Raw genomic sequence first — 52,309 nt, 5'->3', positions numbered from 1 at the left:
GTGGATCTCTTGTTCAGTCTGTGCAGTCGCTTCGGGTGCGGCGGGCACGGATGGATGCTGAGGAGATGAGCCTGTTGGCCTCGCTGCGCCGTCGGACGAGGGTGAGATGGCCTGGTTTGCCGAGTCGTTGGTGCCGGAGTATCGGGCCTCGCGGGAGTTCGTGCTCGGGCGCGTGCATACCGCGGTGTCACTTGTTTCGCGGATGCCTCGGCTGCTGTCACTGATGGACGAGGGGAAGGTGGAGTATTACGCCGTGTCCCGGGTTGTTGATGTGACCGGTGTGTTGTCCGACTCGCAGGCTCGCGAGGTCGATTTGTTGTTGGCCGACAAGCTCGCCTCGGCGGCCGAGACGATGTGGTTGCCGCACAACCTGGTTCGCGCGGTACGTCGACTGGTCGACAAGGTCGACCCCGCTGGTCGGGTGGAGCGGGCTCGCAAGGCCGACGAGGGGCGCAAGGTCACGTTGGAGCACGGCGAAAACTGCCAGTCCCGACTCGTGACCACCATGCGATCCGAAGTCGCCGCCGCCTGCTACGCCCACGTCGACTCCCTGGCCCGGCAACGTAAGCGGGACGGGCACAAGCGCACCTACGACCAACTGCGCGCCGACGTGGTTGCCGACTTGCTCCTCGGCAACGATCCCGGCGCTAAGGCTCCCGAGGTGTCTGCGGTGGTCTACGTGCACATGCCCGTCGACACCGCCCTGTCGATCTCCGAAACCGGCGCCGAACTCGACGGCTACGGACCCATCCCCGGCGTCATCGGCCGAGAAATCGCCACCAACCCCACATCGACCTGGCGCAAGGTCCTCTGCGACCCCGCCACCGGCGACCCCGTCGACCTCGGCCGGTCCCGCTACCGACCCACCGCCACACTCCGCGAAGCCATGCGCGTCCGCGATCGCGAATGCGTCATCCCCTGGTGCCACCGACCAGCACGACACTGCGATGCCGACCACGAGAAGGAATGGGCCCGCGACCAAGGCCCCACCTCACTGACCAACCTCACCGCACGCTGCCGCCGACACCACCGCATGAAAAACACCCCCGGCTGGACCACCACACACAACCCGGACAGCGGCACCACAACAGTCGCCACACCACTCGGCACGATCCACACCGGACGGCGAACACCCGTCCTGATACCGGAACCACCAACCGGTCAGCCACGGACCACACAACCACCCACCGGCCAGCCACGCCCCGGCCGACCACCGGACCCGGACGAACCGCCGCCGTTCTAACGGTCCGGGTAGAACTCGTCCGGGTCGGCGAGCACGTCCCCGCTCTCCGGGTGCGCCACGCAGCCCGTGGGCGGCGCCACGTCGTCCGCGTCGCCGGACTCCAGGTCCACGCGGTAACGGAACATCGGCAGCAGGTCCTGCTCCACGGCCTCCCCCGCCACCTCCGTCGCGCACGCCTCCACCTCGGCGCGCAACGCCGCCGCATCCACGCCCGCGCCGATCAACACCAAGCTCGTGCCCTCGTCGCGCGCGCGGCCACGCGACTCGACGCGCACGTACGCACCGACCGTGTGCAACTCGTACACCTCGTCATGCCCGGGCACACCGAACCGCACCGTGCCCTTCATCCGGTACAGACCAGCCGGGCGCGCCTCCAGAAACGCGGCGAACCGCCTCGGATGCACCGCACCCAGCTCCACCGTCACCGTGTCGTACACGGCATGCGCATGCGCCGAATGATCGACCTGCCCATCACCGTCGTGCTCGTGGTCATGGTCGTCGCCGAAACGCAGGTCGTCGAAACTCAGCTGCCGCGCACCATCGTCGACCTCACGCACCACACGGTTGAACAACAACTCCGGATCGACCCGCCCGAACTCGGCCGGCACCACCGGCGTCGCCCCGGCCAGCTCGCGCACCAACTCCACCACCCCGTCGGCCGCGCGATCGACCTTGTTCACCACCACCAAATCGGCCATGGCCAACTGCTCGTCCAACTCCGGATGCCGCTCCCGCACCGCACCGAACTCGGCCCCGTCCACCAACTCGACCAGCCCGCCGTACTCGACATACCGATCCTGACTGGCCAACACCAACCGCACGATGCTGCCCGGCTCGGCCAACCCACTGGCCTCCACAACGACCAGATCCAACCCCGCCGACGGATCGGTCAACGTCCCCAACATGCGGTCGAGACCGGCAGCGTCGACCACACAACACAAACAGCCGTTCTCCAACGACACCATCGAATCGACCTGCCCCGCCACGCTCAACGCATCCACGTTGACCCGGCCGAAATCGTTGACCACCACACCGATCCGCATCCCACGCGTGTTGGCCAACAGGTGATTCAACAACGTCGTCTTGCCCGCCCCCAGGAAACCGGCCAGCACCACCACCGGCACCCGCCGCTCGCCACCACCGCGCAGAGGCATAGAACACAGCTCCCGGGAACACTCGAACGCCGCCGGCAGTTGAACCACACGGCAAGACCACCGCCTGAGAGGGTACCGACGTGCCGCACTACGACATCGTCATCATCGGGACCGGGTCCGGGAACTCCATCCTCGACCCCCGCTTCGCCGACCGGAAGGTCGCGATCGTCGAGAAAGGCGTGTTCGGAGGCACCTGCCTCAACGTCGGCTGCATCCCCACCAAGATGTTCGTCCACCCCGCCGACCTCGCCGCCACCCCGGCCGACGCGTCCCGGCTGGGCGTCGACGAAACCCTCGACGGCGTGCGCTGGCGCGACATCCGCGACCGCATCTTCGGCCGCATCGACCCCATCGCCGCCGGCGGACGCGAATACCGCAAGACCCACGACGACAACGCGGGCGTCACCGTCTACGAAGGCTCAGGCCGCTTCACCGGCCACAAAGAACTCGCCGTCGACCTGCCCACCGGCACCGAAACCCTCACCGCCGACCGCTTCGTCATCGCCGCAGGCGGCCGCGCCACCACACCCGACGTCCCCGGCCTCGCGACGTGGAGCACCACACCTCCGACACGATCATGCGGATCGACGACCTGCCCCACCGGCTCGTCATCCTCGGCAGCGGATTCATCGCCAGCGAGTTCGCCCACATCTTCACCTCGTTCGGCGTCGACGTCACCGTGGTCGCCCGCTCCGGCGCCCTCCTGCGCGCCGAGGACGACGACATCAGCCACCGCTACACCGAACTCGCCGCCCGCCGCACCGACGTGCGCCTCGGCCGCACCACCCGCCGGGTCCGCAGCACCGACAACGGCATCGCCCTCGACCTCGACGGCCCCGACGGCGCCGAAACCGTCGACGGCGACCTGCTGCTCGTCGCCACCGGCCGCACCCCCAACACCGACGTGCTCGACGTCGCCGCCACCGGCGTCACCGTCACCCCCACCGGCCACATCCAGGTCGACGACCACCAGCGCACCACCGTCGCGGGCATTTACGCCCTCGGCGACATCAGCTCCCCCCAGGAACTCAAACACGTCGCCAACCACGAAGCCCGCGTGGTGCAGCACAACCTGCTCCACGACCTCGGCATCGAGGACAGCCCCGCCACCGCCGACCACCGGTTCATCCCGCACGCCGTGTTCGGCTCCCCGCAGATCGCCTCGGTCGGCCTCACCGAACGCGACGCCATCGCCCAGGGCATCCCCCACGTCACCGCGACCCAGGACTACGCCGGCATCGCCTACGGCTGGGCCATGGAGGACGAGTCCCACTTCGCCAAGATCCTCGCCGACCCGTCCACCGGACAGCTCCTCGGCGCACACATCATCGGCCCGCAGGCCCCCACCCTCATCCAGCCGCTCATCCAGGCCATGAGCTTCGGCCTCGACGCCCGCAGCATGGCCCGCGGCCAGTACTGGATCCACCCCGCCATGCCCGAACTGATCGAGAACGCCCTGCTCAACCTGCCCCTCGACTGAGCGGGGGTTCGACCCCTTACACGTAGCGGGGTTTGCCGGCGTACCAACCGAACACGAGCTGGGCGGCCACGACGCCGATGACCATCGTCATCGGCACCGTCCAGTCCCCAGTGACGTCGCGCAGGAAACCGAACAGGAACGGGCCCAACGCGCCCAGCAGGTAGCCGATGCCCTGCGCCATGCCCGACAGCGACGCCGTGTCGGTGGCCGTCCGCGCGCGCATCGTGATCGAGACGATGGCCAGGGAGAACACGGCCATCCCCAGTCCGATGAGGACGGACCACAACAGCGGCGCCGCCGCAGGCGCCACCGTCAGCCCGGTCAACCCGCCGATGCCGAGCACACCCAGGCCGACCGACCAGAACCCGAGCCCGCCGTGCGCGGCCACCAACGGCGGCACCAACAGGCTCACCGGCAGCCCGAGCAGCGACACCAGGCCCATCATCAACCCCGCCGACGTCCGGTCGACGCCCGCGTCGATGAGCACCTGCGGCATCCAGCCCATCATGATGTAGGCGAAACAGGCCTGGGTACCGAAGAACCCGGTGACCACCCACGCCAACCGGTTGCGCAGCAACGACCGCCGCGGCGGATCCTGCGCCGCCGCCCCCGAACCGCCGGCACCGGCGCCGCCGCGGACGGCCCCGCGCCGCGTCGCGGCGAACCACAGCACGAGCGCGAGCACCGCCAGGCCCGCCCAGCCGCCGAGACCGCCGCGCCAGCCGCCCGTGACCTCGCTCAGCGGCGGCGTCACCGCCGAACCGAGCGCGCCACCGGTCTGCAGCGCCGCGGTGTAGACGCCGGTCATCAGCCCCACGCGCGCGGCGAACGACGTCTTGACGACCACCGGGATCAGCACGTTCGCCAACGCGATACCGGCGCTGGCGACCAACGTGCCCGCGAGCACCACCCATGGCCCGTCCACCACGCGCACCGCGAGCCCGACCGCCAACACCGCCAGCGCGAGCGCCACGGCCGACGACACGCCGATCCGGCGGGCCACCCACGGCGCGCCGAACCCGGCGAGCGCGAAACACAAGCCCGGGATGGTCGTCAGCGCACCGGCCCACGTGTCGCTCGCGCCGAGCGCACGCTGCGCCTCGTCGAGGATCGCGCCGACCGACGTCACCGACGGGCGCAGGTTCATCGCGGCCAGGACCACCGCCGCCACGAGCACGCCGGCCACGGCCACGCGCCGGTGCGTACCGGCGGTGGCGGCGTGTCGATCGTGCCGGGGGAAGCGTTGCGTGCCACGACACGACGGTAGCAAAGGTAGGATGATCGGCCGAAAGGACGTTACGAGTCGGGTGATCGACATCCGACGGAGTCCGGGCAGAATGGGCCGCGCATCGACAGGAGGTGACGCCCGTGCCCTTGTCCACCACCCAGCGCACGGGGCTGGTCGACCAGGTCATCGAGCAGCTGCGCGAGGCCATCCGCAGCGGCGAATGGCCCCTGGGCGAGCGCATCCCGACCGAGCCGACGCTCGTGGCCGACCTCGGCGTCGGACGCAACACCGTGCGCGAGGCGGTCCGGGCGCTGGCCCACAGCGGACTGCTCGAGGTACGCCAGGGCGACGGCACCTACGTGCGCGCGACCAGCGAGGTCTCCGGCGCCATCCGACGCCTCGCCGGCACCGAACTGCGCGAGGTGCTGCAGGTGCGCAAACCCCTCGAGGTCGAGGGTGCCCGCCTCGCCGCCGACGCGCGCACCGACGACGACCTGACCCGCATGCGCGACCTGCTCGACACCCGCGACCACGCGTGGAGCGAGGGGAACGTCGACGAGTACGTCCGCCACGACGCGGCGTTCCACCAGGCCACGATCGACGCCGCGCACAACTCCGTGCTCACCGAGCTCTACCGCGGGCTGACCGAGGTGATCGTCGCCAGCGTCGCCGCGACCACCCAGCTCGACGTGCCGAGACCCGCGCACACGGGGCACCGCGGTCTGCTCGAGGCCATCGCCGATCGCGACCCCGACCGCGCCGCCGACGAGGTGTGTGCCTTCTTCGAGGAGCTCGCCGAGCGCGCGTGAGCGGGGCTGGACAACCCGGCGGACACCGAGCACGCTTCCCGCTGTGCGCAGACTCACATTCGGCATGAACACGAGCCTCGACGGCTACGTGACCGCACCCGGCGGCGACCTCACCTGGAGCGTGCCCAGCGACGAGCTGTTCCAGTGGTGGTCCGACCGCGTCGCCGCGACCGAACTGGCCCTGTACGGGCGCAAGCTGTGGGAGACGATGAGCTCGCACTGGCCGACCGCCGACCAGCTGCCCGACGCCACGCCGGCGGAGGTCGAGTTCTCCGGCCGCTGGCGGGAGATGCCGAAGGTGGTGTTCTCGTCGACGCTCGAGCAGGTCGGCTGGAACGCCCGGCTGGTCACCGGCGACGCGGTCGCCGAGATCACCCGGCTCAAGGCAGGCGACGGCGGGCCGATGGACGTCGGCGGCGCCACCCTCGCGGCGGCCGCCATGCGGGCCGGGCTGATCGACGAGTACGTCGTCGTCACCCATCCGGTGCTGGTGGGCGGCGGCACGCCGTTCTTCACCGCCCTGGACAGCCACATCGCCCTGCGCCTGGTCGAGACGCGGACCTTCCCCGACGGCGTGGCGCTGAACCGCTACGAGACCGCCCGCTGATCCGAGGTGGCGGTCAGCGCAGGTGGTGCAGGCGCAGCGCCAGCTGCAGTTCGAGAGCGCGGTCGGGGCTCTGCCAGTCCTCGCCGAGCAGGACGCCGATGCGTTCGAGCCGCTGCGAGACCGTGTTGACGTGCACGTGCAGCCGCTGTTTGGCGCGCGTCAGGTTGCCGCCGCACGCGAAGTAGACCTCGAGGGTGCGCAGCAGCTCGGTGCCCCGCGCCTCGTCGTAGTCGAGCACCGGGCCGAGCGTGTCGCGGACGAATCCGGCCACGTCCGCCCGGTCCCCCAGCAGCATGCCGACGAACCCGAGCGCCGCGGCGTCCGCGCCGCTGCCGTGCCGGCCCAGCAGCAGCAACGCGCGCAGGCACCGCGCCGCCTCGGCGTGCGCCTCCGCGATCCGTTCCGGCTCCGACGCCGGTCCGGCGCCGCCGACCGTGACCAGGCAGCCGAGCCGTCGTGTCAGGTCGGACGCGACCTCGGGTGCGATCCGGCCCGGTTCGGCGTCGCGCGCCAACAGCACGACGCGGTCGGCGTGCACACCCTCAAGCACGCCGTACTCGGCCGCGGCCGAGGCCAGCCGCGCGCGCGTGACCCCGCCGTCGGCGGCGGTGTGCAGCAGCAACACCGCGTGCGGGGCGTGCAGGTCCACCCCCAGCCGCCGGCCGCGTTCCACCAGCGACCCCGGGTCGCGGTCGGGGGCGCTCAACAGATCACTGAGCAGCTCGCCGCGGACCCGTTCCTCCGCCTCGGCCGTCGACGAACGCAACAACAGCACGAGCGCCGTCACCATGCCGGCCCGTTCGAACAGTCGCCGGTCCGCATCGCCCAGGTCCGGCCTTCCGGTGAGGGTGATGCTGCCCAGCAGCTGCGGACCGGCCATCACCGCGCACACCCAGTCGTCCCCGTCGGCCACCGCGCGACCGGACGCCCGCGACGCGGCCACCGCGTAGGCACGCCGCGGACGGGCGTCCGCATCGCCCACGGGCACGCCGGCCAGCTCGCCGCCGTCGGGGTCGTGCACCACGACCCCGCCGCCGAGCACCGCCGCGACCTCCGCCGCGACCTGCGGCACGTCCGCGCCGCCCGCGGCCAGCTCGGCCAACCGGTCGTGCGCCTCCTGCGCCCTGGCGAGGGCCTCGTGGTGGGCACGGATGGTGTCGTTGGCCTCGCCGAGCTCGTCGAGCGCCGCGGCCGTCGACTCGATCAGCCGCGCGTTGTCGATGGCGATCGCCGCGTGGTCGGCCAACGACGACAACAACGCCACCTCGTCCGGGGTGAACGTGCGCGGCCGGCGGTCCGAGGCGTACAGCACGCCGATGACCCGGTCGCCGAGCGCGAGCGGCACGCCGAGGATCGCGATGAGCCCCTCGTCGCCCACGGCCCGGTCGATCGGCCCGGTGTGCCGGAACCGCGCGTCCGCCGGGTAGTTCGACGTCGCGTACGGCCGGACGGTCTGGGCGACGAGCCCACCGAGCCCCTCGCCCATCCCGATCCGCACCTGCTGGAACAGCGCCGACGCCGACCCCTCGGTCACCCGCATGTAGGTGCTGTCGGTGCCGTCGTCGTTGAGGCTCAGGTACGACACGTCGACCCGCAGCAGCATCCGCGCCCGGTGCACGATCGAGCGCAGCACGGCGTCGAGGTCGCGCAGCCGCGCCAGATCGCTCGCCGTGTCGAACAGCGCGGCCAGCTCGGTCTCCCGGCGCGTGTGCGCGTCGAGCGTGCGCCGCACGGTCAGGGCCGACCGCAGCGCCTCCTCGTCGGCCGGGCCTTGACCGCCGGTTCCGTCGGCCAGGGCCTTGGCCAGTTCCTCCGCCGGCGCTCCGTCGGCCAACAGCCGCAGGAGCCGGACCGCACCGTCGCTCACCGGTCGATCGTCGCACCGCCGGTCGGCGCCGACGAGGGCTGCGGAGCCGCGGCGACCCCGCCGGCGCTGTCGTCACCGTCGTCGGCTCCCTCTTCGGCGAGGGACGAGCCTTCGTCTCCTTGGCAAGGACGATCGCCACGACCGTGATCACACAGGTGAACGCGATGTAGATCGAGATGGCGAGGCCGCCTGCGGTGGCGTCCAGCAGCGCGGTCGCGATCAGCGGTGCCACACCGCCGGCCGCGATCGACGCGAGCTGGTAGCCGATCGACGCACCCGAGTAGCGCACCCGCGTGCCGAACAGTTCGGAGAAGAACGCCGCCTGCGGGCTGTACATCGCGCCGTGCAGGACGAGGCCGACGGTGACGGCGAGGATCGCGCTCCCGCCGGAACCCAGGTCGAGCAGCGCGAAGAACGCGAACGCCCACACACCGGTGCCGACGGCGCCGAACAGGTACACCGCGCGCCGCCCGATGACGTCGGACAGCCATCCCCACACGGGGATCGTAACCAGGTGCACCGCCGATCCGACAAGGACCGCGTTCAACCCCATCGAGCGGGACACCTCGACGTGGTTCGTCAGATACACCAGGACGAACGCGGTGATGATGTAGTACGACGCGTTCTCGCCGAACCGGGCGCCCATCGCGATCAGCACCTCGCGCCAGTGGGTGCGCAGCACGGTGACGATCGGCGCCTTCTCGGGCGCGGGCTTGCCGTCGGCCGAGCGCACGGCCTCGACGAACACCGGGGATTCCTCGACGGCCAGGCGGATCCACAGCCCGATGATCACGAGCACGCCGGACAGCAGGAACGGGATGCGCCAGCCCCACGCCTCGAACGCCGCGTCGGTCTGCACGGCCGCGAGCACGGCCAGCACCGCGGTCGCCAGCAGGTTGCCGGCCGGCACACCGGCCTGCGGCCACGACGCCCAGAACCCGCGCCGCCGATCGTCGCCGTGCTCGGACACGATCAGCACGGCGCCGCCCCATTCGCCGCCGACGGCGAAACCCTGCACGAGGCGCAGGAACACCAGCAGCATCGGGGCCGCGACGCCGATCGTCGCGTACGTGGGCAACAGGCCCATGAGGAACGTCGCGACGCCCATCAGCATCAGACTCAGCACGAGCAGTTTCTTGCGGCCGAGCCGATCGCCGTAGTGGCCGAACACGAGACCGCCGAGCGGGCGGGCGATGAACCCGACCGCGTACGTCGCGAACGCCAGCAGCGTGCCGGTGAGCGGATCGGCGTCGGGGAAGAAGAGCACGGGGAACACGATCGCCGCGGCGGCGCCGTAGAGGAAGAAGTCGTACCACTCCACGGTCGTGCCGATCATGCTCGCGGCGACGACCCGCTTGATGGAGGTCGGTTTCGGTTTCGGCGCGTCGGCAGCCGGCGTCGCCGGGGTCGGATCTGTCATCGTCGATCACCACTTCGTTGTGTGTGTGCGGACGGGACGTGCGTTCGGTTGTTCTGCGGTGCTGCGGTTGCTTTGGTGCCGTTGCTCGGGTGGGCGTGGGTCAGGCGGCCGTCCAGCCGCCGTCGACGGGCACGGACGCGCCGGTGACGTAGGCGGCCGCGTCGCCGCACAGCCACACGGCGACGGCGGCGACCTCGTCGGGTTCGATGAGCCGTTTGACGGCGGTGCGGGCCAGCAGCACGTCGTCGAGGACGTCGGCCTCGGCGATGCCGCGCGTACGGGCCTGGTCGGCGATCTGCCCCTCGACCAGTGCGGTGCGCACGTAGCCGGGGGCGATGCAGTTGCTGGTGACGCCGTGGGCGGCGCCTTCGAGGGCGACGACCTTGCTGAGCCCTTCGAGGCCGTGTTTGGCCGCGACGTAGGCCGCCTTGTGGGGGCTGGCGCGGTGGCCGTGGACGCTGGAGATGTTGACGATGCGGCCCCAGCCCCGCTCGTACATGGCGGGCAGGCTGCGGCGGATCAGCCGGAACGGCGCGGTGACCATGAGCTGTTGCAGCGTCTCGAACGTCTCCGGCGGGAAGTCGGGGACGGGTGCGACGTGCTGGATGCCCGCGTTGTTGACGAGGATGTCGACGTCGGCGGGCAGGGTGTCGACAGCCGCCGGGTCCGTCAGGTCGGCGGTGTGGGCGTGGGCACCGGTCTCGTCGGCGACGGCGCCCGCGGCGCGGGAGTCGACGTCGAGAGGTGGACGGTCGCGCCGGCCCTGGCGAACGCGTGCACGCACGCGCGTCCGATGCCGCTCGCACCGCCGGTGACCAGCGCGGTCCGGCCGCGCAGCGAGGACGGCACCGGCTCGGGAACGGTCGGTGGGGTTGGAGTCGGCGTCGGCGGGATGGGCGGCGTGGTCGCGGTCACAGCCGAAGACCGTACGGCCGCGACCGCACGCCGACCATGTGCCGCAGGGCCACAACCGGCGAGGCCGATATGTGGCGCTGCGACACTCAGCGGGTCACGGGAGGGTGAGGACCTCGGCGCCGTCGGCGGTCACGACGAGCGTGTGCTCGAACTGGGCGGTCCACTTCTTGTCCTTCGTGGTGACGGTCCAGTCGTCGGCCCACACGTCGTAGTCGATCGTGCCGAGCGTGATCATCGGCTCGATCGTGAACGTCATGCCCTCCTCGATGACCGTGGTGACGCTGGGCTCCTCGTAGTGCAGCACGGTGGGGGCGGTGTGGAACGCGGGTCCGACGCCGTGGCCGGTGAAGTCGCGGACGACGCCGTAGTCGAAGCGCTTGGCGTACGACTCGATGACGCGGCCGATCACGTTGAGCTGGCGGCCCGGCTTGACGGCCTTGATGGCGCGGCGCAGCGACTCCTCGGTGCGTTCGACGAGCAGGCGTGCCTCCTCGTCGACGTCGCCGGCGAGGAAGGTGGCGTTGTTGTCGCCGTGCACGCCGTCGATGTAGGCGGTGACGTCGATGTTGCAGATGTCGCCGTCCTCGATGACGGTCGAGTCGGGGATGCCGTGGCAGATGACCTCGTTGAGCGAGGTGCAGCAGGCTTTGGGGAAGCCGCGGTAGCCGAGCGTCGACGGGTAGGCGCCGTGGTCGCAGAGGAACTCGTGGATGACCTTGTCGACGTCGTCGGTGGTGTTGCCCGGCTGGACGTGCTTGCCGCCCTCCTGCAGCGCCTGCGCGGCGATCTTGCCCGCGACGCGCATCGCCTCGATCACCTCGGGGGTGCGCACGCCGTTGCCCGTGTCGCGCTGCGGCGCGGGCTTGCCGACGTATTCGGGGCGGGCGATCGACTGCGGCACGGGGCGCTGCGGCGTCTGAAGCCGGGCGTCAAAGGAGCACGAACGGGCATACCCCCGAGGGTAGTAGGCGTATCGTTGTGCGTTCCCGGTACCGGGCGTCAGTACCGACGCCGTTCCCGGATCACTGCAGGCCGGTGAGGAAGTCGTGGGTGACGTCGACGGCGGGTTTCGACGAGCCGGCTCCGGTGAGCAGGGTGGCGAACGCGATGTCGTCGGTGGGCCCGGCGCCGCCGTAGCCGGCGAACCAGCCGTGGGAGTCGCGGCCGTCGCCGAACTGGGCGGTGCCGGTCTTGCCGTGCACGCCGGGTACGTCGCGCAGCGCGGTCGCGGTGCCGTCGGTGACGACCTCGCGCATCATCTGCCGCAGCGGGCGCAGCACGTCGGCGGGCAGCGGCTCGCCGGTCTTGCTCGCCTCGGTCCGATCGCCGCGCACGAGACCCGGGGTCGGCATCTCGCCCGCATCGACGGTGGCCGCCAGCAGGGCCATGCCGAACGGGCTGGCGAGTGTCGTGCCCTGGCCGATGCCGTTCTCGGCGCGCTGAACCTCGTCGTCGGACTCGGGCACCGACCCGGTGATCGTGGTGATGCCGGGGATGACGAAGTCCGCGCCGAGCCCGAGCGACCGGGCCGCGTCGGTCAACGCCGCGTCGGGCAGGTCGGCGGCCAGCTGCGCGAACGTGGTGTTGCACGAGTCGGCGAATGCGGTGTGCAGCGGCACGCGGCCCAGTTCGAAACGGTCCTCGTTGGGGATGAGCCGGTGGCCGATCGTCGTGGTCGCCGGGCAGGCCACGGTCTCGTCCGGGTTGGTCGCGCCCTCCGACAGCCCGGCCGCCGCCGTGGCGATCTTCAACGTCGAACCCGGCGGATACTGCCCGGTGAGCGCGATCGCGCCCTCCTCGTCGGCCGCGGCGTTCTGCGCGACGGCGAGGATGTCGCCGTCGGACGGGCGGATCGCGACGATCGCCGCCTGCCCGTCGACGCCGGCCAGCGCGCGTTCGGCGGCCTGCTGGTGGCGGACGCTGAGCGTGGTGTGCACGGCCGAGGCGGGCTCCGGTTCCACGGCGTGCAGTTCGTCGATCTCGGCGCCGGTGCTGTCGGTGACGACGACGCGCCACCCGGCGTCCCCGGCCACGCGGTCGGCGACGTGTTCGCGGATGAGCGGCAGGATCACCGCGCCCAGGCCGCGCTCGGCCGACAGCAGTCGTTCCTGGCTGGTGAACCGCACGCCGGGCAGTTCGTAGATGCGGTCGCGGACCTGTTCGTAGTCGGCCGACCGCAGACTCGCGACCGTGTAACCCTGGCCGGGGTCGACCTCGTCGAGGCCGGAGCGGATCGAGTCACGCGTGATGCCGTCGTCGAACTGAGACAGCGCATCGGCCAGGACACCGACGACCCGGTCGAGCTCCGCCCCCGCCTCCTGCCGGTCGAGGGTGACGCTGACGACCGTGTCGGCCCGCAGCAGCGCCGCGTCGTCGCGGTCGAGGACCGGCGCCGGGGTCGGCGTGTCGTTGACCAGCGCCAGGCTCTGCTGCGAGCCCAGATCCGGGTGGACGAGGCCGGGCGCGAGATGCACCTTCCAGCCGTCGTCGGTCTCGCGCAGCTCGGCCCGGCCGGTGTAGCTCCACGTCCGGTCGTCACCGAGGTTCCAGGTGATGTCGAAGCGGCCGTCGGCGCTCGCCGAGTCGCCCTCCGTCACCTCCGTGACCTCGGTCGACAGCGACTGCGGGTCGAGCGCGTCGTGGGTGCCGCGCAACAGGTCCCGGGCGGCCTCCGGCGAGTCGGTCAGCGCGGCCGCCTCCCGCAGCGAACCCTCCTTCCACGAGGTGAGGAACTCCTCGAGCACGTTCTCGGCCTCGCCGCCACCGAACACGCTGCACCCCGACGTCGTGAGCACCGCCGCCAACGCCAGGGCGACACCGGAGCGCGCCGTCGACCGGCGTCGTGACGCAGCAGCAGGTCTCGAAACAGCAGGTCTCACAGCAGCCAGTCTCAAAACAGCACCGTCGAGAAGCTGCCCACCTGTCGGAAGCCGATCCGCCGGTAGGCGGCCAGGGCCGGGGTGTTGAACGAGTTGACGTAGAGGCTCGCCACCCGGCCCATGCCGCCGACGAGCCGCGACGCGACAGCCGACGTCCCCGCAGCGGCGAGACCCTCGCCGCGCCGGTCGGGGTGCACCCACACGCCCTGGATCTGGCCGACACGCTGCGACAGTGCGCCGATCTCGGCCTTGAACACGACCTCGCCGTCCTCGAACCGCGCGAACGCCCGTCCGCTGGAGATCAACTCGGCCACGCGCGCACGGTAACCCGCGCCGCCGTCGCCCGCGCAGGGATCGACGCCCACCTCCTCGGTGAACATCGCGATCGCCGCGGGCAGGTAGCGCTCCAGCTCGTCGGGGCGCACCGGGCGCACGAACCGGTCGGGCAGCACGTCGGGTTGGCGGTCCAGGGCCATCAACGGCTGTTCGGCGCGGACCTCCCTGGCCGGGCCCCATTCACCGGACAGTTCCTCCCACAGACCGAGGACCTGCTCCGACGGGCCGACCACCGACGAGCACACGCGCGCCCGGCGCAACGCACGGTCGGCGAACGAACGGATCGCCTGCGGGTCGCCGCACAACGGCATCAGGTTCGGACCGGAGAAGCACAATCCGTCGAGACCGACGTCGGCCGGATCGGCGCCGAGCCCGGTCCCGCCGGAACCCCACAGCTCACCACCGAGACGCCACGGGTCGACCCCCGCAATCTCGACACGCGCGGACACCATGCAGCTCGCCACCGGGTTCGCGCCGAGCGCGGCCCGGACGGCCGAATAGTCCCTGTCATCGAGAAGCCGCGCACCAGCAACCCGCAACACACAACCCAGACTGCCAGAGAACAGGGCGTAACGGGAAACAACCCTCCGCTCGGGTGGTGCTCCCAAGGGCCCTTTGGTCGCATTAAGCGCCGTCGCGCGTCAGCGCGTCGTTGGGGGATGGTGGTCGGGCGACGGGTGGGCGCGACTATGGGGCCCTTGGGAGCTTCCCCCGGGTGTGGTCAGGCGCCGGGGTAGGTGCCGAAGACCCAGACGGTGCCTTCGGGGTCGGCGATCGACACGTTGCGGGATCCGTAGTCGGTGTCGCGGGGCGGGTCGACGACGTTCGCGCCGGCGTCCACGGCCCGCCGGTGCACGGCGTCCGGATCGGCCGTCACCACGTAGATCCACTGCCCCGCCGGGCTCGCCCCGCCGTGGGCCTGCGGCGTGCGGGAGCCGAACATCACCCCGCCGCCCTCCGGCCAGCGGAGTTCGCCGTGCACCACGCCGCCGTCGTCGCCGGGCACGACCAGGGCCTCGGTGAACCCGAGCACGCCGGTCAGGAATCGGCGCGCCCGTGCCACGTCGGCGTACAACACGCTGGGCCACACGCCCGGCTTCACATCCGTTGTCGTCACATCCGTCATGACTCCGAGTCTCGGGCCGACACCGCACCCGGGTCTTGGAGAAACGGGAGCTCTGCTCGAGCGGCCCCGTGCGGACGCTCGCCCCGCGGGCGTTCCTCCCCCGGACGTTCGTCGAGCGGTTGTTCCTCGGCGAGCCAGGTCGTGGGCGGGCAGCCGGCCAGCGCCCGCCATTCGCCGGTCAGGTGGGCCTGGTCGGCGAATCCGCATACCGCGGCGATGTCGGCGAGCCGTTCGCCCCGGCGCAGCAACGCACCGGCGCGTTCGAACCGGACCACCCGCGTCGCCTGTTTCGGGGTGAGCCCGACACCTCGCCGGAACCGTTCGCCGAAGTGCCGCCTGCTCCAGCCGAGTTCCGCGGCCAGCGCCTCGACGCGGATCGTGCCGCCGGACCGCCGGATCCGCCGCCACGCCCACTCCACGTCCGGCAACACAGCAGCCTCAGCATCCCCGAGCACACCCCCCAACACGCTGTCGAGCAGCGCGAACCGACTCGGCCAGTCGGGCAGGGCGGCGAGCCGATCGGGCAGGTGCGCCAGTTCCGGACGCGGCAGGTCGGCCAGGTCGACGACGTGGCCGACGAGCTCGGCCGACGGCACCCCGCCGGTCAAAGCCGCTACGCCGAGCGGTTCGAGCGCGAGCTCGAGTCCGTGCTCGACGCCGCTGCGCTCGATCAGCGCGGGCGCGGTGTGCAGCCCGCCGAGCAGCGCCTGGAACCGTGCCGGCGCCTGGTCGGCCCGCGGCATGCCGAGCATGCGGACGGGCTCGCCGAGGCTGATGTTCAGGGTCAGGTGCCCGCTGGGCAGACCGCGGTGCACACCCGGAGCGCCGCCCGAGCTGCGGTACCCGACGTAGCGCGCCACCCACGGCCGGAGCCGCGGATGCGGCCGCACCACCGCCCAGCCGGACACCCCTCAGCCCCCGCGGCGCCGGTGCATGTCAGCCCACCGTGACGACCGGTTCGCCGGAGCCGTCGACGTCGCCGTTCTCCTCGGCGATGCGCATGGCCTCCTCGATGAGCGTCTCGACGATCTGCGCCTCGGGCACGGTCTTGATGACCTCGCCCTTGACGAAGATCTGCCCCTTGCCGTTGCCGGAGGCGACGCCGAGGTCGGCCTCGCGCGCCTCGCCGGGACCGTTGACGACGCAGCCCATGACGGCCACGCGCAGCGGCACCTCCATGCCCTCCAGGCCGGCGGTGACCTCGTCGGCGAGCTTGTAGACGTCGACCTGTGCGCGTCCGCACGACGGGCAGGAGACGATCTCGAGCTTGCGCGGACGCAGGTTCAACGACTGCAGGATCTGCGTGCCGACCTTGATCTCCTCGACCGGTGGCGCGGACAGCGACACGCGGATGGTGTCGCCGATGCCCTGGCGCAGCAGCGCGCCGAACGCCACGGCCGACTTGATCGTGCCCTGGAACGCCGGTCCGGCCTCGGTGACGCCGAGGTGCAGCGGGTAGTCGCACTGTTCGGCGAGGATCTCGTAGGCGCGCACCATGACGACGGGGTCGTTGTGCTTGACGGAGATCTTCAGGTCGTGGAAGTCGTGTTCGGCGAACAGCGACGCCTCCCACAGCGCCGATTCGGCGAGCGCCTCGGGCGTGGCCTTGCCGTGCTTGTCCATGATCCGCTTGTCGAGGGAGCCGGCGTTGACGCCGATGCGGATCGGGGTGCCGTGGTCGCGCGCGGCCTGCGCGATCTCCTTGACCTGATCGTCGAACTTGCGGATGTTGCCCGGGTTGACGCGTACCCCGGCGCAGCCCGCCTCGATCGCGGCGAACACGTACTTGGGCTGGAAGTGGATGTCGGCGATCACGGGGATCTTCGACTTCTGGGCGATCGCGGGCAGCGCCTCGGCGTCGTCGGCACTGGGACAGGCGACGCGGACGATGTCGCAGCCCGAGGCGGTGAGCTCGGCGATCTGCTGCAGCGTGGAGTTGATGTCCGCGGTGTTCGTGGTGGTCATCGACTGGACGGAGATCGGGGACTCGCTGCCGACCCCGACGGATCCGACCTGCAGTTGCCGGGTCGGGCGGCGCTCGGCCAGTACGGGGGGCGGTGTTGCGGGCAGACCAAGGTCGACGGTCATCGATTCCTCTGCAAACGTGAAGATGCCAGCGCGTTCGTCCCCACGATACTCCCGGACGGGTGACCGGCTCCGCCGAGCGGACCGGAGCGAACCCCGGCCCGGCCGCCGTGACCGGACACACTCGTCCCCCGGATGCGGGGCTGCGGCGCTATTGCGTGATGCGGATGGGGTTGACGATGTCGGCGGTGATGGTGAGCAGCACGAACGCGCCGCCTATGACGACGATGACCATCGTCACGGAGTTGAGTTTCGTGTAGTCGACGGGACCGCCCGCGGCCTTGCCGCGCAGCTTCCTGAACCAGTCGCGCACCTTCTCGTACCAGACGACGGCGATGTGCCCGCCGTCCAACGGCAGCAGCGGCAGCAGGTTGAAGATGCCGACGAAGAAGTTCAGGCTGGCCAGCAGGAACAGGAACAGCTCCCACAGGCCCTGCTGCACGGCCTCGCCGCCGATCCGGCTGGCGCCGACGACGCTGACCGGCGTGTTCGGGTCGCGTTCGGCGCCGAAGATCGACTCGACGACGGCCGGCACGCGCTGGGGCAGCTCGATCAGCCGTTTGCCGGTTTCGACCATCAGGTCGCCGGTGAAGGTCAGGGTGCCGCCGACGGCGCTGACGGCCGTGTAGTCCCAGCGGTTGGCGAACGTGACGCCGATGGAGCCGATCTCGACGAGCCGGGTCTGTTCCGGATTGTCCGGATCGGAGACGGGCCGGGTGACCTGCTCGACGTCGACGGTCAACGGGACGATCTCACCGCCGCGCTGGACCTCGAACTGCGTCGGGCCGGAGAGGTTCTCGACGGCCGCGACCACGTCGGTGTAGGTGGCGGTCTCCTGGCCGTTGACCGACATGATGACGTCGCCGTGCTGGATGCCGCCGTCGCGCGCGGGCGCGGGCGCGCCGGGCTGGCACGTCGGGTCGGTGTACTCCTGGTTGGTGCGCGCGTCCTGGACGCAGTTGGAGACCTGCGACACCTCGGGGGTGCCGAACATGTTCGGCAGGCCCATCGAGAACGCCATCAGATACAGGATGAAGAAGCCCAGGACGAAGTGCGTGAACGAGCCGGCCACCATGACGACCGTGCGCTTCCACGTCTTGTACCGGTACATCGCACGGGGGCGCTCGTCCTCGGTGGTCTCGTCGAGCGCGGTCATGCCGGCGATGTCGCAGAAGCCGCCGAACGGCAGCCACTTCATGCCGTACTCGGTCTCGCCCTTGCGGAACGAGAAGATCGTCGGGCCGAAGCCGACGAAGTAGCGGCGCACCTTCATGCCGAAGGCCTTGGCCGCCACCATGTGCCCGGCCTCGTGCAGGGCCACCGAGACGCAGATGCCGAGCGCGAAGAGCGCGACCCCCAGGATGTAGACGAGCACGCGCTACTTCCCTCCCGTACCGTTCATCGGTCCCCCGACCTCGCGGGCGCGGGTGCGCGCCCACTCCTCAGCGGCGAAGACGTCGTCGACGTCGCGGGGCTCGCGGCGCCACTCGTCCGCCGCGGCGACCACCGCACTCACAGTGTCCACGATGGACGTGAAGCCGGTGTTGCCGGCCAGGAAGGCTCCGACCAGCTCCTCGTTGGCTGCGTTGAACACCGCGGGCAGGCAGCCGCCGACGGCGCCGGCCTCCCGGGCCAGTTCGACCGCGGGGAACGCCTGGTCGTCGAGCGGTTCGAACGTCCACTGCGCGGCCTCGTCCCAGCGGCAGGCCGGGGAGGCGCCGGGAACGCGGTCGGGCCAGTTCAGCGCCAGTGCGATGGGCAGGCGCATGTCGGGCGGGCTGGCCTGGGCGATCGTCGAGCCGTCGGTGAAGGTCACCATCGAGTGCACGATCGACTGCGGGTGCACGGTGACGTCGATGCATTCGCAGGGGATGTCGAACAGCAGGTGCGCCTCGATGAGCTCGAGTCCCTTGTTGACCAGGGTGGCCGAGTTGATGGTGATCAACGGGCCCATGGCCCACGTGGGATGCGCCATGGCGTCGGCGACCGTGACGTCGGCCATCTGCTCGCGGGTGCGCCCGCGGAACGGGCCGCCCGAGGCGGTGAGCACGAGTCGCTCGACGTCGACCTCGCGGCCCGCGCGCAGCGCCTGGGCCATGGCGGAGTGCTCGGAGTCGACGGGCACGATCTGGCCCGGCGCCGCCGCAGCCAGCACGAGGGGGCCGCCGGCGATGAGCGATTCCTTGTTGGCCAGGGCGAGCCCGGCGCCGGTCTCGAGGGCGGCGAGCGTCGGCAACAGGCCCTGCGAGCCGGGCAGGCCGTTGAGGACGACGTCGACCGGCTCGGCCGCGATCAGCTCGGTGACGGCGTCGGCGCCGGCCAGGATGCGCGGCAACCGGAACTCGCCCTGGGCGTAGCCGCGTTTCTGCGCCTCGGCGTAGAGGGCGAGCTGGAGGTCCTCGACCGATGTCGCTCTCGTCACGGCGACCGAGCCCACCCGGTGGTCGAGCGCCTGGGCGGCGAGCACCTTGGGATCGGAGCCGCCGGCGGCGATGCCCGCGACGCGGAAAAGGTCCGGATTACGGGCGGCGATGTCCAGCGCCTGGGTCCCGATCGACCCGGTGGACCCGAGGATGAGCACGCTGCGTGGGTTGGTCACGTGGCCATTCTCTCCGACTCCTGACGACGGCCGTACGGCAGGCGTATGGGATCATCGTCGGCGAGCACTGGCTGAGCACGTGAGGAGTGAACGTGGCTGGCAACGCGGTCGAGGAACGCACCGGTTCCGAGGTGAAGCGCCCGAACGGGGTCGACCCCCACGAGGAGCCGTCCGCCGAATGGGGCTGGCACGGCACGTTCCCGAAGGTCCGGCAGGGCGTCGGCTGGTTCTTCGTCTTCGCGATGCTGGTCATGCTGATCGGCCCCCACGAGAGCCGTACCGAGGACCTCTACCTGATCGGCTTCGCGGTCACCATCGCCTGCGGTCTGATCTACGACATCTGGAACCGCCGCAACGCCTGGCGCCGCTGAGCACCGGTCCGCTCACTCGTCGGTGAAGCGGGCGGCGAGCTCGGACCGGGAGCGGAGTCCGAGCTTGGCGTAGACGCGGGTCAGGTGGAACTGCACGGTCTTCGTCGACAGGTACAGCTCGGCGGCGACCTCCCGGTTCGTCATGCCCTGCGCGACGAGGCGGGACACGGCCTGTTCCTGCGGGGTCAGGGCGGCGGGGTCGCGTTCGGCGCGCTGCGCGCGGACTCCCCCGGCCTTGGTCTCCCGGTCGCACCGTTCGACGTAGGTCACCGCGCCGAGCGCGGCGAACGCCTCGCGCGCGCAGGTGAGCGCCTCGTCGGCCTCCTTGCGTTTCCCGGCCCTGCGCAGCACCTGTCCGTGGACGAAGTCGATGCGCGCCCGGTCGTAGCGCAGCGGCAGTCCCTCCAGCAGGTCGAGGGCCTCGCCGAACGCGGTCCGCGCCGCGGCCAGTTCCCCGCGGGCAGCCTCCAACCGGCCACGCGCGGCCCGTAGCCGCGCCCTGGCCGACGTCGAGCCGCTGTCGGCGGCCGTCTTCTCGTGCGGGCGCAGGAACGTGTCGGCCTCGTCGAGGTTGCCGGAGGCCACCAGGGCGTGTGCGTACGTGTCGGCCCACGGCCACCGGCCCGGTTCGGTTCCGATCGACGACTGCTCCGACCACCGCGTCAACGGCCGCAGCGCCCGCAGCACCCCGGCCGCATCCGCCTTGACCTCGGCGACCAACGCGTGCGCCAGGCACGAGGGCACCTGCATGATCTCGTAGTCCCGCGGTCCGGAGTCCACCCGGCGCAGCGCCTCGTCCGCGGCGTCCCACTCCCCGCGGAGCGCGTGCACGGCGACCGCCGACCACGACAGCAACGGCCCGGTGACGGCGATCCCGCTGCGGTCGAGCACGTCCTGGGCGGCCTCGACGGTCCGCAGCGCCTCGTCCCAGTCCCCGGCGAGGAACTGCGCCCGCGCGAGCCAGCCGCGCGCCCACAGCGAGACCCGTGTGGACCCGCCGAGCACGGTCGTCGGCACGCCGAGCTCGAGGTCGGCGCGCGCGTCGTCGAGGGCGTCGCGGCCCAGGTCGAGCCACCCGCGGCCCATGACGATCCGCTGCCACTGAGCCCCCGATGGCACCCGTTCGGCCAGTTCGGCGTACTCACGGACGGCCTCCTCGACACGGCCGGTGCCCGCGACGCCGAGTCCGCGGATCGCCGCCGCCTCCACCGACGCCGGGTCGTGCTCACCCGCCAGCGCGAACGCGCGATCGGCCCACAGCACGAGCTCCTCGGGTCGGCACCGGCACAGGTAGTGCAGCACGTAGCGCTGGCAGATCACGGCCGCGACCTCGGGCTCGCGGTCGACGTTGACCAGGTGCCAGGCGCGTGCCAACCGGGCCTCCGCCTCGGCGGGCCTGCCCCGCACGACGGCGAGGTAGCCCAGCACGGCATTACGCAGCGGCGTCTCCCGCAGTCCCTCGATCTCGGGGACGAGCGCGCCCGCGCCGAGCGCGTCACCCGCGCCGATGAGTGCGTCGACCGCCCTGGTCATCCGCCGTTCGCGCGTCGGCCGGTCCTCGGTGAGCCGACCCGCATCGCTCAGCAGCGACGCCGCGATGCTCCATGCGCCCTCCTCGGCGTGCTCGCCCGCCAGAGCGTCGAGCCGGTCGGCGAGGGCGGCGTCCGGGACCGGCGTCGCGGCGACCAGCAGGCGGGCCCGGCACACCGGGTCGTCGACCAGCTCGGCCGCCCGGCGCCGCAGGTCCGCGGCCGCCGCGTGCCCGAGTTCGTCCAGCACCGCCTCCCGCACCATCGGACCGGCCGGGCCGAGTTCGGTGAGGCCGCGCGGACCCGTCCGCACCAGTCCGCTCGCGCACGCCTCGTCGGCCACCGCGAGCAGCGCCGCCGGACCCCCGGTGCTGTCCCCGCCGTCCCCGGTGGTGCTGTTCTCGGTGGCGCCGAAGCCGGCGAGCATCGCCACCTCCCGCACCGTCGTGCCGGGACCGAGGACCGCCGCGGCGTCGACGAGCCTGCGGGCGGGTTCGGAGCACGCCGCCCGCGCCCGGCCCACCCAGGCGCGCATCGACGCCGGGGCGGGCAGGCGCGGGTCGAACCGGCGCCACGTGTCCCCCGGCACCTCGGCCAGCAGGTCCATGACGTGCAGCGGGACACCGGAGGTGTGCCGGGTGAGCTGTTCGGCCATGGCACGGGACAGCGGGGTGCCGCGTGCGGCCGCCAGTTCGGCCACCTCGTGGACGTCGAGCGCGCGCAGCGGCACGACCGTCGTCGTGGCGTGCCGCAGCACGTCCCGATCCATCGTCCGCGCGATCGCGACGACCAGCAGGGGCGCGTCGGGGTGGTGGCGCACGGCCGACACGAGCGCGCGCAACGACTCCTCGTCGGCCCACTGCGCGTTGTCGACGATCATCAGGGTCACCTCGGGCCCGGTGACGACGTCCGCGAGCCGCGCGGCGACCTGCCGGGTCGCGGGGCCCTCGGCCGACAGCCGCTGCCGCAACAGTTGGTCGACGACGCCGTAGGCGAGGTCGCGTTCCCATGCGGCGCCCGCCGCCCGGTGCACCGGTCCCGAATGCCGCGCGGCGAAGGCCTGGACGAGCGCGGTCTTGCCCGCGCCCCGCTCCCCCGTCACGAGCGCGAGTTCGGCCCCGCCGGACGCGACCCGGTCCCGGACCCGTTCGAGCGTCGCCGACGCGCGGCCCCGGCCGGCCAGTGCGGGGGCATCGTCGCTCACACCCGCACTGTACCGGCCGGGACCGCGCTGACCAGGCCTTCCGTTTCTGCCGGTCCTCGTCACCCCTGGCGGCCGGTGACCACCGACCGTGGTTCGCCGGCCTCGGCAGCGGCCGGCTCGGTCGAGCCGGCCGGCTGACCGGTTCCGGGTTCCTCCGAACCCACCGTGGGTGCCCCACCCGCCGTGGGCTCGCCGTCGGAGCGCGGCGGCACGAGCATCGTGACGAGCGCGGCGACCACGGCGACGGCGGCGAAGAAGTAGAACGCCGTCAGTCCGGCCAGGCCCGCGCCCACTAGCAGACCACCGACGAGCGGACCGACGATGCCGCCGAGGCGCCCGAATCCGGCGCACCACGCCACACCGGCGCCGCGCGCCCGCGTCGGGTAGTAGTTCGACACCAGTCCGTAGATCAGGACCTGCGTGCCGATCGTGCCGACACCCGCGACGGCCACGGCGGCGAGGAGCACCGCGAGCGGCAGGTTGAGCGGTAGCAGTGCCAGGGTGATCGCGGCCAGCACGAACGTCGTGCCGACCACCGGTTTCGCCCCGATCCGGTCGGCCCACGCCGACGCGAGCAGACCACCGACGATCGCGCCGCCGTTGAGCACCAACAGGAACATCAGCGAGTAGCTCTCGCCGTAGCCGTTCTCGACCATGATCTGCGGCAGCCACGTGTTGAGTCCGTAGGTCAGCAGCAGGCCCGCGAAGCTCATCATGCCGAGCAGGAACGTGGGCCAGGCGAAGGGCTTCGTTGCCAGCGCGGGGAATCCGACGCGGCCGCCCGCCGTGTCCGGCTCCGGGGCCAGGGTCACGCCCGTGCGCTCCGCGACGATCCGCGCCTCCTCGTGCCGGCCGCGCGAGGCGAGCCACTGCGCCGATTCGGGCAGCTTCACCATCGCCAGCGGCAGGAGGGTCACGATCGGCAGCGCGCCGATCAGGAACAGGCCGCGCCAGCCGATGAGGTCGTTGAGCCAGATCGCCAGCAACGAGGCCAGCACACCGCCCGCCGGGATTCCACTGTAGACAATCGCGTTGAGCCGGTTGCGTTTCTCCTTCGGCGCGAACTCGGCGACGACCGCACCGACCGTCCCCACGAGCGCGCCGACGCCGATGCCGGTGAGGAACCGGCCGAGGCCGAACATCATGACGCTGGTCGTCATCGCGGTGAACGCCATGCCCAGCGAGAACCAGGCGAGGTTGAACAGCATCACCCGCCGCCTGCCGATGATGTCGCCGAACGTGCCCGCCAACAACGCGCCCACGAGCACACCCACCAGCGCGTAGCTGCCGAGCGCGCCGCCCTGTTCGGGACTGATCGCACCCAGGTGACCGGGATCGGCGAGCAGCGAGGGCAGGATGGCGCCGTAGATGACGAGGTCGTAGCCGTCGAAGGTGAGCGTGATCGCCGAGAGGGCAACCACCCAGAACACGGTACGTCGGCGTTTCACCTCAACGTGATCGGACATGACTGCCTCCCGGGAGATGGGAACAAGGGGAAATCTGTGGGTGGGCTCGGCGCGGGCGGTCAGCCCTGGTCGCCGCCGCCGACGGGAACCACCGTTCCGGTCATGTACGCGGCCTCGTCGGAGGCCAGGAAGGCGATCACGGCGGCCTGCTCGTCGAGCGTTCCGTAGCGTTTCAGCAGGGACGAGGCGACGGTCTGATCGATGTGGGCCCGGAACCAGGACTTCTCGCGGTCGGTCTGCGGCACGTCGCCGCCGCGCGGGATGCGCCGGGGCGGGGCGTCCGTACCGCCGGGCGCCGCCGCGACGACCCGCACCCCGGCGTCGGCGCATTCCATCGCCAGCGACTCGGTGATCGCGTTGATCCCGCCCTTCGCCGCGGAGTACGGAATGCGGTGGATCCCACGCGTCGCCACCGACGAGACGTTGACGATCGTGCCGCCGCCGTCGGCCGTCAACGCGGGCAACGCCGCCCGGCACGACCACAGCGTCGTCATCAGCGAACGGGTGATCTCCGCCTGGATCTGCTCCGGGGTGAACTCGGTGAAGGGTTTGAACCACATCGCCCCGCCGACGTTGTTGATCAGGACGTCGATCCGCCCGAACGCCTCGACGGCTCGGTCGATCACCGCCTGCGCACCGGCGTAGGTCTCCAGATCGGCCAGCACCGGCTCGGCCGTGCCGCCTGCCCCGGTGACGTCGTCGGCGACCTCGGTGACCAGGGGCGAGCGGTCGGCCAACACCACCGTCCCGCCCTCGGCGCCGATCCGCCGCGCGGTGTGCTCGCCGATGCCCTGCGCGGCCCCGGTGACCACGACGACCTTGCCCGCGAACCGGCCCGGCGACACGAACGCCGGCCGCGGCGCGCTGCGCTCCCCCGCCCGGCGCGGCTCCGGTACGGTCTCGCTGCTCGACGCGGCGGAGGCCCCGGCGGCTGCGTCGGTCCTGTCCGTTGTGGGCGTCGGACCGGCCGGGGCGGCGAACATCTCCTGTCCCGCCACGGACCGCACGGCGACCTGTTCGGCGACGGGGTCGACGGCGCCGTGGCCCGTGCCGAGCGGTGCGGCCGTGCCGGGGTCGAACATGACCTGTCCGGCGACGGCCCGTCCCTCACCGATGCCGATGCCGACCAGTTCGCGCAGCCGCTCCTCGGTGGAGTCCACGCCATGAACAGCGCGGGCTCCACCGAGGGCGTCCCGGACTCCGTGGACTCCGTGGACTCCGTTGTCCGCACTGTCCATTGTGGCCTCCTCGGCCGGCTTCACCGCGGCGCCCTCGGGCAGCACGTTCCCGGGCCCGTCCCCAGGAGCGTCGTCCGGTAGGGCGTCGTCGGCAAGCGCGTCGTCGGGCGCGGCGGCGACGGCGAACTTCTCGTAGTGGATGGCGGCGGGCGTGATGCCGCGGTCTGCGAAGTGGGCGCGGACGGCGTCGACCATCGGCGGCGGTCCGCACAGGTAGACCTCGACGTTGCCGTCGTGCAGGTGTCGGTCGCCGATCAGGCTCATCACGTAGCCCTTGTTGGGCGCGGTGCTCGCCGGGTCGGCGACGACGTGGTCCCAGGTGAGTTGGGGGAGTTCGGCGGCGAGTTTGCCGATGGTGTCGAGTTCGACGACGTCGCGTCGGTGGTGGCGCCGTAGACGAGGTGCACGGGCCTGGTCGATCCGGTGGCCGCCATGGTGCGCAGGATCGACAGGATGGGCGCGAGTCCGGTGCGCCGGCGAGCAGCAGCATCGGGCGGTCGTTGTCGCGCAGGAAGAACGTGCCGTGCGGCCCGGTGAAGGTCAGCTGGTCGCCGACGGCGGCAGCACCGGTGAGGTGGTCGGACATGACGCCGCCGGGTGCGAGTTTCATCAGGAACGTCAGCGAGGTGTCGTCGGGTCCGTTGCTGAACGAGTACGACCGGGTCTCGTCGGTGCCGGGTACGGCGAGGTTGACGTACTGCCCGGGCAGGAAGGTCAGGTCGGCGCGCTGCGGGAGGTCGATGGTGAGCGCCATGGTGCTGGGTGAGAGCCGGTCGAGCGCCGTGATGGTCGCGGTGAACTCGGCGGCCCCGGTTTTGGCGGCGTCGGAGGTCATCGCGATCCGCAGGACGACGTCGGAGGCGGGTGACATGCTGCAGGGCAGGACGTAGCCCTGGGCGGCTTCGTCGTCGCTGAGGGCGTCGTCGAGGTAGTCGTCGCCGACGACGGTGCCGGATTCGCAGAACGCCTTGCAGGTGCCGCAGGCCCCGTCGCGACAGTCGAGGGGAATGTTGATGCGCTGCCGGTAGGACGCGTCGGCGATGGTCTGCTCGGGCGCACACTCGATGAACCGAGTAACCCCGTCCTCAAAAGCCAAAGCAACTCGATAACTCACAACATTCTCCTAAAAAACTAGACCAGCCCAGCCCAACGGCCCCCGAACTGCCTACCGGTCCCCTACGTCAACAACCGAACAGCACGCCCGCCAGCCGGCACCGCCGCGGGTTCTCAGCGGGCCCCTGACGAGGACAGCGCCGACGAGGAGCTACAACACAGCCGCGCGAATGCGCGTCCATGAGGGGTGGTGGTCGGGCTGGCGGGCGGGAATTCGTGAGGGGGGGGGGATCCCGCAGTCAGGGGTCCGCTGAGGTTCCGCTACCCGCACCGACCGCGACGGACCGTCAACCATCCATCAAATGTGGTAAACGTCCACGACATGGTGGATGTAATCATTCTTCAAAACTACAGTCTTCCGTCGAATCAAAGGACTGTCTCCGGAGAAGTCGACGGTGTAGAAGGAGGTGCCGTAGTAGGGATCGACGGTGTGGTAGCGAAAGTACATGGTGTGCCAGTTGAACCGCACGTCGAGCAGGTCGCCGCGGCGTTCGATGACTTCGACGTTGCTGATGTTGTGGCTGGTGCGTGGCTCGGGGAGCGAGGTGGCGCTGGAGCGTTCGGTGCGGATGCGGAAGACGCGGTCCTCGAGCCCGCCCTTGTTGGGGTAGTAGATGAGGGACATTTCGCGCCTGGGGTCTTCGGTGAGGCGGTCGTTGTCGTCCCAGCAGGGCATCCAGAAAACGACGTCGTCGGCGTAGCATTCGAGCCATTTCTCGAATTCTCGGTCGTCGAGGTAGCGGGCCTCGCGGTAGAGGAATTGTTCGAGGTCGTTCTGGGTGATGTGTTTGGTGGGTGCCGGGTGGGTGCCGGTGGTGGGTTCGGCGGTGGCGGTCATCTCGGGACTCCCTTGTACTGAGATGGCACGTACGGAGTTGGCGTGTGCCGGGACGGCGGGCGCCGGGCTGTGGGCTGCGGCGGGTTCAGCCGCGTTTGGCGGCCTCGGCCTGCACGGCGGCGCGCATGGTCTCGGCCCAGTAGCCGTGTTGGACGGGGTAGAGACCTTCGTCCTCGTTGCGTTGGCCTGCGGAGATCACGCCGGGCATGTCGAGTGCGGTGGCGACCTCGTCGGGACCGCCCAGCCAGTGTTCTGCGCCGCGGCTCATGTCGTTCCAGGGCGCGGCCTCGGCGCGGAAGGTGAGCTGACAGGAGCGGAATTCCTCGAGGTCGTCGGGGGTGGCCATACCGGTGGCGTTGAAGAAGTCCTCGTACTGGCGGATGCGCCAGGCCCGCGATTCGTCGCTCTCGCCCTTGGGGGCGATGCAGTAGATGGTGACCTCGGTCTTGTCGGGTGCGATCGGGCGGAAGTGCCGGATCTGCGTGGAGAACTGGTCCATCAGGTAGACGTTGGGGTACAGGCACAGGTTGCGGGAGCCCTTGACCATGAACTCGCCCTTGGCCTCGCCGAACTTCTCCTTCAGTTCCTCCATCCGCGGCCACAGTGGACGGTCCTGCGGGTTGCCGGCCCAGGTCCACAGGCACAGGTGTCCGTAGGGGTAGGACCAGTAGCCGCCGCCGGACTTGCCCCAGCTGCCGGCGTCGAGGGTCTTGGTGTCGTTCTTCGACTCGCCGGTGTTGCGCCGGGACGTGGTCGCCGCGTAGTTCCAGTGGGTGGCGGTGACGTGGTAGCCGTCGGCGCCGTTCTCGGCCTGCACCTTCCAGTTGCCGTCGAAGGTGTAGGTGGACGCGCCGCGCAGCACCTCGAGTCCGTCGGGCGACTGGTCGACGAGCATGTCGATGACCTTCGTGGTGTCGCCGAGGTGGTCGGCCAGGTCGAGCACGTCGGCGTTGAGGCTGCCGAACAGGAACCCGCGGTAGGAGTCGAACCGGGCGACCTTGGTGAGGTTGTGGGAGCCGTTGGTGTTGAACGACTCGGGGTACCCGGCGCCGTCGGGGTCCTTGACCTTCAGCAGCGTGCCGTCGTTGCGGAACGTCCACCCGTGGAAGGGGCAGGTCAGCGTGGGCCGGTTGTCGGTCTTGCGCCGGCACAGCATCGCCCCGCGGTGGGCGCACGCGTTGATCAGGCAGTGCAGCTCGCCACCGGAGTCGCGGGTGATCACGACGGGCTGGCGCCCGATGTAGGTCGTGAAGTAGTCCCCGGGGTTCGGGAGCTGACTCTCGTGGGCCAGGTAGATCCAGTTGCCCTCGAAGATGTGCTTCATCTCGAGTTCGAAGATCTCCTCGTCGGTGAAGATCCGGCGGTTGGCGCGGTAAACACCGGTTTCGCGGTCTTCGACGACGGCGTCGGCGAGAACGGCCGACACGTGATCCAGGGTCTCGGTCATGGAGTCCTCCTCGGCCGGCTGATCGGCTCTGATCGGCGGGTGCCATGACTGTGACAGCGCCGCGAACGAGGCAAACCAGGTAAATGCCCAGTCCTGGCCCAGGGGGTCATTGATCGATGTGGGCGATCAATCGGTATCGAACATGTCCTTGTTCTGGATCAATCCGAGTACCTACCGTGAGATCTCACCCGATGCCGAGTGATGTGAGGGAGGTGCGCGGAGTGGAGTTACGGCACCTCCGGTACTTCGTGGCCGTGGCCGAGACCTGTCATTTCGGCCGTGCGGCGCAGCGCCTGCGGCTGGCCCAGCCGGCGTTGTCGCACGCCGTCCGGCAGCTCGAGGCCGAGCTCGGCGCGACCCTGTTCGCCAGGACGACCCGTCAGGTGAGCCTGACTCCGGCGGGCGAGTTCTTCCTCGCCGAGGCCCACCGGTCCTGGACACGCTGGCCGACGGCGTACACGGGGTGCGGCAGATCGCGGGCGGCCGACTCGGCCTGCTGCGCATCGGTTTCACCGGCACGGCCGCGTTCTCGCACCTGCCCCGGATCGCGCGGACCCTGCAACGCCGGCTGCCCGAGGTCGCCCTCGACGTCAACGCCGACCTGCTGACCCCGGGCCAGTGCGATCTGCTGCGTTCCGGCGATCTGGACATCGGCGCGCTGCGCCCGCCGGCGCGCGGCGCCGACATCGAGCTGCGCGTCATCGACACCGAACCACTCATCCTCGCTGTGCCCGCCGACCACCGGCTGGCCGCCGAGCCGGTCGTGTCGATGGGCGATCTGCGGGCCGAGTCGTTCATCGGTTACGCGAGCAAGGACTCCGTGGTCAACGACGCGGTGACCCGCAGCTGCGAGAACGCGGGCTTCACCCCGCAGCGCGAGCACCAGGCGGCCGGCACCGCGGTGTTGTTGTCGCTGGTCGCCGGCGGTCTGGGCGTGGCGGTGGTGCCGACGTCCGCGCGGGCCCTGCCGCTGGCGGGCGTGGTGCTGCGCGACCTGACCGATGCCGGCAGCGTCGAGCTGGCCCTGGCCTGGCACGCCGGCAACGACTCTCCCCTCGTGCGCTCGGTCGTCGACGTCCTCGAACCCGCCCTCACCGACCCCGACACCGGCCCCGACCAGGGCCCCGATGCAGACCGGACCGGCGACCCGACCCCGTCGACCCCCGAGGTGAGTCCATGAAGATCACGCGGATCGAGGCGATCCCGTTCTCCATTCCGTATCGCAAACCGTTGCTGTTCGCCTCGGGCGAGGTGCACGCGGCCGAGCACGTCCTGGTGCGGGTACACACCGACGACGGCATCGTCGGCGTCGCCGAGGCACCGCCGCGCCCGTTCACCTACGGCGAGACCCGCACCGGCATCGTCACGGTGATCGACGAGATCTTCGCCCCGCAACTGACCGGCCTGCGGCTCGTCGAACGCGAGACGATGCACGCGCGGATGCACCGCACCGTCGGGAATCCGGCGGCGAAGGCGGCCGTCGACATGGCCGTGTGGGACGCCCTCGGCCGCACCCTCGACACGAGCGTCACCGAACTGCTCGGCGGCTACACCGACCGCATGCGCGTGTCGCACATGCTCGGCTTCGACGAGCCCGCGGCGATGGTCGCCGAGGCCGAACGGATGCGGGACACCTACGGCATCACGACGTTCAAGGTGAAGGTCGGCCGCCGTCCCGTCTCGCTCGACACCGCCGTGGTGCGGGCGCTGCGCGAGGCGCTCGGCCCGGACGTCGAGCTCTACGTCGACGGCAACCGCGGCTGGACGGCGGCCGAATCGGCCGTGGCGATGCGCCAGATGTCCGATCTGGACCTGCTGTTCGCCGAGGAACTGTGCCCCGCCGACGACGTACTCGGCCGGCGCTGGCTCGTGTCTCAAGTGGACGTTCCGTTCATCGCCGACGAGTCGGCGGTCACCTCGGCCGACGTGACCCGCGAGATTCTCGGCGGCTCGGCCACGGCCATCAACATCAAGGTGGCGCGCAGCGGATTCACCCTCGCCCAGCGCGCACACCACCTCGCCGAGGGACTCGGACTGGAGGTCGTGATGGGCAACCAGATCGACGGCCAGCTCGGGTCGATGTGCACCGTCGCGTTCGGAGCGGCGTTCGCCCGCACGTCGCGGCGCGCGGGCGAGCTGTCCAACTTCCTCGACATGAGCGACGACCTGCTGACCGAACCGCTGCAGATCACCGGCGGCGAACTGACCATCCGCCCGGGCGCGGGCCACGGCGTCGACATCGACCCCGACAAGCTCGCTCACTACCGCCAGGACGGCTGACCACGACCGACCACACGAACCCACCCGCACGACCCCCGAGCTGACCCCGGAATCAAGGAGGATTCTCATGACCACCATCCCCACCGAGGCGACGGCCGCGGCCGCGGGCGCCAACGCGACGGCGCACTTCGCCAGCGACAAGAGCCCCTTCGACGCGGTCCGCGACACCCCGCCCGCCCGGGTCGATGCCCTGGCCAAGCGGGTGCTCGGCGCCATCCACGACACGATCCGCGAGGAACAGGTCACCTACGCCGAGTACAACGCGCTGAAGGCGTGGCTGATCCAGGTCGGCCAGGACGGCGAGTGGCCGTTGTTCCTGGACGTGTGGGTCGAGCACGTCGTCGAGGAGGTCGCCACCGACCACCGCGAGGGCAGCAAGGGCACCATCGAGGGTCCGTACTACGTGCCGGACGCACCCGAGTGCGCCGAGAACGGCGTCGGCACGATCCCGATGCGCGACGACGAGCAGGGCACGCCCCTGAGGTGGACGGGCACGGTGACCGCCACCGACGGCACGCCGCTCGAGAACGCCGTCGTCGAGGTGTGGCACGCCGACGACGACGGCTACTACAGCCAGTTCGAGCCGAGCCAGCCGCAGTGGAATCTGCGCGGCACGTTCTCGGTCGGAGACGGAGGGCGGTTCGAGATCACCACGATCCGGCCCGCGCCGTACCAGATCCCGACCGACGGGGCGTGCGGCAAGCTGATCGCCGCGGCCGGGTGGCACGCGTGGCGGCCCGCGCACATCCACGTCAAGGTCTCCGCGCCCGGCCACGAGCTGCTCACCGCTCAGCTGTACTTCCCCGGCGACGAACACAACGACGACGACATCGCCTCGGCCGTCAAGCCGGAACTGATCCTCGACCCGAAGCCGACCGGCGACGGAACCGAGACCGTCGACTACGGCTTCGTCCTCGACCCGGTGCGCGGCTGACACGGCCAGATCACGCAGCCTGACGAACGTAGTCCTCGCGCAGAAAGGTCGTCACGGCTCGTCGTGCACGGGATAGCTCGCGCCGGAAGCCGTATCTGGTCCAACCCCGGCGCCGGGCCGCGTCCTGCTGCGTCACATGTACGAGGTGCACATCGGCCAGGAGGTTCGCTTGGGTCTGCGTGATCGCGTCCGATACGACCGCTTCGGCGAGGACGAGGTCCGGGTTTCCCGCCCCCGGTGCGGTGACCGGCTGCGGCGCATCGACGAATCCGAGAACGCATCGGTTCGCGATGCGCCGTTCCCGGCGACAGGTCTGCTCCACATGGCGTTGCACCAGCCTGAACAACGTCGCTGCACGTTCGGGGCGGCGAGGTCGATCGCCTCAAGACCGAGGTAGAGCCCCAGCACGGTCTCTGCCTCGATGTCGACCATGTCCCCGACACAACTGCGCGCCGCTGAGCTCGACAGCTGCCGCAACCTCGGCAGCAACATGCCCGCGGCCACGATCGACCAGGGATCCGGCTCGTGACGCGCGCGCCGCACAAGCTCTCGCCAGATGACGTCCTTGGCAGAATCGCCGGTGTCCGCCGCGAACAACACACCGCGGACAACCGGAAGAGCCCGCGGCGTGGGCGGCTGGCCGGGACATAGCGGGGGCAGGGTGATCGGTTCGATGACCTTGGCAAGTTCGTGGAATTTCTCTTGAATAATTCCGAGCACTGATGCCGACATGGCATTGCCACCTCCATGGGTCGGGGATACAAGACGACGAAAAGGCGTGACACAAAAGACACCAGACGACACCTTCACTACATCATGTGAACAGTGAGCGGGCACTGATCAAGATCGGCAAAGATCAACTGCACGGAATGATCGACGGACAGCCGTACGGTTTTGTCTTACGGCTACAACATTCGGGTGAAACCTCGCACTTTTCCGCATTCTCGTGGCGTCTCTATGGATGCACGGGGGTTGCAGCCAGCCACCGCCAACCCATCCCCACCCCTTCGTTGGGAGACGTCATGACAAGGTCGATCTTCAGCTACTACGACACCACGCCCGTACAACCCGGATGCGGGGACGAGGTTCTCGTCCCCGCCCGCTCCTGCGAGCTTTCCCTTCCCCGGCAACACATCCTCGCCGCAGATGCCCGCAGCGCCGTCCGCGACCTGTCGACACACCTGTCCGTGCGGGACGCAGCGTGGCGGGCGATCATCAGTCGCGCCCGACGCGACCCGGGCCTGTGGCATCCCGTTGCAATCTGGGCAGCCATCCCGACCTTGAAGTGGACCGCTACGCGGCTCTATCGCCACTGGGGAGGAGACCTCGAAGACCTCCGCTCCGAGGCGATCCTCGCCTTCCTTCAGGAGACCCGCGCAATGAAACTCGACAACCGTGCGATAGGGACGCGACTGAAGTGGTCCATCTACACGAAGGTCCGCAATGCCAACGCCCATCTCTACCGAGAGAGGCCCGTCGAGAATATCGACCTGACGCAGGCACGGCCGGTCATTCCAGACCCACAATTCGACATTCCCGCTCTGGCCGGTCGGCGACCACGTAGCACCGCAGCCACGCTCCGCGCGGTCCACGGGGAACGCTTGGGTGAACTGGCCCAGCACTACGGCCTTGCCGCTCGCTTGAACCATCGCCACGACACCGGAAGCGGGGACGCCGCATGATCAAGCGCGGGACCGACCTGACGTTCCCCGAATTGTTCAACCTGCCTGCGACCGTGGACATGCACACCGCCGCATGCGCGCTGGGCATCTGTGTCAATACCGCCTACCGGCTTGCGAAACGCGGCTGCTTTCCGTGTCTCATCTTCCGACCCGGGTGGCGCTATCGCATTCCCACGGCTGCGCTGATGCAGGTATTGGGCGTCGATGGCGGAAAGGTCGACATGGCAGACGTAAACCGTGCCATCGACGATGCCGCAGGCTCCTATCCGGCTCCCCGGATGGCATGACCTGCTGATCACCGGCCACGTCTCGGCCCCCGGCGCCTGCGCCTGCGCGCCGGGGGCCGAGACGTGCCGCCAGGAGCCGGGCGTCGAGCGGAAGCATCGCCGTAGGCCCTCCTGTTACATTCGACCGAGGTCCGGACCCGCACAGGAGGTACGACAGATGCCCGAGCCGATTCTCGTGTCGATCGCCGCCGCACTCGCCGGCAAGGCCAGCACCAGCCTGTGGGAGCTGGTCCGCACCAAGTTCTCCGGCGACGACAAGGCACTCGCCGAACTCGACGCTGCCAGTGATCAACCCGAGGACCAGGAGCGCATCACCCGCCTCGCCGAACGACTCGAAGAGGCGGGCAAACAGGACCCCGAGTTCGCGAAACAACTGCACGCGGAGTGGCAGCAGGTGAACACCCAGAACGTCAGCGGAGGAATGTTCAACAACCAGTTCAACGGGCCCGTCGGCAAGAACGCCTATATCGACACCGTCCACGGCGACCTTCGCCTGTGACCTCTGCGAATCACCCGGGTCCGCCGCCCGGTTGGACCACGGCGAACCCGACCGCACGAATTCTGGTCGTCGTCCACAACGTCACCGCCGCCACGCGCCTCCTCGACGTACTGCCCGACATCGCACGCGATGCCCGAGTGCAGCTCTCGTTCACCTGCCCGCGGTCGAGCCCCTTCACCGCCGGCACGGACGAACACCTGCGCAGCCACGGCATCGAACCGGTGCCTTGGGAGCATGCCACACACACCGAGTTCGACCTCGCCATCTCCGCCAGCTACGGCGAGAATCTCCACGAGATATCCGCGCCGATCGTCACCATCCCCCACGGATTGGGCTACAATAAATACTTGAAACCGGGAAACCGGGAAACCGGGAAACCGGGAAACCGGGAAACCGGGAAACCGGGAAACCGGGAAACCGGGAAACCGGTTTTCGGTTTGTCGGAGCCGTGGCTGTTGCATGACGGGAACGTCGTGCCGGCCGTCATCGGGTTGTCGCACCCGGAGCAACTCGACCGGCTGCACGCAGCGTGCCCCGAAGCTGCACCGGCGGCCCGGATCCTCGGCGATCCGTGCATCGACCGGCTGCGCGCGAGCACACCGCTGCGCGAGACCTACCGGCAGGCATTCGGACTCGCCCCCGGCCAGCACCTCGTCCTCGTGACATCCACGTGGGGGCCCGACTCGCTCTACGGCCGGCGGCCCGACCTGGCTCTCGAACTCGCGCGCCGGCTCCCGCTCGACGAGTACCGCATCGCCTTGTCGCTGCATCCCAACATCGCCGCAGGCCACTCGCCGTGGCAGGTGCGAATGTGGCTCGACGACTGCCGCCGCGACGGGATTCTCGTCCTTCCCGACGGCGATCACTGGATGCCCGCGACCCTCGCCTCGAGCCTCGTCGTCGGAGATCACGGCTCCACCACTTTCTACGCGGCGTCCCAGGACATACCGGTCCTACTGGCCAGCGCGCCGGCGACGCGGTCGACCCCGCCTCCCCCATCGCCGCACTGCTGCGCACCGCTCCGCGTATCGACCCCGCAGACGACCCGGCGGACCGCGTCGCCGACACGGTCCGCACCCACCGGCCCGGTACCCATGGCGCCGTCACCACGCTGGCCACGTCACGCCCCGGGCAATTCGTTCGGCGGTTCCGCGCCACCGTGTACGACCTGCTCGGGCTCTCACCACCGACGACCGCGCCCGAGGACCGGCCCGTTCCCGCACCGGCGGTGGCGCTGTCCGACCCCCGCACCACGTTCGTCCGTGCCACGATCGAATCGACAGACCCCGCGACGTTCGCTCTCGAACGCCGCCCTTCCGGCTCCCTCCGGTCGCCGTCGACCGACCGGCGGGATTCCTGCCTCGTGGTCGACGCCGCGAACCCCCGTACCGAGCACCTGCCGTTGGCCGACGTGATCGTGCACCACGCGGTCGCCGACGCGGAATCCTGGACGACGGCGACACTCGCCGCATTGCCGGGCTGTCAGCTGGCCGCCGCACGCGACCGGCGCGGCTGGCTGATCGCTGGCGTCGACGGTCAGCGGATCCGCGTCCCCGCACCGGCCTCCGACGGCGCGCTCCTCGCGCCTGCGCTGCGCGCATGGTTGGCCGACGACCGCAAACTCGCCGAACTGCCCGCGACGGTGACGGTGCGCAGCGGTGCCCGGGACATCAGGGCGACACTCGAGCCAGCCGATCCGTGAGGTCGCTGTGCAGGCGGGCGAATCCGCAGCGCTCGGCGATCTCCAGTGCATTCGTCAGGCGCCGGTGTGCGATGCCCGCGTCGCCGCGAACCTGCGCGAGGTCCGCGAGAGCGGCGTAGGCCTCGACGAGGATGTCCTGCGGGCCGGCGTCTTTCGCCCGCGTGACGACATCCTGCAGCCCTGTCTCGGCCTCCGCCAACGCTTCGGCATCGGCCTTCTCGATCCGGCGCTTCGCGCACCACAGGTCGACCTTCAACACATTGTCCGGGTCCGGTTTCGCCGCGAAGTACGCCCGAGCCTCGCCGAGCAGTTCCAGTGCCTGGTCGATGTCCGCAAGCACGGTGGCGTGGTGGAACGTCGCCAACGCCAACCGCTCCGGTTCGGCCTTGTCCTTTGCGTACACGTAGTTCTCGTCGAGCAGTTGCCGCGCCGGTTCGATGCGGCCCTGAGCCCTCCGTAGCAGTCCGAGGGCTTCCTTCCCGCTGTTGAGCGCCTCGTCCGATTCGGTCTGCTCCGCGTTCCGGATCGCGGTCACCAGCAGGTCGGCCGCATCGTCGAACCTGCCGAGGTCACGTAGCCCGAACGCCCACTGCTGGCGGAGGATCGACGCGGCCACCGGAAACGCCAGTTCGTCGGCGGCAGCGGCGGCGATCTCCCCCACGGCCACCTGGTCGTAGGTGTACTTGTCCTTGTCGTGCAGCGGCCACAACGCGATCGCCATGCGGCACACCACGTCGTGGCTACCGAGGCGGTACGCAAGGTCGGCGACGGCGCGGAGGGTCCGCCGTTCGGTCCGCAGCCACTCCCGCGCGACGTCGGCATCGTCGAGTGGCGCCGGTAGATCGTCGCCCCACAGGTTTTCGGGCCACGTGCGCTTCGGCATCCATGCCCGTGCGCACGCCATGGCGTGTCGTGTGTAATACCGCACGAGATCGGCCGTGCGGATGTCTCGCTCCTCGTCGTCGAGGAGACCGGCGGCGTGTGCCGCCATGAGTTCCCGCGATGCAAGCTCGTATCGGTCGTCGGCGATCTCGGTCACCAGCGCCGCCCGCTTGAGCGCGCGCAGTGCATCGTCGGCGTCGTCGACGTGGACGTCGAGGACGGCGGCAACGGCCTCCGACGTCACGCCGGCGCCGGACGGGTGAATGCCGAACAGGCGATAACACCGCCGAACCACGTCGTCCTCGAACCGGTTGTACGCGGTGTCGAACACCTGGCGCATGCCGGCCCAGCCACGCTCGGGGTCGGCGAGCTTCCTGGCGAGGCGGCTCAGCGACATCTCCCCCAGCAGGGATCCTGCGATGTTCAACGCCGCGGCGGACCCGTCACATCGCCGCAGCACCGTCGCCAACGCCTCCGCGTCCGACCTCAGGTCCGACCCGGGTGCCAACTTCGCGAGCAGCTCCGTGGCCGCAGCACCGTCCAGTTTCCCCACGGTGACCTCCCTGTCCGCGGCGAGCCCCAGCAGCGCCTGCGCGCCCACCGCCACGACGGCCGAACGGCCGTTGGCCGGCCGCAACGCCTCGATCTGTGCCGTCGTCACGACATCGTCGATCACGACGAGCACGCTTTTGCCGTGTGTCCACGACAACCACAGGTTCTTCCGCCCGGTCAGCGAGGCCGGGATCGGCTCCCGCGCTGCCGTGGTCCGCTCGAGCCATTCGCGCAACTGCTCACCGAGCCGCTCGTCGTCGGCGACCCCGAGCTGAGCAACGAAAACGCCGTCCGGGAACCGTCTCCCGACGTCGTTGGCCACCTGCGTCGCCAGCGCGCTCTTGCCGATTCCCGGCGAACCGACGACGACGCCCACGCGCGGCGCGCCGTCGCAGTCGGCCGGCGCCAGAACGGCGGCCAAGTCGGCCCGCGGCCCATGGTGATTGGTGTAGTGCGGCAGTTCCGCCGGCACCTGCCACGGCGGCGGAATCGGAGCTGATTCCCCGGCGTGCACGTGGACAGCACCGATCTGAACGGCCTTCTCGACATCGCCGTGGAATGTGTTGCTGAAGCCGGTCATGAGACCCCCATCTCCGCCACGTGTCACGCGACGGCGAGGCTACCGCACGTGTCACGCTCCGCGCCCGCATCACAGCACTGCGATACGAGGTGCTCGAGCCGCAACAGTGCGCGGCTACCCGAACGGGTGGCATCGTCGAGGGCCGGATCCGCACCGCTTTGTCGGTGCGTCTCAGCTGGTGGAGCTGGTGTGAGTGTGCTCGCGGGTTTGCCGTTTTTGCCCGCAGAAGGTCGTGGGACGGTTACGCTAAGCTCCGGCACAAGTGCGGGCGACGACTGATCGGGGAGGTCAGTGCGATGACGGAGGACGCCGGTAGCGCGGGCGGCAACGTGTGGGACAAGTTCACGTTCGCGATCACGGGCGCGAAGGGCACCGCGACGGAGCACGGCTGGTTGAAGGACACGACCAGCGTGGGTACCGGCGTTGTGGGCGCAGGCGGGTTCAAACTCGACCCCGAGAGTGCCGAGTCCATGGTCAAGAAGGCGCGCTGGATCGCCGACCAGAAGCTGCAACAGGTTGAAGAGGCTCGGGAGCTGGCTTACACACAGCCCCCGGCGAAGGACCCTGGCAGTGTCAACTTCACCAAGGTTGCCGTGGCCTCGTTTGAGGTCGGTGCGCGATACGTCGACCATTCGCATCGGTTCCACACAGAGCTCGCGGAGAAGCTCGCGAAGGCGCTGGATGTGTACAAGGGCACCGACGAACAGTCGCGCAACGACGTGAACGATTCCGGTGGAGGCGTGATCGAGTGAAGCGGTCGTTGAAGGCCCTCGCGGTGGGCGCCGTCGGCCTGCTGGTCGTCGGCTGCGGTGGGGAAACCGATGGGCAGGCCGAGCCGGGACCCACGGCGGCTACCTCGGCACCGGCCGCGGACGGTGAATCCTCGCCGGCGCTACGGAGGGCGAGGACCTGCCGCACAGCGGGGCTCCAGCGGTCACGAACCCCTTGCCGGAGTCAGTGCTGTCCGGGGACCCGTGTGTCGAAGCCGTGACAGAGGAACAAGCAAAGGAACTGTTGGGCGAGGGCGTACAGCACGAACCTCAACAGGCGCCGGAACTGGGCCCCAGCTGCCGGTGGTCCAACCTGGATACCGGGGCCGCGTTCAGGTTGTCCTACGACGTCAATACCCGGGAGGGGTTGAGCGGCGGCTATCGGAACGTCGAACCTCAGATGCCTATCTTCAATGAGATCGAGCCCGTGGATGGCTTTCCGGCGGTGGAGTACAAGAAGTCCGAGGACGACCTCACGTGTACGACAGTTGTGGGCTTGGCCGACGAGTACGGACTTCTTCTGACACTCACCGTGGGACAGAGCGGCAGGGAAAAGGGCAACGATCCGTGTGATGGCGGGCGGATCGTCATGGAGCAGATCGTGAGCAATCTGAAGGCGAAGGCCTGATCAAACGAGGGGGACGACGATGGGCAACTTGTTCGGTGACGGCAACACCGATTTAGGCGAGGCGAAGGCGCGCCTGATGATGGAGAAGGTCCAGCTGATGTTCGCGGGCGAGTCCCTCCCGATGCACGAGCTGGTGCGCCGGGTCCGTGAGGGCAACCCCGCCGAGTGGAGTGACGCGTCCGACCGGATGAACGCGATCGCCCTCGGCCATAACGACACCGTGCAGGCCGGTCAGGAACTGCAACAAGCGCTGGAAGCCTCGTGGTCCGGTGAGGGTGCCGAGGCCGCGATGGAGGCGGTCAAGTCCGGGCAGAAGGCCGACGAGGCGGCCAGCGAGGTCTACCGACGAAACTCCGAGCAGATGGCCACGAACACGTCGCAGTTCGAGCGGATCAAGAACTCGCTGCCCGACGTTCCCGCGGAGATGCCGCAGCCGGGTTTCGTGGACGCCATGTGGCCGTGGCAGACCGATGTCGAGGCCCAGCATCGCGACGCGATCGCGGCGACCAACGAGGCCCGCGAGATGTACTCCGGCTACGAAGGCGACGTGAACAGTTCGGCCTACACCGTGCAGGGCGACTTCGAACAGATGGACCGGCTCGGTGGCGACTTCGGCGGTATCGAGCGTGGCGGCGGCTCGGACGACGGTTCCGGTGTCGTGAGCATCAACGAGCCGGGAAGCGGTACCAACGGTGGCCCTGTTGGTGGCGGTGGTCCGGTCGGCGGTGGCGGCCCTGTTGGCGGCGGCGCGGTGAATAGTGGTTCCTACCCTGGCGGCGGTGGCCCGTCGACCGGCGCGACGCCGAACCCGTCGACGTCGCCGAATGACTCGACCGGCTCGTCCGGCTTCACGTCTCCGCAGACCGGGCAGCCGCCGGCGGCGAACTATCCCGGCGGCAACGTGCCCGGTGGTGTGAACACGCCCGGCGCGAACAGCCCCGGCGGGCCGGGTGCGAACTCGACCGGCTTCGGTCCGCTTGGCACGCCTCGCGCGGGCGGCATCGGTGCGACCGGTGGCCCGGCGGGTGGCGGTGGTGCCGGTAGCGGAAGTGGCGGTGTCGGCGGACGTCTGCCCGGCGGCGGTGCGGGTGCCGGCGGTGCTGCGGGTGGTGCCGGTTCTGGTTCCGGTGCCGGTAGCGGTGCCGGTGCCGGTGGCCAGGGTGGTGCCGGCCGGATGACCGGTGCAGGTCCGGGCTTCGGCCCCACGGGCGGCGGTGGCGCCGGCGGGGCGGGTGCCGGTGGCAGCGCTGCCGGCGGCCGCGGCGGGGCGATGGGCGGCGGCATGATGGGCGGTGGTGGTGCCGGTCGTGGTGGCCAGGGCTCCGAGGACGAGGACCACCAGCGCAAATACGTCATGGAGACCGACGAGCACTTCGCCCTGACCGAAGGCGGCGAGGTGCTGCGCGACCCAGCCACAGGGCATGTCGTCGTCCCACCCACCATCGGCGAGTGACGCCGGATGGCCGTACTGACCACACCCGTCGCGGTGCCGCGCACGGTGCTGCTCAGGGTCTGGGAACGCGAAGGACTAGGTGAGCTACCGCCCGTCTTCGGCGCGGACGACATCTACGTCTCGTTGACCGCTGAGCGGGCCTACGACGAGGCCTGCGTCCGCGTGCTCGCTGAGCTCGGCCTGGCCGACGGTGAGATGTTGACCCGCGAGTTTCGCGTCGCCCTGCGGGTCGTCGCGTCGCCGAACCGGGAGTTGTACTGCTGGAGCAAGAACGGGCGTCGGTTCTCGGCGTCCACCGCCGGCGGCGAGGGCGTTGCTGTACAGGTTCAGGGCGACATGGCGGTGTTCGCCGGCTTCGAAGAGCGGAACCTGATGGCCGACTTCATCTCCGAACTCCCGCCCTACCGGCCCGCACACATCCCGGCGCTGCACGTCACACGCGGAGCCTTCGAACAGCGTGAGGAAGCCCGGAGCTCGATCGCGGCCGACCGGCAGGACTCGATGCCCCAGCTCGCGAGGCTCATGAAGGCCCAGCGCGAGGACTCCCACCAGGTCTACGTGCGCGGCATCAGCGGCGACCGGTATCGGCGGAGCAAGCCGTTCACCGTGTACGACCTGCGCGACCACGGCCGAGTCGTGACCTTCACCGACGGGCGCGGCGACATCCACTGCCTGCCCGGCACCGCCGAGAACCTGGCCAGTACCTTCGCGGCGACCTGGCAGTCCATGACCTGACAGGCGCAAGGCGGGGACCATGCCCGACAATCACGCCGACGACGAGAGGGCCGGGATTCACCCGGCCACTCGGACGGGGTCGGCCGTGTCCCACCGTTCGAGGGAACGCGGCCGCACAGGGTGAGGATCGGGGCCGAGTACGGACCGGAACAGGCGAGTGACCTGCGGCGATCCGATTCCTACCGTGAGTCGCGTGGGCAAGCACAGGAAGTTCCCCGACGCGGCCGCACCGCCACCGGCAGCCGAGCCACCGGTGGCGGACGCACCAGGGCCGTCCGAGCAGCAGCGCGCTCCGACCCGTCGCCGGCAGCGGGTCGCGCAGCGTCGCGAGCGCGCCAAGCGGGCGCTTCGCCGTCGACTGTCCACACGGGTCGGCGGCGAAGCACTCGACGTCACGTTCGCGGCCGACGGCTTCCACGTCCGGCTCGCCGACCGGATCCTCGCGCGCCTGCCCTGGCACCTGCGGATCCGGCACCGGGGACACGGCCTGTGCGTGTCCCTGCACGACCTCACCACGGGCCTGGAACTGAGCCGATTCGCCAAACTCGCCCAGCTTCCGCTGCACGAGGCGTTACTGCGCCTGCGGTTCCCGCGCTTCCTCGCCGACCTGCTCACCGGACCCGAGACCTTCGGTGACAAGCCGATCCTCGGCGCGCTGCCCGCCCACGACCTGGCCACGACGTTGACCGCGGTGATCCCGCTGACCTGCCCGGAACTCGAACGCTGTCCGGCCCACGGCGACGTGCTCAAGACCTACCACTCGGATTTCCTCGCCGGGCGGATACGCGCCATCGCCGCCACGTGACGGGTTCGAGCTCGCGGGGTCAGCTGTTCTCCGCGGCGAGCTGACCGCAGGCGGCGGCGATCTCCTGGCCGCGCGTGTCCCGCACGGTGCACGCCACCCCGCCGTCGTTGACGCGGCGCACGAACTCGCGCTCGACGTCCTTCGGGGAGGCGTCCCACTTCGAACCGGGCGTCGGGTTCAGCGGGATGACGTTGACGTGCACCAGGTGGCCCAGGTGCTTGCGCAGCCGCTTGGCCAGCAGGTCCGCGCGCCACGGCTGGTCGTTGACGTCCCGGATCAGGGCGTACTCGATCGACACGCGCCGACCGGAGGTGTCGGCGTAGTACCGCGCCGCCTCCAGCACCTCGTCCACCGACCAGCGGTTGTTCACCGGCACCAACGTGTCGCGCAGCTCGTCGTCGGGCGTGTGCAGCGACACGGCCAGCCGGACCTGCATCTTCTCGTCGGCGAGCTTGCGGATCGCGGGCGCGAGGCCGACCGTCGACACGGTCACCGAACGCTGCGCGATACCGAGCCCCGACGGGGCCGGTTCGGTGATCCGCCGCACCGCGGCGACCACGCGCTTGTAGTTGGCGAGCGGCTCGCCCATGCCCATGAACACGATGTTCGACAGCCTGCCCTCGCCGCCGGCCATCGAACCGTCCCGCATCACCGCGGCCGCCGAGCGCACCTGGTCGACGATCTCGGCCGTCGACAGGTTGCGGTCCAGGCCGGCCTGGCCGGTCGCGCAGAACGGGCACGCCATGCCGCAACCGGCCTGGCTCGAGATGCACAACGTCGCCCGCTCCGGATAGCGCATCAGCACGCTCTCCAGCAGCGTCCCGTCGTGCGCCCGCCACAGCGTCTTGCGCGTCGCGCCCTCGTCGCAGTCCGACGCGTGGACCTCGGTCAGCAACGGCGGCATGAGGTCGTCGACGAGCCGCTGTCGCGACGCCGCCGGGATGTCGGTCATCTCCTCCGGGTCGACCGTCAGCCGCGAGAAGTAGTGGTTCGACAGCTGCTTCGCCCGGAACGGCTTCTCGCCGAGTTCGGCGACGGCCTCCGCGCGCTCGTCGAGCGTGAGGTCGGCGAGGTGGCGCGCGGGCAGGCCGCGGCGGGGTGCGTCGAAGACGAGCGGGAGGGCAGTCATAGCGTCCTCCATGGTCTCACAAGTCGCATATCACGCATCAGCCGGTCGTGGCAATGCCTGCCGAACCCGCCGAGTCCTTCGAGCTGCGTGCTGCACTCCCGATGCCCTCGACGGACGGCCGCACGATCAACCCGGTCGGCTTCCGGCGGGTCAGCACCCGATACCCGACCGCCAGCTCCACCCCTCGCGCTCCGCCTGCCGCCGCCAGGGTCTCCGCGGCGGCCCGGCGCGCGACCCGCGGGCTGAACTCGATCCCCAACACCGCCTCCACGGCCCGCTCGTCGGGGAACACCCAGCGCGTCTCGACGCGACGGCACTCGAAGCCCTGCGCCGCGAAGAACGCGTCGACCGCATCCGGGTCGTACTGCGGCAGATCCGCCAGCATCCACTCCCCGTACGGCGCATGCCGCGTGTCCAAGTCGACGATCACCAGCGTCCCGCCCGGGCGCAGCACCCGGTCGACCTCCCGCAACCCCGGCTCGCAGCCGGGACCGAAGAAGTAGGCCGTGCGCGCGTGGACGACGTCGACCGACCCGTCCGCCGCCGGAATGCGCTGGGCACGACCACGTTTCACCGTCACGTTCGCCAAGCCGTCGACCCGCCGCTGCGCCCTGCCCACCAGCGGCGGATGCGGTTCCACCCCGAGCACCGACCGCGCGGCGGCGGCCATCCGCGGCAGGTGGAAGCCATCGCCGCAGCCGAGGTCGACGACGTCGCGGCCGGCCCACGGGGCGCGGCGTTCCAGCTCCCGCCAGATCGCGCCGTCGACGTCGTGCACGCGATTCTCCAGCTCGTAGGTATCGGCGTGATACCAGATGTTCGGGCTGGGATAGACCTCCGTCTTGCGGGAGAACCGGCTCACGTTCTCAGCCTATCGAGCTCGGCCACGGACGCGTACGATCATTAACCCTCAGTGAAGAGGACAACACCGAAGGGGACTGGTGATCTTGTCCGATTCGACCGTGGGCAGTGCGATCCTGCCGGCCGGAACACCGTGCTGGATCGAACTCGCCGCGACCGACGACACCGCCGCGCGCGCGTTCTACGGCGAACTCTTCGGCTGGGAGTTCGCCGTCAACGCGACCCGCGCCCGTGAGCCACCAATACAGCATCGCGACCCTCGACGGCTGGCAGACCGGCGGTCTGTACCAGGCCGGCCGGAACCAGCGACCGGCTGGATCCCGCACCTGGCCGTCACCAACGCCGCCGCCACCGCCGAATGGACCGAGCACCTCGGCGGGCTCGTCACCCTCGGACCCGTCGACATCCCCGACCGCGGGACCGTCGTGCACGCCATCGATCCGAGCGGTGCACCCGTCGTGTTCTGGCAACTCGCCCCGTCGTGGACGTTCGCCAGGCTGCTGCCCGGCACGTACAACGGCATCGACCTGAACACCCACGACGCGGCCCGCGCCGACGACTTCTACGACAAGCTGTTCGGCTACACCAGCCACCAGGTCGGCGCCGACGGCATCGACTACCTGGAATGGCGGATCAACGCCGAACCCGTCATCTACCGGTACGTGCTCCCCGACGACCAACGGCACATCCACCCGTACTGGACGGTCTACCTGCAGGTCGACCCGTACCGCGGCACCGACGCCGCCGCCGGCCACGCGCTCATGCTGGGTGGACGGGTGCTCACCCCGCCGTTCGACAGCCCGTTCGGCCGGGTGGCCGTGCTCGCCGACCCCGGCGGCGCCGTGTTCTCGATCGTCGACCCCAGCCGCCCGGTCGACCTGGGTACCGGCCGCGCCGAGGTCGACGACCCCTACGACGACTGAGGCGGTGTTGCTCCCGAGGGCCCTTTGGTCGCGTTGAACGCGACTATGGGGCCCTCGGGAGCACCGCTAGGCGGGGACGAAGAGGCTCAGCAGGAGCCAGGAGGCCAGGGCCGACGGCAGGAGCGAGTCGAGGCGGTCCATCAGACCGCCGTGGCCGGGCAGCAGATCGCCCATGTCCTTGATGCCCAGGTCCCGCTTCATCAGCGACTCCATCAGGTCGCCGAGCGTCGCCGTCAGCACGATCGCCATGCCGAACAGCACACCCTGCCAGGCCTGCCCCTCGACCAGCAGCGACAACGACAACGCACCGACGGCGATACCGCACGTCATCGAGCCCGCGAAACCCTCCCAGGTCTTCTTCGGGCTGATCGACGGCGCCATCGGGTGTTTGCCCCGCAGCACCCCGGCCGCGTAGCCGCCGGTGTCGGAGGCGATCACCACGAGCAGGAACGCCATGACCCGGCCGACGCCGTCCTCGGGGGTCACCAGCATCGCCGCGAACGAGGCGAACAACGGCAGGTACGCGGCGGCGAAGACCGATGCGCCGACGTCCCGCACGTAGCCGGACGCGCCGCCGGGCAGCCGCCACAGCAGGCACAGCAGCACCGTCAGCACGAACGCCGTCAACGCGCCCTCGCGGCCGAACGGCACGCAAGCCACATCATCGCCTGCCCGCCGATGAGCACCGGCGTCAACGTGATGGAGATGTCGGCGGCGCGGAACGCCCTGCGCAGCTCGATGGTGCCGATCGCGATGGCGATCGCGACGACCCCGATGAACAGGTACCGCACCGTGAACAGCGACACCAGGATCGCCGCACCGACGCCCCACCCCGACCGCGATCGCCGCGGGAAGGTTGCGGCCGGCGCGGGAGGCCTTCTTCTCCCCCGCCCCCTCGTCGGACGCACCACGAGCCTTCCCACCTCCGGCGGAGGCGGGAAGGCTCGGCTGTGCGGTGTCGCTCATGTCGTCCGGAGGGTGGCCGGATTCGGCGTCACCGGAGCGTTGCTCCCGGTAGTCGGTCACCTTGGCCATCAGACCTCGAGAAGCTCGGATTCCTTGTGTTTCACGAGCTCCTCGACCTGCCCCACGTACTTGTCGGTCAGGTTCTGCAGTTCCTTCTCCGCGCGCGCGACCTCGTCCTCACCGGCCTCGCCGTCCTTGCCGATGCGGTCGAGCTCCTCCTTGGCCTTGCGGCGTACGCCCCGGACGGAGACCCGGGCCTCCTCGCCCTTCTGCTTGGCGACCTTGACCATCTCCTTGCGCCGCTCCTCGGTGAGCTGCGGGATGACGACTCGGATGATGTTGCCGTCGTTGGTCGGGTTCACACCCAGGTCGGAGTCGCGGATCGCCTTCTCGATCGCGGCCAGCTGCGTCGCGTCGTACGGCTTGACGACCGCCATCCGCGCCTCGGGGATGCTGACGCTGGCGAGCTGGTTGAGCGGGGTCGGTGCGCCGTAGTACTCGACGGTGATGCGGGAGAACATCGCCGGGGTCGCCCTGCCGGTACGCACCGACGACAGCTCCTCCTTGGCGTGGGACACCGCCTTTTCCATCTTCTCTTCGGCGTCGAAGAGGGTCTCGTCGATCACGGCTGCTCCAGGTTCGTCGGTGTACTGACCAGGGTCCCGATCCTCTCACCGCTGACCGCGCGGGCGATGTTGCCCTCGGTGAGGAGGTTGAAAACGATCATCGGCATGTTGTTGTCCATGCACAGGCTGAACGCCGTCGCGTCGGCGACCTTGAGGCCGCGCTCGAGCACCTCGCGGTGCGTGATCTCGTCGTACAGCTTGGCGCTCGCGTCGATCCGCGGGTCGGCGTTGAACACGCCGTCCACGGCCTTGGCCATGAGCACGACGTCGCACCCGATCTCGAGTGCGCGCTGCGCGGCGGCCGTGTCGGTCGAGAAGTAGGGCATGCCCGTGCCGGCGCCGAAGATGACGACGCGACCCTTCTCGAGGTGCCGCTCCGCGCGGCGGGGAATGTAGGGCTCGGCGACCTGGCCCATCGTGATGGCGGTCTGCACCCGCGTCGGCACGCCTTCCTTCTCCAGGAAGTCCTGCAGCGCCAGCGAGTTCATGACGGTACCGAGCATCGCCATGTAGTCGGCGCGATCGCGGTCGAGTCCACGCTGGGACAGCTCCGCGCCACGGAAGAAGTTGCCGCCGCCGATGACGACGGCGATCTGCGCACCGTCGCGCACGACCTCGGCGATCTGCACGGCGACCGAGTGGACGACGTCGGGGTCGACGCCGACGGACCCACCGCCGAACATCTCGCCACCGAGTTTCAGCAGCACCCGACGGTAGCCGCGACCTGACTGGGCGGCGGGGTCCTCGTTCATGTCCGGCATCCCTTCAGCGTCCGTCGGAGGAGTCCGGAAGTCTGCGACGAGACCCCCGGCATCGGTGTTTCTCGCACATGTGCCCCGCCTCCGGACTGGCGGAAGACGGGGCACATGCGCCTGGCTGGATCAGGCCTGGCCGACCTCGAAGCGGGCGAACCGCGTCACGGTGACCCCGGCCTCGTCGAGCAGGGCCTTCACGGTCTTCTTGTTGTCCGTGACCGACGGCTGCTCGAGCAGGACGTTGTCCTTGTAGTACGCGCCCACCTTGCCCTCGATGATCTTGGGCAGGGCCTGCTCGGGCTTGCCCTCCTCGCGAGCGGTCGACTCGGCGATGCGGCGCTCGTTTTCCACCACATCGGCCGGCACCTCGTCGCGCGTGAGGTACTGCGCCTTCAGCGCAGCCACCTGCAGCGCGGCGCCGCGGGCGGCCTCGGCGGCCGCGTCACCCTCGCCGGTGTACTCGATGAGCACGCCGACCGCGGGCGGCAGGCCCGAACCCCGACGGTGCAGGTACGTCTCGACCTGGCCGTCGAAGTAGGTGACCCGGCGGACCTCGAGCTTCTCACCGAGCTTGGCCGAGAGCTCCTGGACCACGTCGGCGACGGTCTTGCCGTCGAGCTCGGCGGACGTGAACTTCTCGACGTCGTCGGTCTTCTGCTCGCCGGCGACCTGGACGAGCTTGTCGGCGAGCTGCTGGAACTCGTCGTTCTTCGCCACGAAGTCGGTCTCGGAGTTCACCTCGACCAGGGCGCCGCCCGCACCGGCGACGAGGCCCTCGGCGGTCGCGCGCTCGGCGCGCTTGCCGACGTCCTTGGCGCCCTTGATGCGCAGGATTTCAACAGCCTTGTCGAAGTCGCCTTCGCTCTCCTCCAGCGCCTTCTTGCAGTCCATCATGCCGGAGCCGGTGAGCTCGCGGAGACGCTTGACGTCCGCCGCGGTGTAGTTCGCCATCGTGCGTTTCCGTTCTCTGTCGCGGGATGCGCAGGTGGTGTCTGTACTGGGTCAGGAAGCGGTGCTCTGCCCGGCGGCCTCGGAGCCGGCGAGCAGCTCCTGCTCCCACTCGGGCAGCGGCTCGGCGGCAGCGGCCTCGGGCTTGTCCTCACCCTCGGGCGCGGCGCCGTTGCGACCGGAACGCGCCATCAGACCGGCGGCGGCCGACTCGGCGACGACCTTGGTCAGCAGCGCGGCCGAACGGATCGCGTCGTCGTTACCCGGGATCGGGTAGTCGACCTCGTCCGGGTCGCAGTTCGTGTCGAGGATGGCGACGACCGGGATACCCAGCTTGCGCGCCTCGCCGACAGCGATGTGCTCCTTCTTGGTGTCCACGATCCAGACGGCGCTGGGCACCTTGGACATGTCGCGGATACCGCCGAGGGTCTTCTCGAGCTTGTCCTTCTCGCGCGTGAGCGTGAGGATCTCGCGCTTGGTCAGGCCCTGGAAGCCGCCGGTCTGCTCCTGCGACTCCAGTTCCTTCAGGCGCTGCAGACGCTTGTGCACCGTCTGGAAGTTGGTCAGCATGCCGCCGAGCCAGCGCTGGTTCACGTACGGCATGCCCACGCGCTGGGCCTCCGTCGCGATCGCTTCCTGCGCCTGCTTCTTCGTGCCGACGAACAGGATCGTGCCGCCGTGGGCGACGGTCTCCTTGACGAACTCGAAGGCACGGTCGATGTAGCTCAGCGTCTGCTGCAGGTCGATGATGTAGATGCCGTTGCGCTCGGTGAGGATGTAGCGCTTCATCTTCGGGTTCCAGCGGCGGGTCTGGTGCCCGAAGTGCACGCCGGAATCGAGCAGCTGCTTCATGGTGACGACGGCCATGGCCTGATTCGCACCTCTTCTGTCTGGGCGCACCGGACGGTGGGTCCGGATACGCGGGCCGGTTGTCGCGGTCCACCGGGTCGGTGGCCGCCCTGGTGCCGTGCCGGTGTCCGGACTCCCGGGCCCTACCTGCGAACCGAGAGACCGCCGGGCACCGCTGTCCCGCTCGGGCGGGACGCGCACGTGCACGCGAAGTCAGCCTGTGCGGACACAGACTGCGGTAGAGAGTGTACGCCGAGGACACCGCGCCGCTCGACCCGGACCGCCCGTCGGTGGATCGCCGGGCCGAGTTGTCCACACCGGGCCTCGTTGTCCACAGATTCGCAGCGCACGGCGATCCGGTCCGGCGGGGACGGCACGCTGGCCGGATGAGCGCCGAACCGCCTCCCACCTCCCCCGCCGCAGCATGCTCCGCGGGGCCCGCTGCGGTGCCCGCTGTGCTGCCCGCGGCACCGCCGTGGGCAGCGCCGGCACGCCGCCGGATCGTGGCCGCGGCGGTCGCGCTGGCACTGCTGGGCACGCTGGTCACCGCGCATCCGGCCGCGCCAGCGACGACGTCGGAGCCGGGCCCGGTCGTCGAGCAGGAGCCGGTTGCCGGAGTGGAGTCGGCGATCGTGCTGGACTGGCCGTTGGCGCCGCGTCCGGAGGTGCTGCGCCCGTTCGATCCTCCCCCCTCGCCCTACGGGCCGGGGCACCGCGGCGTCGACCTCGCGGCCGGTCCCGGCCAGCAGGTCCTCGCCGCCGCCGACGGCGAGGTCGTGCACGCGGGCGACGTCGCCGGCCGCGGGGTCGTGTCGGTCCAGCACGCCGGCGGGCTGCGCACCACGTACGAGCCGGTGACGCCCGCCGCCGGGATCGAGCCCGGCGCGGCGGTCACCCGCCGGCAGCCGATCGGCACGATCGCCGGCCGCCACGCGGGCTGCCCCGCCGCGAGTTGCCTGCACTGGGGTGTGCGCCGCGGCGAGGACTACCTCGACCCGCTGGAGTTCGTGCCGCCGGTGGGGCCGCTGCGGCTCAAACCGTGGCCCGCCGACGAGGAGTGACCCGCGCCCGGGCTGCTCGAGACCGCTCGGTTCAGGCGCCGGTGTGTTCCTGCAGCTTCGCCCGCAAGCGCAGCACGGCACGGGTGTGCAGCTGGCTCACGCGGGACTCGGTCACGCCGAGGACCTTGCCGATCTCGGCGAGCGTGAGGCTCTCGAAGTAGTAGAGGCTGACCACGACCCGGTCGCGTTCGCTGAGCTGCGAGATGGCGTCGGCGAGCTGTTTGCGGTTGTCGCGGTCGACGAGCACGGCCGCCGGGTCGACGGCGTCCTCGTCGGGCAACGATTCGACGACCGATTCGCTCTCCTTGCCCTCGGCCACGAGCGCTTCGAGGGCGACGACGCTGGTCAGTCGCAGCTGGCCGTACAGTTCCCGCAACTCGGCGAGGGAGATGCCGAGTTCGGCGGCGACCTCGGCGTCGGTCGGGGTGCGGCCGAGGCTCGCGCCGAGCCGTTCGAGGGTGCGCTGCACCTCGCGGGCGCGGCTGCGCACCACGCGCGGCACCCAGTCCTGCGAGCGCAGGTCGTCGAGGATCGCGCCGCGGATGCGTTGCATCGCGTACGTCTCGAACCGCAGTCCGCGCTCGGGGTCGAACTTCTCGATCGCGTCGACGAGCCCGAAGATGCCGGACTGAATCAGGTCGGCCACGTCGACGTGGGTGGGCAGGCCCGTTCCGACGCGACCGGCGACGTATTTGACGAGTGGCGCGTAGTGCAGCACGAGCCGGTCGCGGGCCCGCTGGGTCGGCTCGGTGGCGAAGTCGTGCCACAACGTGCGGATCGCCGCGTCCGCCTCCGTCCGGGCTGCGGCGCGGTCGTCGGTCTCGGCCTGCGGCCGGGTGGAGGTCGTCACCGGCTCACCCGCCTCGCGCACGGCCACCGACGAGGGGTCCGTCGCGGCATCTGCCGAAACTCCACCGGCGTCATTGGGCACGGGGGTGGGTTCGGTCATGGATCGCCTTCAGCCGCTCGACGGTCACGTGGGTGTAGAGCTGCGTCGTCGCAAGCGTAGCGTGACCGAGTAGCTCCTGAACGCTGCGCAGGTCTGCTCCCCCCTCGAGCAGGTGGGTGGCCGCCGAGTGTCGGAGGCCGTGCGGGCCCATGTCGGCGGCGGACACCGACTGTACGGCGTCGTGCACGACCCTACGTACCGCCCGTTGATCGATGCGCCCGCCGCGGGCGCCGAGGAACAACGCCGGCCCGGACGACGTGGTGGCCAGCGCGCCGCGTCCGACGTCGAGCCAGCGCCGCAGCGCGCCGTCGGCGGCGCGCCGAACGGGACCATGCGTTCCCGGCCGCCCTTGCCGAACACGCGCGCGAGCCTGCTGCCGAAGTCGACGTCGTCCACGTCGAGGGAGCACAGTTCGGCCACGCGCACGCCCGTGGCGTACAGCAGCTCGACCATCGCGTGATCGCGCAGCGCGAGCGGGTCGGCCTGCTCGGCCCCGGAC

At 70.3% G+C, this 52,309-nt stretch carries 40 protein-coding genes and 9 pseudogenes (1 of these 49 running past the window's edge); 19 read left to right on the top strand and 30 right to left on the bottom strand.

All coding sequences use genetic code 11. From position 1 onward, the window contains the following. The first annotated feature begins 106 nt into the window (after window positions 1–106). Window positions 107–1,243: an HNH endonuclease signature motif containing protein gene (locus BJF85_RS05155; RefSeq protein ID WP_075845987.1), complete on the top strand. Its 1,137-nt coding sequence runs from the start codon at window positions 107–109 to the stop codon at window positions 1,241–1,243. On the opposite strand, the gene BJF85_RS05150 is transcribed toward BJF85_RS05155, so the two are convergent. Then, on the bottom strand, window positions 1,240–2,397 hold the full coding sequence (locus BJF85_RS05150) for a GTP-binding protein (RefSeq protein ID WP_083665946.1): 1,158 nt from the start codon (window positions 2,395–2,397) through the stop codon (window positions 1,240–1,242). The genes BJF85_RS05155 and BJF85_RS05150 overlap by 4 nt on opposite strands. 80 nt (window positions 2,398–2,477) lie before the next feature. On the opposite strand from BJF85_RS05150, the pseudogene BJF85_RS05145 reads away from it, so the two are divergent. Next, window positions 2,478–3,877: pseudogene (locus BJF85_RS05145) on the top strand (mycothione reductase). A gap of 16 nt (window positions 3,878–3,893) precedes the next feature. Here the strand turns inward: BJF85_RS05145 and BJF85_RS05140 are convergent. Then, window positions 3,894–5,024, bottom strand: a complete 1,131-nt coding sequence (locus tag BJF85_RS05140; protein WP_255375399.1) for an MFS transporter — start codon at window positions 5,022–5,024, stop codon at window positions 3,894–3,896. Window positions 5,025–5,245: 221 nt separating this feature from the next. Between BJF85_RS05140 and BJF85_RS05135 the strand changes: the two genes are divergently transcribed. Beyond that, a complete protein-coding gene (locus tag BJF85_RS05135; RefSeq protein ID WP_187346867.1) occupies window positions 5,246–5,914 on the top strand; it encodes a FadR/GntR family transcriptional regulator in 669 nt (222 codons plus the stop codon). A gap of 43 nt (window positions 5,915–5,957) precedes the next feature. Continuing rightward, entirely contained in the window at window positions 5,958–6,521 is a 564-nt protein-coding gene (locus BJF85_RS05130) for a dihydrofolate reductase family protein (protein WP_075845984.1), read from the top strand. A 13-nt stretch (window positions 6,522–6,534) separates the two neighbouring features. Here the strand turns inward: BJF85_RS05130 and BJF85_RS05125 are convergent, their stop codons facing one another. From BJF85_RS05125 to dxr, 11 genes and pseudogenes are all read right to left on the bottom strand, one after another. Then, window positions 6,535–8,388, bottom strand: coding sequence for a GAF domain-containing protein (locus BJF85_RS05125; RefSeq protein ID WP_075845983.1), 1,854 nt, complete (start codon window positions 8,386–8,388; stop codon window positions 6,535–6,537). Between the two features lie 70 nt (window positions 8,389–8,458). Beyond that, a pseudogene (locus BJF85_RS05120) lies at window positions 8,459–9,808 on the bottom strand (MFS transporter); the annotation flags it as partial. 100 nt (window positions 9,809–9,908) lie between these two features. Then, window positions 9,909–10,657: pseudogene (locus tag BJF85_RS05115) on the bottom strand (3-hydroxybutyrate dehydrogenase). Between the two features lie 160 nt (window positions 10,658–10,817). Then, window positions 10,818–11,674 (bottom strand): annotated as a pseudogene (map, locus tag BJF85_RS05110) (type I methionyl aminopeptidase). Between the two features lie 71 nt (window positions 11,675–11,745). Next, complete coding sequence (locus BJF85_RS05105; RefSeq protein ID WP_139320469.1) at window positions 11,746–13,602, bottom strand: penicillin-binding transpeptidase domain-containing protein; 1,857 nt, start codon at window positions 13,600–13,602, stop codon at window positions 11,746–11,748. Between the two features lie 11 nt (window positions 13,603–13,613). Next, window positions 13,614–14,480, bottom strand: a complete 867-nt coding sequence (locus BJF85_RS05100) for a DUF4081 domain-containing GNAT family N-acetyltransferase (RefSeq protein WP_075845982.1) — start codon at window positions 14,478–14,480, stop codon at window positions 13,614–13,616. 179 nt (window positions 14,481–14,659) lie between these two features. Then, a complete protein-coding gene (locus BJF85_RS05095) occupies window positions 14,660–15,064 on the bottom strand; it encodes a VOC family protein (RefSeq protein WP_030531168.1) in 405 nt (134 codons plus the stop codon). Continuing rightward, the gene (locus BJF85_RS05090; RefSeq protein WP_075845981.1) at window positions 15,061–15,972 is read right to left on the bottom strand and encodes an AraC family transcriptional regulator; all 912 of its coding nucleotides are present in this window, start codon (window positions 15,970–15,972) and stop codon (window positions 15,061–15,063) included. Before BJF85_RS05090 ends, BJF85_RS05095 begins: the two co-directional genes overlap by 4 nt. A 28-nt stretch (window positions 15,973–16,000) precedes the next feature. Then, on the bottom strand, window positions 16,001–17,152 hold the full coding sequence (gene ispG, locus BJF85_RS05085; protein WP_075845980.1) for a flavodoxin-dependent (E)-4-hydroxy-3-methylbut-2-enyl-diphosphate synthase: 1,152 nt from the start codon (window positions 17,150–17,152) through the stop codon (window positions 16,001–16,003). A gap of 148 nt (window positions 17,153–17,300) precedes the next feature. Then, window positions 17,301–18,524 carry an RIP metalloprotease gene (locus BJF85_RS05080; protein ID WP_075845979.1) on the bottom strand — a complete coding sequence of 408 codons (1,224 nt, stop codon included), beginning with the start codon at window positions 18,522–18,524 and terminating at the stop codon, window positions 17,301–17,303. A gap of 3 nt (window positions 18,525–18,527) precedes the next feature. Further along, the gene (gene dxr / locus BJF85_RS05075; RefSeq protein ID WP_255375393.1) at window positions 18,528–19,748 is read right to left on the bottom strand and encodes a 1-deoxy-D-xylulose-5-phosphate reductoisomerase; all 1,221 of its coding nucleotides are present in this window, start codon (window positions 19,746–19,748) and stop codon (window positions 18,528–18,530) included. A gap of 92 nt (window positions 19,749–19,840) precedes the next feature. On the opposite strand from dxr, the gene BJF85_RS05070 reads away from it, so the two are divergent. Further along, window positions 19,841–20,119, top strand: coding sequence for a DUF2631 domain-containing protein (locus tag BJF85_RS05070; protein ID WP_075845994.1), 279 nt, complete (start codon window positions 19,841–19,843; stop codon window positions 20,117–20,119). 12 nt (window positions 20,120–20,131) lie between these two features. Here BJF85_RS05070 and BJF85_RS05065 read toward each other — a convergent pair whose 3' ends face one another. From BJF85_RS05065 to benA, 6 genes and pseudogenes are all read right to left on the bottom strand, one after another. Next, window positions 20,132–22,852, bottom strand: a complete 2,721-nt coding sequence (locus tag BJF85_RS05065) for a LuxR family transcriptional regulator (protein ID WP_075845978.1) — start codon at window positions 22,850–22,852, stop codon at window positions 20,132–20,134. 59 nt (window positions 22,853–22,911) lie between these two features. Beyond that, on the bottom strand, window positions 22,912–24,318 hold the full coding sequence (locus BJF85_RS05060) for an aromatic acid/H+ symport family MFS transporter (RefSeq protein WP_083665942.1): 1,407 nt from the start codon (window positions 24,316–24,318) through the stop codon (window positions 22,912–22,914). Between the two features lie 59 nt (window positions 24,319–24,377). Next, window positions 24,378–25,910 (bottom strand): benzoate diol dehydrogenase BenD, encoded by a 1,533-nt coding sequence (gene benD / locus BJF85_RS30880; protein ID WP_304442306.1) that lies wholly within the window; start codon window positions 25,908–25,910, stop codon window positions 24,378–24,380. 220 nt (window positions 25,911–26,130) lie between these two features. Next, a pseudogene (locus BJF85_RS29635) lies at window positions 26,131–26,670 on the bottom strand (2Fe-2S iron-sulfur cluster-binding protein); the annotation flags it as partial. A 297-nt stretch (window positions 26,671–26,967) separates the two neighbouring features. Further along, complete coding sequence (benB, locus tag BJF85_RS05050) at window positions 26,968–27,507, bottom strand: benzoate 1,2-dioxygenase small subunit (RefSeq protein WP_075845977.1); 540 nt, start codon at window positions 27,505–27,507, stop codon at window positions 26,968–26,970. Between the two features lie 85 nt (window positions 27,508–27,592). Next, entirely contained in the window at window positions 27,593–28,954 is a 1,362-nt protein-coding gene (gene benA / locus BJF85_RS05045; protein WP_075845976.1) for a benzoate 1,2-dioxygenase large subunit, read from the bottom strand. A gap of 221 nt (window positions 28,955–29,175) precedes the next feature. On the opposite strand from benA, the pseudogene BJF85_RS29630 reads away from it, so the two are divergent. From BJF85_RS29630 to catA, 3 genes and pseudogenes are all read left to right on the top strand, one after another. Next, window positions 29,176–30,134 (top strand): annotated as a pseudogene (locus tag BJF85_RS29630) (LysR family transcriptional regulator). Next, on the top strand, window positions 30,131–31,234 hold the full coding sequence (locus BJF85_RS05035) for a mandelate racemase/muconate lactonizing enzyme family protein (protein WP_075845975.1): 1,104 nt from the start codon (window positions 30,131–30,133) through the stop codon (window positions 31,232–31,234). The pseudogene BJF85_RS29630 and the gene BJF85_RS05035 overlap by 4 nt, the downstream one beginning before the upstream one ends. A gap of 67 nt (window positions 31,235–31,301) precedes the next feature. Continuing rightward, window positions 31,302–32,168, top strand: coding sequence for a catechol 1,2-dioxygenase (gene catA / locus BJF85_RS05030; RefSeq protein WP_075845974.1), 867 nt, complete (start codon window positions 31,302–31,304; stop codon window positions 32,166–32,168). Between the two features lie 10 nt (window positions 32,169–32,178). Here catA and BJF85_RS27105 read toward each other — a convergent pair whose 3' ends face one another. Beyond that, a complete protein-coding gene (locus BJF85_RS27105) occupies window positions 32,179–32,514 on the bottom strand; it encodes a hypothetical protein (RefSeq protein WP_139320468.1) in 336 nt (111 codons plus the stop codon). Between the two features lie 676 nt (window positions 32,515–33,190). On the opposite strand from BJF85_RS27105, the gene BJF85_RS05020 reads away from it, so the two are divergent. The 4 genes from BJF85_RS05020 to BJF85_RS28680 all read left to right on the top strand — a co-directional run bounded on the left by BJF85_RS05020 (window position 33,191) and on the right by BJF85_RS28680 (window position 36,338). After that, complete coding sequence (locus BJF85_RS05020) at window positions 33,191–33,850, top strand: hypothetical protein (protein WP_075845972.1); 660 nt, start codon at window positions 33,191–33,193, stop codon at window positions 33,848–33,850. Beyond that, a complete protein-coding gene (locus tag BJF85_RS05015) occupies window positions 33,847–34,137 on the top strand; it encodes a helix-turn-helix domain-containing protein (RefSeq protein WP_075845971.1) in 291 nt (96 codons plus the stop codon). The genes BJF85_RS05020 and BJF85_RS05015 overlap by 4 nt, the downstream gene beginning before the upstream one ends. A 157-nt stretch (window positions 34,138–34,294) precedes the next feature. Next, the gene (locus BJF85_RS05010) at window positions 34,295–34,636 is read left to right on the top strand and encodes a hypothetical protein (protein ID WP_075845970.1); all 342 of its coding nucleotides are present in this window, start codon (window positions 34,295–34,297) and stop codon (window positions 34,634–34,636) included. Between the two features lie 811 nt (window positions 34,637–35,447). Then, window positions 35,448–36,338: a hypothetical protein gene (locus BJF85_RS28680; protein ID WP_139320467.1), complete on the top strand. Its 891-nt coding sequence runs from the start codon at window positions 35,448–35,450 to the stop codon at window positions 36,336–36,338. Here BJF85_RS28680 and BJF85_RS04995 read toward each other — a convergent pair. After that, window positions 36,307–38,352, bottom strand: a complete 2,046-nt coding sequence (locus BJF85_RS04995; protein WP_075845967.1) for an NB-ARC domain-containing protein — start codon at window positions 38,350–38,352, stop codon at window positions 36,307–36,309. The genes BJF85_RS28680 and BJF85_RS04995 overlap by 32 nt on opposite strands. Window positions 38,353–38,372: 20 nt before the next feature. Between BJF85_RS04995 and BJF85_RS28675 the strand changes: the two genes are divergently transcribed. The 5 genes from BJF85_RS28675 (at window position 38,373) to BJF85_RS29625 (ending at window position 42,743) form a co-directional block, all read left to right on the top strand. Next, window positions 38,373–39,104 carry a hypothetical protein gene (locus BJF85_RS28675; RefSeq protein ID WP_222844437.1) on the top strand — a complete coding sequence of 244 codons (732 nt, stop codon included), beginning with the start codon at window positions 38,373–38,375 and terminating at the stop codon, window positions 39,102–39,104. Window positions 39,105–39,231: 127 nt separating this feature from the next. Further along, a complete protein-coding gene (locus BJF85_RS04985; RefSeq protein WP_083665936.1) occupies window positions 39,232–39,750 on the top strand; it encodes a DUF3558 domain-containing protein in 519 nt (172 codons plus the stop codon). A 19-nt stretch (window positions 39,751–39,769) separates the two neighbouring features. Next, complete coding sequence (locus BJF85_RS04980) at window positions 39,770–41,203, top strand: hypothetical protein (RefSeq protein ID WP_083665934.1); 1,434 nt, start codon at window positions 39,770–39,772, stop codon at window positions 41,201–41,203. Between the two features lie 6 nt (window positions 41,204–41,209). Further along, on the top strand, window positions 41,210–41,938 hold the full coding sequence (locus BJF85_RS04975) for an ESX secretion-associated protein EspG (RefSeq protein ID WP_075845965.1): 729 nt from the start codon (window positions 41,210–41,212) through the stop codon (window positions 41,936–41,938). A 193-nt stretch (window positions 41,939–42,131) separates the two neighbouring features. Continuing rightward, window positions 42,132–42,743: a hypothetical protein gene (locus BJF85_RS29625; protein ID WP_255375391.1), complete on the top strand. Its 612-nt coding sequence runs from the start codon at window positions 42,132–42,134 to the stop codon at window positions 42,741–42,743. 19 nt (window positions 42,744–42,762) lie between these two features. Here BJF85_RS29625 and rlmN read toward each other — a convergent pair whose 3' ends face one another. Together rlmN and BJF85_RS04960 are read right to left on the bottom strand one after the other, a co-directional pair. Beyond that, window positions 42,763–43,872, bottom strand: a complete 1,110-nt coding sequence (rlmN, locus tag BJF85_RS04965) for a 23S rRNA (adenine(2503)-C(2))-methyltransferase RlmN (protein WP_075845964.1) — start codon at window positions 43,870–43,872, stop codon at window positions 42,763–42,765. 37 nt (window positions 43,873–43,909) lie between these two features. After that, the gene (locus BJF85_RS04960; RefSeq protein WP_075845963.1) at window positions 43,910–44,734 is read right to left on the bottom strand and encodes a class I SAM-dependent methyltransferase; all 825 of its coding nucleotides are present in this window, start codon (window positions 44,732–44,734) and stop codon (window positions 43,910–43,912) included. Between the two features lie 79 nt (window positions 44,735–44,813). On the opposite strand from BJF85_RS04960, the pseudogene BJF85_RS04955 reads away from it, so the two are divergent. Then, window positions 44,814–45,656, top strand: a pseudogene (locus tag BJF85_RS04955) (VOC family protein). A gap of 66 nt (window positions 45,657–45,722) precedes the next feature. Here the strand turns inward: BJF85_RS04955 and BJF85_RS04950 are convergent. The 5 genes and pseudogenes from BJF85_RS04950 to rpsB form a co-directional block, all read right to left on the bottom strand. Further along, a pseudogene (locus BJF85_RS04950) lies at window positions 45,723–46,691 on the bottom strand (phosphatidate cytidylyltransferase). After that, on the bottom strand, window positions 46,691–47,248 hold the full coding sequence (gene frr / locus BJF85_RS04945) for a ribosome recycling factor (protein WP_075845962.1): 558 nt from the start codon (window positions 47,246–47,248) through the stop codon (window positions 46,691–46,693). The pseudogene BJF85_RS04950 and the gene frr overlap by 1 nt, the downstream one beginning before the upstream one ends. Then, on the bottom strand, window positions 47,245–48,000 hold the full coding sequence (gene pyrH, locus BJF85_RS04940) for a UMP kinase (protein ID WP_075845991.1): 756 nt from the start codon (window positions 47,998–48,000) through the stop codon (window positions 47,245–47,247). Before pyrH ends, frr begins: the two co-directional genes overlap by 4 nt. A 129-nt stretch (window positions 48,001–48,129) precedes the next feature. Then, window positions 48,130–48,954: a translation elongation factor Ts gene (gene tsf / locus BJF85_RS04935; RefSeq protein WP_075845961.1), complete on the bottom strand. Its 825-nt coding sequence runs from the start codon at window positions 48,952–48,954 to the stop codon at window positions 48,130–48,132. A 51-nt stretch (window positions 48,955–49,005) separates the two neighbouring features. Then, window positions 49,006–49,818: a 30S ribosomal protein S2 gene (gene rpsB / locus BJF85_RS04930; RefSeq protein WP_075845960.1), complete on the bottom strand. Its 813-nt coding sequence runs from the start codon at window positions 49,816–49,818 to the stop codon at window positions 49,006–49,008. A 368-nt stretch (window positions 49,819–50,186) separates the two neighbouring features. On the opposite strand from rpsB, the gene BJF85_RS04925 reads away from it, so the two are divergent. Then, complete coding sequence (locus BJF85_RS04925) at window positions 50,187–50,861, top strand: M23 family metallopeptidase (RefSeq protein ID WP_083665950.1); 675 nt, start codon at window positions 50,187–50,189, stop codon at window positions 50,859–50,861. Between the two features lie 31 nt (window positions 50,862–50,892). On the opposite strand, the gene BJF85_RS04920 is transcribed toward BJF85_RS04925, so the two are convergent. Beyond that, window positions 50,893–51,711, bottom strand: a complete 819-nt coding sequence (locus BJF85_RS04920; protein ID WP_369822078.1) for a FliA/WhiG family RNA polymerase sigma factor — start codon at window positions 51,709–51,711, stop codon at window positions 50,893–50,895. Window positions 51,712–51,781: 70 nt separating this feature from the next. Continuing rightward, window positions 51,782–52,309, bottom strand: a pseudogene (locus BJF85_RS04915) (tyrosine recombinase XerC) (it continues 548 nt past the right edge of the window).

It is taken from the genome of Saccharomonospora sp. CUA-673 (assembly GCF_001942305.1).
In the GTDB taxonomy this organism is placed as follows: Bacteria; Actinomycetota; Actinomycetes; order Mycobacteriales; family Pseudonocardiaceae; genus Prauserella.
Note: the sequence above shows the minus strand (reverse complement) of the source record. Positions and strands in the feature narration are given on the sequence as shown.

Bases quoted from the DNA above. Each gene is read 5' to 3' on its own strand.
- BJF85_RS05155 (WP_075845987.1), top strand. From the start codon at position 107: ATGGCCTGGTTTGCCGAGTCGTTGGTGCCGGAGTATCGGGCCTCGCGG.
- BJF85_RS05150 (WP_083665946.1), bottom strand. From the start codon at position 2,397: ATGCCTCTGCGCGGTGGTGGCGAGCGGCGGGTGCCGGTGGTGGTGCTG.
- BJF85_RS05140 (WP_255375399.1), bottom strand. From the start codon at position 5,024: ATGAACCTGCGCCCGTCGGTGACGTCGGTCGGCGCGATCCTCGACGAG.
- BJF85_RS05095 (WP_030531168.1), bottom strand. From the start codon at position 15,064: ATGACGGATGTGACGACAACGGATGTGAAGCCGGGCGTGTGGCCCAGC.
- ispG (WP_075845980.1), bottom strand. From the start codon at position 17,152: ATGACCGTCGACCTTGGTCTGCCCGCAACACCGCCCCCCGTACTGGCC.
- BJF85_RS05060 (WP_083665942.1), bottom strand. From the start codon at position 24,318: ATGTCCGATCACGTTGAGGTGAAACGCCGACGTACCGTGTTCTGGGTG.
- benB (WP_075845977.1), bottom strand. From the start codon at position 27,507: ATGACCGCCACCGCCGAACCCACCACCGGCACCCACCCGGCACCCACC.
- benA (WP_075845976.1), bottom strand. From the start codon at position 28,954: ATGACCGAGACCCTGGATCACGTGTCGGCCGTTCTCGCCGACGCCGTC.
- BJF85_RS05035 (WP_075845975.1), top strand. From the start codon at position 30,131: ATGAAGATCACGCGGATCGAGGCGATCCCGTTCTCCATTCCGTATCGC.
- catA (WP_075845974.1), top strand. From the start codon at position 31,302: ATGACCACCATCCCCACCGAGGCGACGGCCGCGGCCGCGGGCGCCAAC.
- BJF85_RS05020 (WP_075845972.1), top strand. From the start codon at position 33,191: ATGACAAGGTCGATCTTCAGCTACTACGACACCACGCCCGTACAACCC.
- BJF85_RS05015 (WP_075845971.1), top strand. From the start codon at position 33,847: ATGATCAAGCGCGGGACCGACCTGACGTTCCCCGAATTGTTCAACCTG.
- BJF85_RS05010 (WP_075845970.1), top strand. From the start codon at position 34,295: ATGCCCGAGCCGATTCTCGTGTCGATCGCCGCCGCACTCGCCGGCAAG.
- BJF85_RS04995 (WP_075845967.1), bottom strand. From the start codon at position 38,352: ATGACCGGCTTCAGCAACACATTCCACGGCGATGTCGAGAAGGCCGTT.
- BJF85_RS04980 (WP_083665934.1), top strand. From the start codon at position 39,770: ATGGGCAACTTGTTCGGTGACGGCAACACCGATTTAGGCGAGGCGAAG.
- BJF85_RS04975 (WP_075845965.1), top strand. From the start codon at position 41,210: ATGGCCGTACTGACCACACCCGTCGCGGTGCCGCGCACGGTGCTGCTC.
- rlmN (WP_075845964.1), bottom strand. From the start codon at position 43,872: ATGACTGCCCTCCCGCTCGTCTTCGACGCACCCCGCCGCGGCCTGCCC.
- pyrH (WP_075845991.1), bottom strand. From the start codon at position 48,000: ATGAACGAGGACCCCGCCGCCCAGTCAGGTCGCGGCTACCGTCGGGTG.
- tsf (WP_075845961.1), bottom strand. From the start codon at position 48,954: ATGGCGAACTACACCGCGGCGGACGTCAAGCGTCTCCGCGAGCTCACC.
- rpsB (WP_075845960.1), bottom strand. From the start codon at position 49,818: ATGGCCGTCGTCACCATGAAGCAGCTGCTCGATTCCGGCGTGCACTTC.
- BJF85_RS04925 (WP_083665950.1), top strand. From the start codon at position 50,187: ATGAGCGCCGAACCGCCTCCCACCTCCCCCGCCGCAGCATGCTCCGCG.